The sequence below is a fragment of the Thermocrispum sp. genome (assembly GCF_002919275.1).
Classification (GTDB): Bacteria; Actinomycetota; Actinomycetes; order Mycobacteriales; family Pseudonocardiaceae; genus Thermocrispum; species Thermocrispum agreste.
Genome location: NZ_PKFA01000045.1, coordinates 1 through 57,671, shown reverse-complemented (window position 1 = coordinate 57,671; position 57,671 = coordinate 1). Strand labels below are relative to the sequence as shown.

General features: G+C 69.7%; 51 protein-coding genes, 1 tRNA gene and 1 riboswitch (1 of these 53 running past the window's edge). Of the genes, 21 read left to right on the top strand and 31 right to left on the bottom strand.

The features are described from left to right. On the top strand, positions 1-186 hold the 3' portion of the coding sequence (locus CXP56_RS10295; protein WP_028848429.1) for an SDR family NAD(P)-dependent oxidoreductase. Its footprint begins 564 nt before the window's first position; only the last 186 of its 750 coding nucleotides appear in the window; the start codon falls outside the window, past its left edge; the stop codon is at positions 184-186. A 19-nt stretch (positions 187-205) separates the two neighbouring features. Further along, a complete protein-coding gene (locus tag CXP56_RS10290; protein WP_028848430.1) occupies positions 206-1,003 on the top strand; it encodes an amidohydrolase family protein in 798 nt (265 codons plus the stop codon). 495 nt (positions 1,004-1,498) lie between these two features. Here CXP56_RS10290 and CXP56_RS10285 read toward each other — a convergent pair whose 3' ends face one another. After that, on the bottom strand, positions 1,499-2,761 hold the full coding sequence (locus tag CXP56_RS10285; RefSeq protein WP_028848431.1) for a cytochrome P450: 1,263 nt from the start codon (positions 2,759-2,761) through the stop codon (positions 1,499-1,501). A 214-nt stretch (positions 2,762-2,975) separates the two neighbouring features. On the opposite strand from CXP56_RS10285, the gene CXP56_RS10280 reads away from it, so the two are divergent. Beyond that, positions 2,976-3,815, top strand: coding sequence for a mycofactocin-coupled SDR family oxidoreductase (locus CXP56_RS10280; protein ID WP_028848432.1), 840 nt, complete (start codon positions 2,976-2,978; stop codon positions 3,813-3,815). Positions 3,816-4,572: 757 nt separating this feature from the next. Here the strand turns inward: CXP56_RS10280 and CXP56_RS10275 are convergent. Continuing rightward, entirely contained in the window at positions 4,573-5,310 is a 738-nt protein-coding gene (locus tag CXP56_RS10275; RefSeq protein WP_286900929.1) for a FadR/GntR family transcriptional regulator, read from the bottom strand. 100 nt (positions 5,311-5,410) lie between these two features. Further along, positions 5,411-6,649, bottom strand: coding sequence for a CaiB/BaiF CoA transferase family protein (locus CXP56_RS10270; protein WP_051310346.1), 1,239 nt, complete (start codon positions 6,647-6,649; stop codon positions 5,411-5,413). A gap of 304 nt (positions 6,650-6,953) precedes the next feature. Between CXP56_RS10270 and CXP56_RS10265 the strand changes: the two genes are divergently transcribed. The 6 genes from CXP56_RS10265 (at position 6,954) to CXP56_RS10240 (ending at position 13,873) form a co-directional block, all read left to right on the top strand. After that, positions 6,954-7,541, top strand: coding sequence for a nucleotidyltransferase family protein (locus CXP56_RS10265; protein ID WP_028848434.1), 588 nt, complete (start codon positions 6,954-6,956; stop codon positions 7,539-7,541). A gap of 98 nt (positions 7,542-7,639) precedes the next feature. Next, positions 7,640-8,254 carry a hypothetical protein gene (locus CXP56_RS10260; RefSeq protein WP_156899301.1) on the top strand — a complete coding sequence of 205 codons (615 nt, stop codon included), beginning with the start codon at positions 7,640-7,642 and terminating at the stop codon, positions 8,252-8,254. 163 nt (positions 8,255-8,417) lie between these two features. Beyond that, positions 8,418-8,792, top strand: coding sequence for an FKBP-type peptidyl-prolyl cis-trans isomerase (locus CXP56_RS10255; RefSeq protein WP_028848436.1), 375 nt, complete (start codon positions 8,418-8,420; stop codon positions 8,790-8,792). Between the two features lie 61 nt (positions 8,793-8,853). Then, positions 8,854-9,070: riboswitch (cobalamin riboswitch) on the top strand. A gap of 106 nt (positions 9,071-9,176) precedes the next feature. Next, positions 9,177-11,996 (top strand): ribonucleoside-diphosphate reductase subunit alpha, encoded by a 2,820-nt coding sequence (locus CXP56_RS10250; RefSeq protein WP_286900928.1) that lies wholly within the window; start codon positions 9,177-9,179, stop codon positions 11,994-11,996. Positions 11,997-12,012: 16 nt separating this feature from the next. After that, the gene (locus CXP56_RS10245) at positions 12,013-13,101 is read left to right on the top strand and encodes a ribonucleotide-diphosphate reductase subunit beta (protein ID WP_084609320.1); all 1,089 of its coding nucleotides are present in this window, start codon (positions 12,013-12,015) and stop codon (positions 13,099-13,101) included. A gap of 361 nt (positions 13,102-13,462) precedes the next feature. Next, positions 13,463-13,873, top strand: coding sequence for a nitroreductase family deazaflavin-dependent oxidoreductase (locus CXP56_RS10240; RefSeq protein ID WP_028848439.1), 411 nt, complete (start codon positions 13,463-13,465; stop codon positions 13,871-13,873). Between the two features lie 201 nt (positions 13,874-14,074). Here CXP56_RS10240 and CXP56_RS10235 read toward each other — a convergent pair whose 3' ends face one another. Together CXP56_RS10235 and CXP56_RS10230 are read right to left on the bottom strand one after the other, a co-directional pair. Continuing rightward, complete coding sequence (locus CXP56_RS10235) at positions 14,075-14,734, bottom strand: response regulator (protein ID WP_028848440.1); 660 nt, start codon at positions 14,732-14,734, stop codon at positions 14,075-14,077. Then, a complete protein-coding gene (locus tag CXP56_RS10230) occupies positions 14,731-16,512 on the bottom strand; it encodes a sensor histidine kinase (protein ID WP_051310349.1) in 1,782 nt (593 codons plus the stop codon). The genes CXP56_RS10235 and CXP56_RS10230 overlap by 4 nt, the downstream gene beginning before the upstream one ends. A 193-nt stretch (positions 16,513-16,705) precedes the next feature. Between CXP56_RS10230 and CXP56_RS10225 the strand changes: the two genes are divergently transcribed. The 3 genes from CXP56_RS10225 to CXP56_RS10215 all read left to right on the top strand — a co-directional run bounded on the left by CXP56_RS10225 (position 16,706) and on the right by CXP56_RS10215 (position 20,047). Then, positions 16,706-17,401: an ABC transporter ATP-binding protein gene (locus tag CXP56_RS10225; protein ID WP_286900925.1), complete on the top strand. Its 696-nt coding sequence runs from the start codon at positions 16,706-16,708 to the stop codon at positions 17,399-17,401. Next, positions 17,398-19,599, top strand: coding sequence for an FtsX-like permease family protein (locus CXP56_RS10220; RefSeq protein ID WP_286900924.1), 2,202 nt, complete (start codon positions 17,398-17,400; stop codon positions 19,597-19,599). Before CXP56_RS10225 ends, CXP56_RS10220 begins: the two co-directional genes overlap by 4 nt. Before the next feature lie 286 nt (positions 19,600-19,885). Beyond that, positions 19,886-20,047 (top strand): hypothetical protein, encoded by a 162-nt coding sequence (locus CXP56_RS10215; protein ID WP_156899303.1) that lies wholly within the window; start codon positions 19,886-19,888, stop codon positions 20,045-20,047. Between the two features lie 244 nt (positions 20,048-20,291). On the opposite strand, the gene CXP56_RS10210 is transcribed toward CXP56_RS10215, so the two are convergent. The 5 genes from CXP56_RS10210 to CXP56_RS10190 form a co-directional block, all read right to left on the bottom strand. Continuing rightward, positions 20,292-21,140 (bottom strand): hypothetical protein, encoded by an 849-nt coding sequence (locus CXP56_RS10210; RefSeq protein ID WP_028848444.1) that lies wholly within the window; start codon positions 21,138-21,140, stop codon positions 20,292-20,294. Between the two features lie 398 nt (positions 21,141-21,538). Beyond that, positions 21,539-21,626: transfer RNA gene (locus CXP56_RS10205), tRNA-Ser, on the bottom strand. Positions 21,627-21,721: 95 nt separating this feature from the next. Beyond that, positions 21,722-21,898 carry a hypothetical protein gene (locus CXP56_RS10200; protein WP_156899304.1) on the bottom strand — a complete coding sequence of 59 codons (177 nt, stop codon included), beginning with the start codon at positions 21,896-21,898 and terminating at the stop codon, positions 21,722-21,724. Positions 21,899-21,989: 91 nt separating this feature from the next. Beyond that, entirely contained in the window at positions 21,990-22,457 is a 468-nt protein-coding gene (locus tag CXP56_RS10195; RefSeq protein WP_286900922.1) for a nucleoside deaminase, read from the bottom strand. A gap of 2 nt (positions 22,458-22,459) precedes the next feature. After that, a complete protein-coding gene (locus CXP56_RS10190; RefSeq protein WP_028848446.1) occupies positions 22,460-22,954 on the bottom strand; it encodes a tRNA adenosine deaminase-associated protein in 495 nt (164 codons plus the stop codon). A gap of 162 nt (positions 22,955-23,116) precedes the next feature. On the opposite strand from CXP56_RS10190, the gene CXP56_RS10185 reads away from it, so the two are divergent. Further along, a complete protein-coding gene (locus CXP56_RS10185) occupies positions 23,117-24,085 on the top strand; it encodes a prephenate dehydrogenase (RefSeq protein ID WP_502694571.1) in 969 nt (322 codons plus the stop codon). A 119-nt stretch (positions 24,086-24,204) separates the two neighbouring features. On the opposite strand, the gene CXP56_RS10180 is transcribed toward CXP56_RS10185, so the two are convergent. Then, entirely contained in the window at positions 24,205-24,756 is a 552-nt protein-coding gene (locus tag CXP56_RS10180; RefSeq protein ID WP_286900920.1) for an antitoxin, read from the bottom strand. Positions 24,757-25,153: 397 nt separating this feature from the next. Between CXP56_RS10180 and CXP56_RS10175 the strand changes: the two genes are divergently transcribed. Continuing rightward, a complete protein-coding gene (locus CXP56_RS10175) occupies positions 25,154-26,137 on the top strand; it encodes a glucosyl-3-phosphoglycerate synthase (RefSeq protein WP_028848448.1) in 984 nt (327 codons plus the stop codon). Between the two features lie 75 nt (positions 26,138-26,212). Here CXP56_RS10175 and CXP56_RS10170 read toward each other — a convergent pair whose 3' ends face one another. From CXP56_RS10170 to CXP56_RS10160, 3 genes are all read right to left on the bottom strand, one after another. Beyond that, positions 26,213-27,904 (bottom strand): thiamine pyrophosphate-binding protein, encoded by a 1,692-nt coding sequence (locus CXP56_RS10170; protein WP_286900917.1) that lies wholly within the window; start codon positions 27,902-27,904, stop codon positions 26,213-26,215. 135 nt (positions 27,905-28,039) lie between these two features. After that, entirely contained in the window at positions 28,040-29,935 is a 1,896-nt protein-coding gene (locus CXP56_RS10165) for an FAD-binding monooxygenase (RefSeq protein WP_286900915.1), read from the bottom strand. A gap of 81 nt (positions 29,936-30,016) precedes the next feature. After that, a complete protein-coding gene (locus tag CXP56_RS10160; RefSeq protein WP_028848451.1) occupies positions 30,017-31,387 on the bottom strand; it encodes an MFS transporter in 1,371 nt (456 codons plus the stop codon). A gap of 167 nt (positions 31,388-31,554) precedes the next feature. Between CXP56_RS10160 and CXP56_RS10155 the strand changes: the two genes are divergently transcribed. The 7 genes from CXP56_RS10155 (at position 31,555) to CXP56_RS10125 (ending at position 39,647) form a co-directional block, all read left to right on the top strand. Then, positions 31,555-33,042 carry a fumarylacetoacetate hydrolase family protein gene (locus CXP56_RS10155; protein ID WP_028848452.1) on the top strand — a complete coding sequence of 496 codons (1,488 nt, stop codon included), beginning with the start codon at positions 31,555-31,557 and terminating at the stop codon, positions 33,040-33,042. Beyond that, positions 33,039-33,743, top strand: coding sequence for a GntR family transcriptional regulator (locus CXP56_RS10150; protein ID WP_028848453.1), 705 nt, complete (start codon positions 33,039-33,041; stop codon positions 33,741-33,743). The genes CXP56_RS10155 and CXP56_RS10150 overlap by 4 nt, the downstream gene beginning before the upstream one ends. A 17-nt stretch (positions 33,744-33,760) precedes the next feature. After that, positions 33,761-35,284, top strand: a complete 1,524-nt coding sequence (hpaE, locus tag CXP56_RS10145; protein WP_028848454.1) for a 5-carboxymethyl-2-hydroxymuconate semialdehyde dehydrogenase — start codon at positions 33,761-33,763, stop codon at positions 35,282-35,284. A gap of 62 nt (positions 35,285-35,346) precedes the next feature. Continuing rightward, complete coding sequence (gene hpaD, locus CXP56_RS10140; RefSeq protein WP_286900912.1) at positions 35,347-36,507, top strand: 3,4-dihydroxyphenylacetate 2,3-dioxygenase; 1,161 nt, start codon at positions 35,347-35,349, stop codon at positions 36,505-36,507. A gap of 68 nt (positions 36,508-36,575) precedes the next feature. After that, positions 36,576-37,361, top strand: a complete 786-nt coding sequence (locus CXP56_RS10135) for a fumarylacetoacetate hydrolase family protein (protein WP_028848456.1) — start codon at positions 36,576-36,578, stop codon at positions 37,359-37,361. Continuing rightward, positions 37,358-38,113: an HpcH/HpaI aldolase family protein gene (locus tag CXP56_RS10130; RefSeq protein WP_038045458.1), complete on the top strand. Its 756-nt coding sequence runs from the start codon at positions 37,358-37,360 to the stop codon at positions 38,111-38,113. Before CXP56_RS10135 ends, CXP56_RS10130 begins: the two co-directional genes overlap by 4 nt. Positions 38,114-38,174: 61 nt before the next feature. Beyond that, the gene (locus CXP56_RS10125; protein ID WP_028848458.1) at positions 38,175-39,647 is read left to right on the top strand and encodes an NAD-dependent succinate-semialdehyde dehydrogenase; all 1,473 of its coding nucleotides are present in this window, start codon (positions 38,175-38,177) and stop codon (positions 39,645-39,647) included. Positions 39,648-39,941: 294 nt separating this feature from the next. Here the strand turns inward: CXP56_RS10125 and CXP56_RS10120 are convergent, their stop codons facing one another. From CXP56_RS10120 to CXP56_RS10040, 17 genes are all read right to left on the bottom strand, one after another. Then, a complete protein-coding gene (locus CXP56_RS10120; protein ID WP_038045460.1) occupies positions 39,942-41,468 on the bottom strand; it encodes an AMP-binding protein in 1,527 nt (508 codons plus the stop codon). 49 nt (positions 41,469-41,517) lie between these two features. Next, on the bottom strand, positions 41,518-42,330 hold the full coding sequence (locus CXP56_RS10115) for an SDR family NAD(P)-dependent oxidoreductase (RefSeq protein WP_286900909.1): 813 nt from the start codon (positions 42,328-42,330) through the stop codon (positions 41,518-41,520). Between the two features lie 259 nt (positions 42,331-42,589). After that, positions 42,590-43,177 (bottom strand): TetR/AcrR family transcriptional regulator, encoded by a 588-nt coding sequence (locus CXP56_RS10110; RefSeq protein WP_028848460.1) that lies wholly within the window; start codon positions 43,175-43,177, stop codon positions 42,590-42,592. A gap of 78 nt (positions 43,178-43,255) precedes the next feature. Then, the gene (locus CXP56_RS10105) at positions 43,256-44,071 is read right to left on the bottom strand and encodes an enoyl-CoA hydratase-related protein (RefSeq protein ID WP_286900908.1); all 816 of its coding nucleotides are present in this window, start codon (positions 44,069-44,071) and stop codon (positions 43,256-43,258) included. A gap of 32 nt (positions 44,072-44,103) precedes the next feature. After that, a complete protein-coding gene (locus tag CXP56_RS10100; protein ID WP_286900906.1) occupies positions 44,104-45,189 on the bottom strand; it encodes an MBL fold metallo-hydrolase in 1,086 nt (361 codons plus the stop codon). A 16-nt stretch (positions 45,190-45,205) separates the two neighbouring features. Continuing rightward, positions 45,206-45,964 (bottom strand): SDR family NAD(P)-dependent oxidoreductase, encoded by a 759-nt coding sequence (locus CXP56_RS10095; protein WP_286900905.1) that lies wholly within the window; start codon positions 45,962-45,964, stop codon positions 45,206-45,208. Positions 45,965-46,015: 51 nt separating this feature from the next. Further along, positions 46,016-47,194 carry a thiolase family protein gene (locus tag CXP56_RS10090; RefSeq protein WP_286900904.1) on the bottom strand — a complete coding sequence of 393 codons (1,179 nt, stop codon included), beginning with the start codon at positions 47,192-47,194 and terminating at the stop codon, positions 46,016-46,018. 3 nt (positions 47,195-47,197) lie between these two features. Beyond that, the gene (locus CXP56_RS10085) at positions 47,198-48,010 is read right to left on the bottom strand and encodes an enoyl-CoA hydratase/isomerase family protein (RefSeq protein WP_286900903.1); all 813 of its coding nucleotides are present in this window, start codon (positions 48,008-48,010) and stop codon (positions 47,198-47,200) included. Beyond that, the gene (locus CXP56_RS10080; protein WP_286900901.1) at positions 48,007-48,849 is read right to left on the bottom strand and encodes an enoyl-CoA hydratase; all 843 of its coding nucleotides are present in this window, start codon (positions 48,847-48,849) and stop codon (positions 48,007-48,009) included. The genes CXP56_RS10085 and CXP56_RS10080 overlap by 4 nt, the downstream gene beginning before the upstream one ends. Positions 48,850-48,892: 43 nt before the next feature. Then, the gene (locus tag CXP56_RS10075; protein WP_286900900.1) at positions 48,893-50,074 is read right to left on the bottom strand and encodes a CaiB/BaiF CoA transferase family protein; all 1,182 of its coding nucleotides are present in this window, start codon (positions 50,072-50,074) and stop codon (positions 48,893-48,895) included. After that, entirely contained in the window at positions 50,074-50,850 is a 777-nt protein-coding gene (locus CXP56_RS10070; RefSeq protein WP_286900899.1) for an enoyl-CoA hydratase/isomerase family protein, read from the bottom strand. The genes CXP56_RS10075 and CXP56_RS10070 overlap by 1 nt, the downstream gene beginning before the upstream one ends. Before the next feature lie 157 nt (positions 50,851-51,007). After that, positions 51,008-52,525 carry an ABC transporter substrate-binding protein gene (locus tag CXP56_RS10065; RefSeq protein ID WP_286900898.1) on the bottom strand — a complete coding sequence of 506 codons (1,518 nt, stop codon included), beginning with the start codon at positions 52,523-52,525 and terminating at the stop codon, positions 51,008-51,010. An 89-nt stretch (positions 52,526-52,614) separates the two neighbouring features. After that, a complete protein-coding gene (locus CXP56_RS10060; protein WP_286900897.1) occupies positions 52,615-53,679 on the bottom strand; it encodes an ABC transporter ATP-binding protein in 1,065 nt (354 codons plus the stop codon). After that, complete coding sequence (locus CXP56_RS10055; protein WP_286900895.1) at positions 53,676-54,686, bottom strand: ABC transporter ATP-binding protein; 1,011 nt, start codon at positions 54,684-54,686, stop codon at positions 53,676-53,678. Before CXP56_RS10055 ends, CXP56_RS10060 begins: the two co-directional genes overlap by 4 nt. Beyond that, complete coding sequence (locus CXP56_RS10050) at positions 54,683-55,567, bottom strand: ABC transporter permease (RefSeq protein WP_028848462.1); 885 nt, start codon at positions 55,565-55,567, stop codon at positions 54,683-54,685. The genes CXP56_RS10055 and CXP56_RS10050 overlap by 4 nt, the downstream gene beginning before the upstream one ends. After that, positions 55,564-56,505, bottom strand: a complete 942-nt coding sequence (locus CXP56_RS10045) for an ABC transporter permease (RefSeq protein ID WP_028848463.1) — start codon at positions 56,503-56,505, stop codon at positions 55,564-55,566. The genes CXP56_RS10050 and CXP56_RS10045 overlap by 4 nt, the downstream gene beginning before the upstream one ends. 384 nt (positions 56,506-56,889) lie before the next feature. Further along, positions 56,890-57,624, bottom strand: a complete 735-nt coding sequence (locus CXP56_RS10040) for an alpha/beta hydrolase (RefSeq protein ID WP_286900893.1) — start codon at positions 57,622-57,624, stop codon at positions 56,890-56,892. Between the last annotated feature and the right edge of the window lie 47 nt (positions 57,625-57,671).

The window sequence follows — 57,671 nt, the reverse complement described above, 5'->3', positions numbered from 1 at the left end:
GAGGCACAGAAGGCGGTGACCGAATCGCCGGAACTGTACGCCAAGCGGATCGCGAAGATCCCGATGAAACGGATGGCGGACCCCGCGGAGATCGTGCCGCTGACCTGCCTGCTCGTCTCGCCCCTGTCGTCCTTCACCACGGGGGCGATCTTCGTCATCGACGGCGGTGAGTCCGGAAAGCTGTGACGACCGAGAGGATGTCCGCGTGATCATCGACGCCCACACCCACGTCTGGCCCGACAGGATCGCCAAGATCGCGCTCGACAACAACCGGGTGCCGGGACTGCAAGCCCGCGGCGACGGCACCGTCGGCGGGCTGACCGAGGACATGCGGCGCAGCGGCGTCGACGTCAGTTGCTGCCTGGCCATCGCCAATCAGGCCAAGCACGTCGACTCGGTCAACCGGTTCGTGGCCGGGATCGCGGACGACCACCACGTGCCGTTCGGGACGGTGCACGTCGACCTGAGCGTGGAGGAGAACATCGCCAGCCTGCAGCGCCACGGCGTGCGGGCGGTGAAGATCCACCCGCTGTTCCAGCGGTTCGCGCTGGACGACAAGCGGCTGTGGGAGATCTTCGACGCGTTCGGCAGTGACTACGTGGTGATCGTGCACGTTGGTGAGGGCGGCGACGCGTACACCAACAGCCTGTCGAGCCCGAAAATGATCCGCGACATCGCCCGGCAGTTTCCCGGCCTGCGGCTGGTGGCCTGCCACTTCGGCGGCTACAAGATCCTCGACGACGCCGAGGAGATGCTGGCAGGTGCCGACGTGGTGCTCGAGACGTCCTGGCCGCCGTCGCTGGCCCGGCTGCGCCCGGAGCGGGTGCGCAACCTGATCCGCAAGCACGGCGCGGAGCGGATCGTGTTCGGCTCCGACTGGCCGATGACCAGCCCCGGGGACGAGATCCGGGCCATCGAGGCGCTGGGCTTGTCCGACGACGAGACGAAGCTGGTCCTCGGCGGGACCCTGGCCGAGCTGTTGGGCGACCGGCTGCCGGGCTGACGCCCGGCGATGGTTCCGCCGAGCAGGCGACCGGCTGCCGCGTGGGCGGTTGCCGGGCGGCTTTCGGGTGCGCGGGTGGTGGTTGATGGCCGGGCGTGTGGTCGGTGGTTGGTTGCTGTGCTGGGGCGGTTGTGGCTGTCGTGCTTGGTGATTCGTGATCGGGTGTTGCGCGGGTGGCTGGCGTGCTGGCGGCCGAGCGGCTTCCGCCCATGCGGTCGGCCACTGACTGCCGACCATGGTGCCGATGGTCAGCTACTGCGCCGGCAGCCGCTGCGTGGCCACCGGGCAGCGGCCGCTGACCGCGATGCCGGCCACGGGGCATCGCGATTCCCGCGTTCCCAGTGATCGCGATGCCACGGTCGTGCGCAGCGGCGACTGCCTCGGAGGCGACTGGTCGGTTCTTCCCAAACAGCACACGGGCCGGCCACCCGCTGATCGGGCGGGCAGCCGGCCCCGCGCGCCGACGGCACCCCCGCTGCCGTCGACGGCTCGCGCTCACCGCTTCGCCGGAGTGAACTCCACCAGCAGCTCGGGCACGCTCCGGGTGTACAAACCGGCTTCCTTCGGGACGAAGCCGTCCTGATAGCGCAGGTCGTGCAGGTTGTCGAGCACCAGGTTCAGCGCCGTCTGCATCTCGCGCCGCGCCAGCAACGAGCCCACGCAGAAGTGCCTGCCCAGGATGAACTGCACGTGGTTGGCCGCGCCACTGAACGCCTTCGCGACGTCGAGGTCCTCGCGGAAGATGTTGAACTCGTCGGGGTCTTTGAACTGCCGGTCGTCCCGGTTGGCCGCGCTCAGCATCATGATGCACGTCGAGCCCTTCGGGATGGTCGTGCCGTGCAGCTCCACGTCCTCCTCGGTCTGGCGCATGATCATGTGCACCGGGCCGGAGTGGCGCAGCGTCTCGGCGATGGCGTTGTCCACCAGGCTGCGGTCCTTGCGCACCGCTTCCATCTGGTCCGGGTGGTCGATGAGGTTGCGGAACATGTTGGCGGTCGCCTTGTCCGTGGTCTCACCACCCGCGACCAGCAGCAGGCTGACGAACGCCTTGATCTCCTCGTCGGACATTCGGTGCCCGTCGACCTCGGCCTGGCACAGCCGGGTCAGCAGGTCCTCGCCGTCGCCGGTCCGGCGCTCGGCGATGATCGGCATCATGTAGTCGCGCAGCTCCTGCCGGGTTTGCTGGGCCCGAGCCGTGATCTCGGGATCGCCTGCCAGGTTGTTCAGGTGCGCCATGATCGACTGGTACCACTTGTGGAACCGGTCGTGGTCGCTCTTCGGCAGGCCGAGCATGTCGACCATCACGTTGATCGGGAACCACGTGGAGAAGTCCTCGACCAGGTCGGCTTTGCCCACCGACGAGATCCCGTCCACCAGCTGCTGCCCCGCCCGCTGGAGGACGCCGTCGAGCAGCCGGGTGGCGTTGGCCATGATCACCGGCATGAAGCGCTCGAGCCCCTTGCCGCGGAAGAACGGGTTCAGCAAGGCCCGGTGCCGCGAGTGCTCGGTGCCCTCCATCTGCAAGATCGTCCTGCCGTGGATCGGCTCCAGCTGCCACTCGTAGTTGCGGCTGGAGAAAACCGGGTTGCGGAACGCGTTGGCGCAGTCCTCGAAGCGGCTGATCAGGTAGCTGTTCGTGGCCTCGTGGTACAGCACCGGGTACTCGTCGCGGAGCACCCGATAGAAGGGGTACGGGTTCTCGGCGAACTCCGGGGACAGGATGTCCGGCGCCGCGTCCGCCGCTTTGGTGGTGGTCACTCGGGTCACCTCGTTGCTCGTCACTGCTGCGGTCGTCGGTCGTCGCTTAGTGCATCACTAGGCGAATGATGAATACCATACGATTCTATGGCATACACCACAACCGAACGTTGCACGAACGGGTGACGGTCGACCACGGAACGTGGCCATTGCCAACAGTGGCATTCACTGATAATGATTGCCCTTAACGCCGACATCACGGAGGTGCTCAGTCATGGCAGGACGGCTGGAAGGCAAGGTCGCCTTCATCACCGGCGCGGCACGCGGCCAGGGGCGCAACCACGCGGTACGGATGGCGCAGGAGGGCGCGGACATCATCGCGGTGGACATCTGCGAGGACATCGCCACGGTGAGTCCGTGGTACAACCTGGCGACGAAGGCCGAGCTCGACGAGACGGCGAAGTTGGTGGAGGCCACCGGCCGGCGGGTGGTGGCGCGCAAGGCCGACGTCCGTGACTTGGATGCGTTGCAGGCCGCTTTCGACGAAGGCGTGGCCGAGCTGGGCCGGATCGACGCCGTCGTCGCCAACGCGGGTATCGCCTCCTACGGCAAGGCGTGGGAGCTCACCGCGGAGCAGTGGAAGGACATGATCGACGTCAACCTGACCGGTGTCTTCCACACGGCCAAGGTGGCGATCCCGAAACTCATCGAGCAGGGCTCCGGCGGCAGCATCACGTTCACCAGCTCCATCGGCGGGCTGAAGGGCATTCAGCACGTTGCGCACTACGTCTCGGCGAAGCACGGCATCGTCGGGTTGATGCGCACGCTGGCCAACGAGCTCGGTCCGTACCGCATCCGGGTGAACACCATCCACCCGACCAACGTCGACACGATCATGATCCAGAACCCCGGCACCTGGGGGATGTTCGCGCCGGACGACCCGGAGCCCACCCAGGAGAAGGCCATGCCGGGCTTCATGTCGCTGAACACGCTGCCGGTCCCGTGGGTGGAGTGCGACGACATCAGCAACGCGCTGCTGTTCCTCGCCAGCGACGAGGCGCGGTACATCACCGGGGTGACGCTCCCGGTGGACGCGGGCGCTTTCGTCAAGTAGGCCCGAAGCATCAGGTCCGGCCACCCGGGCGCGGTGGCCGGACCTGGCGCGTGCCAAGCCTGGGATCGGGCGCCCCGGTGCCCGGAGACGTGGTGACCGGGGCGGCCACGGCGTCCCGGTCGATGAGGGGCGGAGGGTGCGGGCGGTGCCAGGTGGGAGCGGTGGCACTGTCCGGTCGCCCGCGCAGGGTCGGCCCTGGCGGTCCGGAACGATCGGATTCGGGGACGGTCCGGGTGCCTCGCGCCGATGGGCACTGGATTGGTGGTGGCGTGGATTCCTGCGATGATGCGGGGTCAGGGGTGTCCCGGGCGTCCGGTTCTGATGGGGATCGGGGTGGCACGGTGGTTCTGAGCCATGGGATTGGCGGCGGAGGCCCGGATGTCCCGAGGTGATGCGGGGTCAGGACAGCGCGGGTGCCCGCGAAGCGGCCAGGATCAGGGGTGGCCGGCGGCCGCTCGTGCTCGGCGCCCGAGTGTCGATTCCCGGGATACGGTTCAGGTGTTGCCGGAGGCCGGGCCTGGCAGCGGCTCACCACGCTGGACTTCAGGCGGTGAGAAACAGCCCGGATCGGGGCGCCCAGCTGCCCCGAGACGATGGGGGAACCGGACCACCCAGGCACCCGGCGCTTATGGGAACCGGACCACCCAGGCACCCGGCGCTTATGGGGAACCGGACCGCTCAGGCGCCTGGCGCTGATGGGCAGCTCGGGTAACCCGGACCGAGAGGAGCAGCGCCAAGCGTTCTGAGGCGATGGGGATCAGGGGCGGCCCCAGACGATCGGCGCGTCGAGCACCTCGGGGAACTTCTTCTCGGCGTAGCGCAGGTACTCCTTGATGTGATCGCGCATCGTCGCCGCCGCTTCCTCCGGGTCGTGCTTCTCGATCGCCTGGTAGATCCGCAGATGCGCCTTGTGCACCGCGACGCGCCGGGGTTCCGGGTAGTCGATGCCGATGGCGGAGCCGTCCAGGATGCCCAGCAGCGCGTCCACGAGCAGGGCGAACATGGCGTTGCCCGAACCCTGCGAGATCACGTCGTGGAAGCGCTTGTTCTCCTCCAGGAAGATCGCCTGGTTGTCCAGGTTGGCGTGCATGTTGTCCACGCTCTCCTTGAGCGTGGCAAGAGCCTCGTCGTCCATCCGCTCCGCGGCCAGCTGTGCCATGATCGGCTCCAGACCGAGCCTGCCCTCGGCGATCGTGCGGAACGGTGCGTCGGAGAATTGCAGCAACAGCGTGAGCGACGTGGCCAGGCTGGACGCGTCGGGCTGAACCACGACGGGCCCGCCGCCGGGCCCGGGCCGCAGCGTGATGACGCCCTGCAGCTCGAGGAAGCGCAGCGCCTCACGCAGGGTGCCGCGCCCGACCTCGTACTTCTCCAGCATCACGCGCTCGGGGGGCAGCCGGTCGCCGATCTTGTTGCCCCGTGAGTGGATGTCGGCGACGATGCGCTGCGCCACCAACATCGCGGTCTTCTGCGGCCGCAATGAGGTGGATGTCATGCGGAAGTCCCTTCGCTACTTGACCAGACCGCCCCACGATGTGGTTCAATCATAGGGATGATCATACCGGTTCGCCGGTTTTTCCGTGCCGGCGGCCTGGTCAGCCGCTGACGATGCCCTTTTGGGCAAGCTGTGCCACGTGGTCTGGGGCAAGCCCCAGTTCGTCGACCAAAACCTCCTTCGTGTGCTCGCCGATCGCGGCGACCCCGTCGTACGTCGGACCTGCGTAGTCGCCGAAGTGGAGGACCGGGCCGGGCATCATCGCCTTGCCGAACACGGTGTTGGCGAGCTCGACCAGGGTTCGTTCGCGGAAGTGCGGGTCCTCGGTGATGTCCTTGGCGTCGTTCACCGGTGCCGCCACGACCTCGTACTTCTCCAGGATCGCCAGCGCTTCGTCGCGCGGGCGCGAGCCGACCCAGTCGATGACGATCTGCTGCATCGCCTCGTTGTTGGCCATCCGCGCGGCGTTGGTGGCGAACCTTTCGTCCTCTTTCAGCTCCGGCATGCCCATGGCGTCGAACAGCCGCATCGCGATCGTCTGGTTGGACGCGGCGATCGAGAGCCAGCCGCCGTCGGCCGCCTGGTAGATGCCGCGTGGCGAAGCGGCGCCGGAGGCATTGCCGTGTCGCTGCATGATGGTGCCGCTTGCGGTGTAGTTGAGGACGGCGTCGCCGAGGATGAACATCAGCGGCTCGTACAGTGCCACGTCGACCTCGGATCCCTGACCGGTCAGCTCCCGCCGGTAAAGCGCCATCGCGGTGCCGAACGCGGCGGAGATCCCCGCGATCGAGTCGGCGAACCCGAACGGTGGCGCGGTGGGCGGCGTGTGCGGCCACCCGTTGAGGAAGGCGAAGCCGGACATCGTCTCGGCGACGGTGCCGAACCCGGGGCGGTTGGCGTAGGGGCCGGTCTGGCCGAAGCCGCTCACCCTGGTCATCACCAGGCGGGGATTCTTCGCCGAGAGCTGCTCGTAGCCCAGCCCCCAGGCCTCCATGCGTCCGGGACGGAAGTTCTCGATGACCACGTCGGCGCTCACGATCAGCTGCTCGGCGACCGCGCGTCCTTCCGGTTGGCGCATGTCGATGCCGACCGAGCGCTTGCCGGAGTTGAGGCGCGCGTAGCCGATGGCCAGACCCTCGTGGGACGGTTGCCACTGTCTGGCGAAATCACCGTTCTGCGGGTCCTCGACCTTGACGACGTCCGCGCCGAAGTCGCGAAGCATGCGTCCGGCGGTCGGGGCGGCGTACATCGAGCCCAGCTCGACGACTCGGACGCCGGCGAGCGGCCCGGGAGATGGGGAGCCCTGGGTGTCGGGTGCCTGCCCGGCGGGACCGGTCATGTCACGTCCTCTCCTCCTAATTAATGCTTATGAATAGTAGCATTAGCAGGCCGGGTGTGGGGCCGTCGATCGGGCCGGCCGGCCAGGGTGACGGAACGGGCCGAGGAGCCGCACCGCTCATGTCGCCTGCGAACCATGCGACGTGCTCCGGGCCTGTTCCGGGAGCGGAAGGCGTGATCACCGAGATGACCAGGACACCGGCCGCGCAAGACACCGAACTGGCGTCCGCAACGTAGCCGTCGTCTGGCGAAAGATGCGTTCCGCGCCGAGTTCGAATCTTCTCGGCCGGGGTTATGCTGCGCCGGTGGCCGTGGCGGGAGTGTTGCTGGCTGCCGGTGCGGGAACGCGGTTCGGCCGCCCGAAGGCGTTGGTGTCGTTCGCCGGGGAGCCGTTGGCCCAGCGGGGCGCGGCGGCCCTGGCCGAAGCCGGGTGCGACCCGGTCGTGGTGGTGATCGGCGCCGCTGCCGAGCGGGTGCGGGAAGCCCTGGCCCACGCGCCGGCTCGGGTGGTCGAGAACCCCGACTGGGCGACCGGGCTGGCGTCGTCCCTGCGCGCAGGCCTTGCCGCGCTGCCCGTCGACGCGGAGGCCGCGGTGATCACGCTGGTCGACCAGCCGCTGGTCGGCCCCGCCGTCATACGCCGCATGGTGCAGGCCTGTGCCGAGGGTGCGCAGTTGGCGATGGCCGTCTACCACGGCCGTCGAGCGCATCCGGTGCTGCTTGGCCGCACGCATTGGGCGGGGGTCGCCGAATCCGCCCACGGCGACGCGGGCGCTCGCGCTTACCTGCGCCGGCATGCCGACGACGTGGTCGAAATCGACTGCACCGGCCTGGGCGATCCGGCCGACGTCGACACCCCGGACGACCTCGCCACGCTGGAAGCGCGGTCCTGAGACATCACCCACATCCGCATTCCGTGGCAATCGAGCGGCGCGGTGCGCGTTCGTCTGTCATGATGTCGCCCGCGTACCCGGGGGAAAGGTTCACGAACATGGATCGCATCAAGGCGGTCTTCGTCGCGATCATCGGCATCGGATTGCTGGGCGGCGGGATCTTTCAGCTGACCGACGACCGCGTCATGTGCGGCAGCCAGGAGATGACCAGCCCCAACCAGGTGTGCGAGGAGACCAAGCGGGGCCGGGTCACCGCGACCCGCACCATGGAGGAACAGCGGAAGGACAACATCGCCACCGGCTGGCTGCTGGTGGGCTTGGGTGCGGCGATGTCGGTCGGCGGGACGATCTGGTCGGTCATGCTGTTCCGCAAGCCGAAAGCACAGGCCACGCCTGCGGTCGGGCAGCAGCCGCAGGGTTACGGCCCGCCACCGCCCGGGTTCGACGCGCAGCAAGGGATCGCCCAGCAGCAGCCCGGCCAGGGTTTCGGTCCGCAGCACCCCGCACCCGCGTACGGGCCACAGCAGTCCGCACCTGGTTTCGCGCCCCATCAGGCGGTGCCGGGATACGGTCCGCAGCCCGGACAAGGGTTCGGTCCGCAGCCGCCGGCCTACGGGCCGCAGTCCGGGCAGCCGTATCACCAGCAGCCCGGATGGGGTCCGTCGGGTGGCCAGCCAGCTCAGCCGCAGCAGGGCTGGGGACCGCCGCACTGATGCGGCGCCCCGCCTGAGCTTCGAGCGCGGACACGAAGTGCTGGCGTACGCGTGGTGGTCGTCGGACGCTCGTGTTTGCGAGTGCTGCCGGGCTGGAGGTGGCGGGGTGCGCGTGGCGGCCGTGGTGTTGGATGGAGCTTCCCGGTCAACCCAAGGAGGCACCATGACGCCGACCAAGCCAGAAGTCACCATCGCCCCCGGCGCCCCCTCCGGTCTGCTGGAGATCGACGACCTGCAGGTGGGTGACGGTGCCGAGGCCACCGTCGGTGCGCAGGTGACCGTGCACTACGTCGGCGTCGCCCACTCCACCGGGACGGAGTTCGATGCGTCCTGGAACCGCGACGAGCCGTTCACGTTCACGCTCGGCGCCTCGCAGGTCATCAAGGGCTGGGAGCTGGGCGTCAAGGGCATGAAGGTCGGCGGCCGCCGCCGGATCACCATCCCGCCCCATCTCGGCTACGGCCCGTCCGGTGTCCCCGGTGCCATCCGACCCAACGAGACGCTGGTCTTCGTGGTCGACCTACTCGGCGTGGAGTAGGCGCGCAAGCGCGACACGCCACATTTTCTGGGGTTCAATCCCGTTTGGCACCACAACATGTAGTGTTTGCTGTGCCGATGGTCCACCGCTGCCCGGCAGCGGTGGGGCAAGAGGGAATCCGGTGCGAATCCGGAACTGCCCCGCAGCGGTGAGCGGGAACGACCGCCGTCAACCAAGCACTGGGTAGCAAGCGCCTGGGAAGCGACGGCCAGTAGGAGCCTGGGCGTGGTCCCGGCATGCCCGCAAGTCCGAAGACCTGCCATCGGTGCGCGCACCGCCGGTGCGCGCCGTCCGCAGACCGCGAGGGCGGTCGCGCGGCCATGGCGGTCGTGCGCGTGCTTGCGGTCGCGGGCTGGAGGTTGCCGAGCTCGCGAGGAGAGAGCCGTGACACTAGCCGACCCGACCCCGGCCCGCACGCAGCCGGAAGCGCCGTCCACGGTGACGGTGATCCGGCGCGACGGGTCCACGTCGCCGTTCGACGAATCGAAGATCGCGGTGGCGATGACCAAGGCCTTCCTGGCCGTCGAAGGCACCGACGCCGCCTCGTCGTCCCGGGTGCACCATCTGGTCGAGGAGCTGACCGCGCAGGTGCGGGATGCGCTGCTGCGCCACGGTGCCCGGTCGTTGCACATCGAGCAGATCCAGGACCAGGTGGAGCTCGCCCTGATGCGGGGAGGTCACCACGCGGTCGCCCGCGCCTACGTGCTCTACCGGGAAGAACGGGCCAAGGCGCGTCGGCAGGAGACCGGGGCCACCGCGTCCGCGCCCACGGTCCGGGTGAAGGGACCGGATGGCACGCTCGAACCGCTGGACCGGGAACGGATCGCCGCGGTCGTCGCGGAAGCGGTCGACGGGGTGCCGGACACCGACGCGCGAGCCGTGCTGGCCGAGCTGGACCGCAACGTCTACGACGGCATCAGCCACGACGAACTCGGCGTGGCCATGGTGATGGCCGCCCGCACGCTGGTCGAGCGGGAGCCGAACTACTCGCAGGTCACCGCGAGGCTGCTACTGAACAACCTGCGCGCGGAAGCGCTCAGCTTCCTGGCAGGCGGCGCCCGCGAGGCCACCCAGGCGGAGCTGGACTACCCGGAGTACTTCCGCGCCTACCTGGCCCGCGCGATCGACCTCGGCCAGGTCGATCCGGAACTCGGGAAGTTCGATCTGACCACGATCACCGCCGCCTTGCGGCCGGAACGCGACCTGGAGTTCGGCTTCCTCGGCCTGCAGACCCTCTACGACCGCTACTTCCTGCACCACGACGGCACCCGCTACGAACTGCCGCAGGCGTTCTTCATGCGGGTGGCCATGGGCCTGGCGCTGCGCGAGCAGGACCGCGAGGCGCGGGCCGTCGAGTTCTACCACCTGCTGTCCACGTTCGACTTCATGGCGTCGACCCCGACGCTGTTCAACGCCGGCACCACGCGCCCCCAGCTGTCGTCGTGCTTCCTGACCACGGTCGAGGACGACCTGGACGCGATCTTCCAGTCGTATCGGAACAACGCGCTGCTGGCCAAGTACTCCGGCGGGCTGGGCAACGATTGGACGCCGGTGCGCGGGATGGGCGCCCACATCAGGGGCACCAACGGCCAGTCGCAGGGCGTGGTGCCGTTTCTGAAGATCGCCAACGACACCGCGGTGGCGGTCAACCAGGGCGGCAAGCGCAAGGGCGCGGCCTGCGCCTACCTGGAGACCTGGCACATCGACATCGAGGAATTCCTCGAGCTGCGGCGCAATACCGGTGACGACCGGCGCCGCACGCACGACATGAACACCGCGAACTGGATCCCGGACGAGTTCCTGCGCCGGGTGGAAGCCGACGCGGAGTGGACACTGTTCTCCCCGGACGAGGTGCCGGACCTGCACGACCTCTACGGCAAGCAGTTCAGCAAGCGGTACCGCGAGTACGAACAGGCGGCCGACCGCGGCGAAATCCGGGTCTTCCGCCGGGTGTCCGCGGTGCAGCTGTGGCGGCGCATGCTCACCATGCTGTTCGAGACCGGCCACCCGTGGATCACGTTCAAGGACCCGTGCAACCTGCGCTCGCCGCAGCAGCACTGCGGGGTGGTGCACTCGTCCAACCTGTGCACCGAGATCACCCTGAACACCAGCCCGGACGAGGTCGCGGTGTGCAACCTGGGGTCGGTGAACCTGGCCAGGCACGTCACGCCGGACGGCCTGGACACCGAGCGGCTGCGCAAGACGGTCCGGACCGCCGTGCGCATGCTCGACAACGTCATCGACATCAACTTCTACACGATCCCGCAGGCCAGGCGGTCGAACCTGCGGCACCGCCCGGTCGGCCTCGGCCTCATGGGCTACGCCGACGCGCTGCACGTCCGCAAGCTCCCGGTCGACTCGCCGGAAGCGGTGGAGTTCGCCGACCGCAGCATGGAGCACCTGTCGTACTACGCCATCGAGGCCTCCAGCGAGCTGGCCGCCGAGCGTGGCCGGTACGAGACGTTCGACGGGTCGCTGTGGAGCCGGGGCATCCTGCCGATCGACTCGCTGCGGATCCTGGCCGAGCACCGCGACGGTGACCTCGACGTCGACTACACGACCACGCTCGACTGGGACGCGCTGCGGGAACGCGTCCGCACGACCGGGATGCGGAACTCGAACGTCATGGCCATCGCGCCCACGGCGACCATCGCCAACATCTGCGGCGTCAGCCAGTCGATCGAGCCGCTGTACCAGAACCTCTACGTGAAGTCGAACATGTCCGGCGACTTCACCGTGATCAACCCGCACCTGGTGCGCGAGCTGAAGGAACTCGGGCTGTGGGACGAGGTCATGGTCGCCGACCTGAAGTACTTCGACGGCAGCGTCCAGCACATCGACCGGGTGCCCGGCGACCTCAAGCGCAGGTACGCCACCGCGTTCGAGATCGACCCGAAGTGGCTGGTGCGGGCCGCCGCGCGCAGGCAGAAGTGGATCGACCAGGCCCAGTCGCTCAACCTCTACATCCACGAGCCCAGCGGGAGAAAGCTCGACGAGCTGTACCGGTTCGCGTGGCGCAGCGGCCTGAAGACCACGTACTACCTGCGGGCCAGGGCGGCCACCAGCGTGGAGAAGAGCACGCTGCGCGGCACCGACGGCAAGCTCAACGCGGTTCCCGTGGCAGCCGTCCCGGCCGCCGTCCGTCCCGATCCGCAACCGACCGCCTGCGCCATCGACGACCCCGACTGCGAAGCCTGCCAGTAAAGGAGCACGAACCCGCATGACCAGCGACATGACGAGCAACACCGCCATTGCCGACGCCACCGGCCTTGGTGAGATCCAGCGCGGCGCCCCTCGGGTCAACGTCGAGGACAAGGCGATGATCAACGCCCGCGCCGACGTCAACCAGCTGCTGCCGATGAAGTACCGGTGGGCGTGGGAGAAGTACCTGGCCGGGTGCGCCAACCACTGGATGCCCACCGAGGTGTCGATGCAGGCCGACATCGCGCTGTGGAAGTCACCGGACGGCCTGACCCCGGACGAGCGGCTGATGGTCAAGCGCAACCTCGGGTTCTTCGCCACCGCGGAGTCCCTGGTGGCCAACAACCTGGTGCTGGCCGTCTACCGGAACATCACCAACCCGGAGTGTCGCCAGTACCTGCTGCGGCAGGCGTTCGAGGAAGCCGTGCACACGCACGCCTTCCAGTACATCTGCACCAGCCTCGGGCTGGACGAAGGCGAGCTGTTCAACGCCTACCGCGAGGTGCCGTCCATCGCCGACAAGGACGCGTGGGCACTGCAGTACACCCGGCACTTGGAGGACCCGAGCTTCCGCACCGGAACTGCCGAGGCCGATCAGGACTTCCTGCGCGACCTGATCGCCTTCTACGTGGTGTTCGAGGGCATGTGGTTCTACACCGGGTTCGCGCAGATCCTCTCGCTCGGGCGGCGTAACAAGATGGTCGGCATCGCCGAGCAGTACCAGTACATCCTGCGCGACGAGTCGATCCATCTGAACTTCGGCATCGACTGCATCAACCAGATCAAGCTGGAGAACCCGCACCTGTGGGGCGCGGACTTCCAGCGGGAGGTGCGGCAGATGCTGATCGAGGCGTGCGAGCTGGAGGTCGCCTACGCCAGGGACACCATGCCGCGCGGCATCCTCGGCCTGACCGCCGATCAGTGCGAGCAATACCTGCACTTCATCACCGACCGGCGGGCTCAGCAGCTCGGGCTGGAACCGGTGTTCGGGGAGCAGAACAACCCGTTCCCGTGGATGTCCGAGACGATCGACTTGACCAAGGAGAAGAACTTCTTCGAGACCAGGGTGACCGAGTACCAGTCGGGCGCCGCGCTCAGCTGGGACTGACCCTCGGCCCGCACCGGCCGGCCGGTTTCCGCCGCGCGCCGGGGAGGGGCAGCCGTTCAGTTTCGGGCCCGGCGTGACGTATTCGGTTTCCGCTGCGCGCCGGGGAGGGACCGGAAGGGTCGCTGCTGGCTTCGTTGCCCGAGGCGGTTTCCGCCGCGCGCAGGGGGAGGGACCTCGGCGCGCGGCGGGACGCCGGTTGGTGGTCATGCCTGGCGAGCGGCGTCGGCCACGGTGGAAGTACCTGCGATGAACGGAAAGTGACTGGGCGGCTGCGGTGCGGGAATTCCCCGCGGACAGCTGCTGTTGCTTCGGAACGACAAGCCAGGCAGCGGCGAGGAAGGGACACCGGATGGCTGAACGCATGCTCTTCGGCGACGAGCACGTCAAACGGTACGAGGAAACCAACGGCGAGGTCGGCCACATTTGGGTGAACGGCGCGCCCTGCCTGATCCTGACCACCAAGGGCCGCAAGACCGGCAAGGAGTACAAGCATGCGCTGATCTACCAGAAGGTCGACGAGGGCTACGTGATCATCGCGTCCAAGGGCGGTGCCCCCGACCACCCCGGCTGGTACAAGAACCTGATGGCCAACCCCGAGGTCAAGGTTCAGGTGGGGGCGGAGAAGTTCACCGCGCGGGCCCGCACCGTGGAGGACGAGCCCCGGCGCAAGGAGCTGTGGTCGATCATGACCAAGGTGTGGCCGGCGTACGACGAGTACCAGGAGAAGACCGACCGGAAGATCCCGGTCGTGGTGCTGGAGCCGGCCGCCTGATCTGCTTCGCCAGGATGTCATGACGATCGGGCTTCGCCATCCGGCGGCGTCCATGACAACGGCCGCATGGTGAGGACTTCGGCGGGATTGCCGCGCGGTGAGGACTGTGGCGTGGCCGCTCCGCGGTGGAGGGTCGCTGCGCGGTGAAGGCCCTGATGGGGCGGCCGCCCGTCGGTCACGCCGGCAGGCCCGGTGGCCGCTTCACTCGGTCATCAGCCCGGTCCGCCAGGCCCACGCCGCGACCTCGACGCGGTTGCGTGCACCGATCTTGGCCTGCGCCGACGCGAGGTGCGTCTTCACCGTGGACAGCGACAGGAAGAGCTCGTTGCCGATCTCGGTGTTGGTCAGCCCGCGCGCGACCGCTCGCACCACGTCGGTCTCCCGCGGCGTGAGCGGTTCGCTCGGCTGATCCTCCGGAGCCGTGGCGGGCGCCGGGGTGTTGAAGTGCTTCAGCAGCCGCACGGTGATCTGCGGCGACACCAGCGCATCGCCACGCTGCGCGGCACGCACGGCCTCGATCAACAGCGACGCCCCAGCGTCCTTGAGCAGGAACCCGCTGGCGCCGTTACGCAGCGCAGTGTGCACGTACTCGTCCAGGTCGAACGTGGTGACCACGACGACCTTCATCGGGTCGGTGACACCTGGCCCGGCCAGCTGCCGGGTGACCTCCAGGCCGTCCAGTCCCGGCATGCGTATGTCCAGCAGGCAGACGTCCGGGCGCAGCTCGCGCGCCTTGCGTACGGCTTCCACCCCGTCGGGCACGTCGGCCACCACTTCGATGTCCGGCTGTGCGTCGAGGATCATCCGAAAGCCCATCCGAACCATTTCCTGGTCGTCGGCGATCAGCACACGGATGGTCATGTCCGGGTGTCCTCCACGTTCAGGGGTAGCCAGGCTTCCACGACCCAGCCGCCGCCGGGGGCCGGGCCGACCGACAGTCTGCCGTGCAGCAGTTCGACACGTTCGCGCATCCCGACCAAGCCGTAGCCGCTGTCCCGCCACGACCGCGACGCGGCGGCGCTGCTGCTGCCGCGGCCGTTGTCGCTGACCCGGATGCCCAGCTGTCCGTCCACGACACCGACGACGACTTGGGCCTTGGTCGCTCCTTCGGCGTGCTTGCCGACGTTGGTCAGCGCCTCCTGCACGATGCGCAGCGCGGAGCGGGCGACCTCCTGCGGAAGGGCGGTGCCGATGTCCACGCGCAGCTCCGTCGGCACACCGTGGCTGCCGCTGTCCACGAGTTTGCGCAGGTCGGCGGCCAGATCCATGGTGGCGTCCTCGGGCGGGGTGTCGCTCGGCTGGCCGGAGCGGATGCTGGCCACCAGCCGGCGCATCGCGGTCATCGCCTCGATCCCCGCCGCCTCGATCCGGTCGAACGCCTCCTGCGTCAGCTTCGGGTCGTCCTTGGCGACCATCTTCGCGGCCTGCGCCTGCACCACGATGCCGGTGACGTGGTGCGCCACCACGTCGTGCAGCTCGCGGGCCAGCGCCATCCGCTCTGCCGACTTGGCTTCCGCCACCGCCGCGGAGACCATCTGGGCGCGGGCCGTGTCCCGTGACCGCAGGTACAAGCCGATGGCCACGGCCAATCCCAGGGCGAACAACGCGCTGAGCGCGAGTTCCCGCAGCTGGGTTCCGCCGGTCCGCATGGCCGTCGCCAGCGCGACCGCCACCGACATCACCGCGATGACCCCGGTGGCCCGTTCCGGTGTCTGGTAGCGGACCAGGTTCACCGTCACGACGAAGCCGGCCAGCACCTGCACCGCGGGTATCGGCGTGCCTGCCAGGCCGGGGAAGTCGAAGGCCAGCGCGCCGCCGGTCACCGCGGTCAGCACGAACAAGCCGGACATCGCCAGGCCCGCGGTGATCGCGTGCCGCACCGACAGCACCGCAAGCCACGCCGACACCACCGAGACGACCAGGCCGAACAACCCGATCCAGGTCTGCGTCGAGCGCAGGACCGCCAGGAAGACGAACACCGCCAGCACGCCGATCAGCGGCCACTGGGCCAGGTACGGCGCGAACCTGCTGTTTCGTTCGGGCGTCAGCGACGTCTTCCCGGACGCGGTGCGGTGCCCGTAGACGACCGCCCCGACCAGCAGGATGAACCCGAAGATGAACGTCTCCGCGTACAAGTCGCCGCGTTCCCGCAGCAGCAGGGCGGCGAGGCAGGAGACGACCAGCATCGTGGTGGCCGCGACCGCCTTGGGGACCGGCAGCTGCTGGTGGGCGATCACCACCAGCAACACGCCCGCCACTGTTTCCGCCAGCGAGATCCCGGCCAGCAGCGACGTGTAGCCGGAGACCCGGTACACCGCGATCGGGGACGCGACGATCAGCGACGCCGAGCCGAGTACCGCGCCGAGCATGGCGTTCCTGCGGGCCAGCACGGCACACGCGGCCAGCAGCAGGCCGCCGGGCAGCATCGCCAGGGTCTGCCACCGGCTGTAGTACGGGTACAGGTCCAGTTCGCCGGCTCGAAGCAGGTCGGCGATCGCTGCGACGACGTCCGCCAGCACGGCCGCCGCGAGCAGCGCACCGTACAGGCCCAGCCTGCGCCAGGCCGCCTGTACGCCTGCCCATCGCGACGACCGGCCGCTGGTGCGCAGCGGGGTCGTCGGAGCGTCGTCGGAATGCACATCGTGACATTAGGACACCGGGGTGGGGCAGGCCCTCAGCTTCGCGGCCGATTCCCCCTCGGTCACTCGGCCGAGGCACACCGGTCTGCTTGCGGCCGATCGCCCGATGTGCCGCACCCCCTCGCCGCGGGAGGCTCGGCAACCAACAGCGATTTGCGACATGGAGGCTCTTGTGGTTGCTGACCAACGGTCCATGGTGCAGGAGGTGCTTGCGCCGCCGGCCATCTCGGGACGGCACTTGGTGAAGAACTACGGCCCGCACCGTGCGCTCGCCGGTGTGGACATCGACGTTCGCCGGGGCGAGGCGGTCGCCATCGTCGGCCCCTCCGGGTCGGGGAAATCGACGTTGTTGCACGTGCTGGCCGGGATCGTGCCCGCCGACGCAGGCGAGGTGTACCTGGCCGGGTCGCGGATCGACGAACTGTCCGAGGCCCGGCGCAGCGAGCTGCGGCGCAGCGAGTTCGGCTTCGTGTTCCAGCAGGGAATGCTGGTCGACGAGCTCACCGCGGAGGAGAACGTGGCGCTGCCGATGCTGCTGGGCGGCACCAGCCGGGCGGAGGCGATGCAGGCGGCCCGCTACTGGCTGGACCGGCTGGGGCTGGCAGGCAGGCATCGGAGCATGCCCGGCGAGCTGTCCGGCGGGCAGGCGCAGCGAGTCGCCATCGCGCGGGCGCTGGCCCACCGGCCGACGGTGGTGTTCGCCGACGAGCCGACCGGGCAGCTGGACAGCCGCACCGGCGCGGAAATCATGGACGTGCTGCTGGAGATCTGCGCCGAGACCAACGCGGCGATTCTGGTCGTCACGCACGACCAGGAGCTGGCTTCGCGTGCGACGCGGTCGATCCGTATTCGTGACGGTCGGATCGAATCGGCGGTGTTGACCGCATGAATGCGTTGAGCATCGCATTTCGGGTGTTGCGGGTCGACCGCCGCACGCGAACCTCGGCCTTCCTGACTGCCGTCGGGGTCGCGGTGGCGACCTCGCTGGTGCTGCTGTTGCTCGGTCTGCCCTACGCGGTCGACGCCCGTGAGGAGCGGGTGGCGTGGCAGAACAAAGCCGAGCAGACGCTGGTCGATCAGCGGCAGGACGCGCCGGCCTTGATCAAGATCAGCACGGACAGGTTCGGCGATCAGGAGATCGGCCGGCTGGACGTGGCCCTCACCGGCAAGGGGCGGCTGGACCTGCCGCCCGGTGTGACCCGGCTGCCCGGTCCTGGGGAGTCGCTGGTCTCGCCCGCGCTCGCCGAGCTGATCGACAAGCAGCCGGCGTCGTCGCTGGGCGAGCGGTTCGGCAAGGTCGTCGGGTACATCGGTTCCGCCGGGCTGCGCCATGACGATCAGCTGTTCGCCCTGGTGGGGCAGCGGGTCGAGGACATGGGCGAGGACGCCCTGCCGATCAGCGACTTCACCACGTCGGCCTACTACACCGACTACGAGCTGGAACTGCTGGCCGGGGTTGGGCTGGTGGTCCTGCTGGTGCCCAGCCTGGTGCTGGTCGCTTCGGCGGCGCGGCTCACCGCCACGCGTCGTGAGCGGCGGCTGGCCGCGTTCCGGCTGGCCGGGGCGACGCCGCAGCAGGTCATGGCCATGGTGGTGGCCGAGCTGGCGATCCCGACCGTGGTCGGTGTGGTGCTGGGGGCCGCGGTCAACCCGCTGGTGCGCATGTGGGCGTCCGAGGTGCCGTGGGACGGCAGCGAGTGGCACCCGTCCGACCTGGCGGCGCCGACCGAACTGGTCGTCGGCGCGGTCGTCTGCCTGCCGCTGCTGGTGATCGGGGCCGCGGTGTTCGGCCTGCGGCGCGTGGTGATCACGCCGTTGGGGGCGATGCAGCGCACTCCCACGAAGCCGTTGAGCTGGCTGCGGGTGCTGGCACTGCCTGCGGCACTGGCGGTCTTCGTGGTGGCCGCGCAGCTCGGTGCCGGGAACATGGTGGTGCTGGGCGCGCTGGCCACGCTGATCGGCTCGGCCACCGTGGTCGGGCCGTGGGTGACCGCGGCGGTCGGCCGATTCCTGGTGAAGGCGTGGCGCGGACCGGCCGGGTTGCTTGCCGGACGGCGGCTGCACACCGATCCGAAGGCCGCCTATCGTGCGTCCTCCGGCGTGGTGCTGGCGGTGTTCGTCGGTGCCATGGCGCTGACCCTGCTGCCGACGCTCGAGTCGACCGACTTCGGGCCACCGGAGCCGACCTTCGCGCCTTCGACGTTGCGCCTCAACGCCACCGCGGACCAGGCGGACAAGGTGGTCGAACGGATCGACGACCGGTTGACGCGCTACGGCCAGCAGGAACGGGCCGTGCGTCTCGACAACGCTGTCGTCAACGACGCGAACGGCGTGCCCTACCCCGCCTACATCGGCGACTGCAAAGAGGCGGCACCGTTGTTCGGACTGTCCCCGCAGGTGTGTCTCGACCAGCCGGCGGTCTACGGGGTGGGGGGCACTCCGGTGTCGCTCGACGCGGAGTACGACCAGTCCACGTTCCCGCTGCCCAAGGGGGTCGCGACGGCGGACTTGCCGCGCCCCGTGGTGCTGGTGGACCGGGAGCTGGTGCCGGAGGGGTTCAAGGCGACGGCGTCGCTCGTCGCCGTGGCCACGTCGGACACCGACACCGACCTGATCCGGACCGCCATGGTGGCCGGTTCGGCGGGTGCGGAGGTGTTCTCCGACGTGGACATGGTCGCCAGCGGCACCGACCGGCTCGACGAGTTGCGCCGGATCACCGCGATCGGGATCGTCATCGCCGGGTTGCTGGCCGGGTGCAGCGCCGCCATCGCGACGGCAGGCGCAGTGATGGATCGCCGGCGCACGTTCGGTGCGCTGATCGCGGCGGGCACGCAGGTGCCGGTTCTGGCCCGGACGTTGCGGGTCGAGGCGGCGCTGCCCGCGATCATCGCCACGGTGGGCGCCGGTGTCACCGGCACGATCGTCGGCGTCGTGCTGGTGAGCCTGATCGAGAACGCGCCCGCGGTGGTGCTGACACCGTGGCTGCTTGCGCCGGTGGTCGTCGGTGTCATCGTCGCCGTGCTCGCGGGTTCGGTCTGCGGGCCCGCGCTGCGGCGGGTGCGCCAGGAGCCGTTGAGCGACGAGTAGGGGCGCGGGGATCACGCGGGCCGGCCTTGCTTCGGGGGAGGGCCGGCCCGCTGCCTTGTGCGCCCCGGCGTTCGTCGTTCCCGGCCGGGTGGCGATCGGTGACCCGGCGGGCCTCGGCCATCTGGCCGAGGCGTGACCAGTCGACCGGTCAACCGTTTCCAGCCGCTCGACCGATCCGCTGACCTGGGGTGATGCCGGATCCTGGAATCACCGGGGTTACGGAGGGGCCACCAGGGGCCCGGGGGAACACGGGGCCGGAGGGGCCCACAGGCACAAGGAGGAGACCGTGATCGTGATTCAGTTGCTGGCCGTCGTCGTGGCGCTGGTGGTGCTGGTGGCCATGGCCGTCGGGCCCGAGTTGAAGGACTGGCACGAGCGCACGCCCGTCTGGCACGACGAGCCGGAGACCACGCACGGGCTGGCCGCCTACAAAAGCCTCGCGCTGTGAGGGTGGGGCCTCGTGCCTGGCCAGGGGAGGCCGGCTCCGGCGAGCGACGCCGTCACGGCCGGGCACGCGCAGTACGACGGCCAGGGCTCGTGATCGATCGGACAGACGGGGTATCCGGACGAAGAGGCCTCGCGCTCGGTAGGGAGCGCGGGGCCTCTTCGTCTTCGAAGGGGGTGGGGGCCTGTTCGGGTCAGCAGGATGTGGGGCCTTCTCGGGTGAGAAAGGGAGCGCGGGCCTGTTCGTCTCAGAAGGGTGTGTTGGCGAACCCGTGCAGGGCGATCTTGTGCAGCAGGTCGCGATAGACCGCGATGTCCGCGGTCGGGTCTCCGGTGATGCCCAGCGTGCTGCGCATGCGGTCGTATTCCCGCTGGGTGTTGGGGCCCCAGATGCCGTCGATGGCCAAGCCGGAGCCCTGGAAGCGGTTGCAGGTCGCCTGGATGAAGAAGGTGGCCGACTGGCTGCCGGTGCGCAGCAGCGGTGGCATGCTGGCGAAGTCGGCGTGGAAGTGGTCGGCATGGTCCGGGTACCAGCCGTCCAGCACGTAGCAGAACTGCCGTCGCAAGGTCGCTTCGACGGCGAGGTAGCGCCGCGCCACGGCGTCGTCGGACGAGGTGTGGTCGCGGTTCAGCGGGGAGCTGACCTGGCCGCTGGCCCACTGCACGACGTCCAGATCCATCGCCGTTCCAGCGCCGTGCTGGCCCGGCTTGTTCACGTAGAACCCGGCGGACACCAGGTACTCGATGCCGCCGTACCCGGCTTGCTGGGAAATCGACCGGAGTTCCCGGATCCAGACGACGAGCGTGTCGAGGAATTCCTGCGTGCAGCGCCAGGTGACCGGGTTCTGGTTTCCCGGATTGGACCGCCAGTAATAGACCGGCGTGCCGTCGATGGCGCTGAACGACACCAGCGCCGAGGAAGCCGGTGCTTGCATCGACTTCGGCAGCTCGGTCCGGGTGATGCGGGCGCTGGCGCCCGCGGCCGGCGGGACCAGCAGGGTCGCGGCGCTCGCGGCGGCGAGCCCGCCGACGGTCCCGAGGAACGCCCTCCGGCCGAGAGAGGATGCCTGGTGGTTGTCCTGCGGTGCAGTGTGCACGGCGACGCCTCCCGTAGGTCGGTGATCCGATCCGAAGGCCGGGACGATAGCGGCGCGCACTGGGAAGAAATAGCGACTTTGTGCGGGAACCGGACAGAAAAATCGCTGTCCGGGAAAAGTTGACGACGATTCGGATTCGTGCGATTTCCGATTTTTGTGATCAGGGCGGGTACGTCGATCTCGACGATGTGACGGGACCGAACGCGATTGCGTGTCCGCGTGTTCGTCGGCGCCTCGGGTGCGAAGGCCCGAGTCCGCTACCCGGGAAGGCGCGCATCGGGTGGCGAACGGAAACGGGCCCAGGAAGGAGGCGTCTGGCGGGCCGTCGGTCAGGAGCCGAGGAACGACTCAGGGCGTCTGGCGGGCCGTCGGCCCGACCAGACGCCCTGGTCCGTCCGCGGTAGCGGTGGGATTTGAACCCACGGAACGGGGTTACCGTTCACTCGCTTTCGAGGCGAGCTCCTTCGGCCGCTCGGACACGCTACCGCCGAATAGGCTACCGGACGGCGGGTGCGATGTCCGAACGGGGGCGGGTCATCACGGGCACCGACCACCCGCGCCTGCTCGCCCGGCTCGGGCCGTCACTCGGACTTGTCGCCTTCGCCCTTCTCCTGCCCGCTGGCCACCTTCTCCTTGACCTTGCCCTCGGCGTCCTTGGCCTCGTCGGCCTGCTCCTCGGTGGCCACCTTGGCGTCGGCGTCCTCCGCCTTGTTCCGGGACCCGCCGAACAGGCCCTTCACCTTCTCGATGATGCTCATGCGTGTCGCTCTCCCACTGTGTCGAGAGTCTTTCGGGGCACCCGGATCATGCCGTGCGATCACCGCAAAAGCGACGAGCCGTGCCGCGGGTTCACTCGCAGGTGTCACGGTGTCCGGCGAAGAATCGTTCCAGCAGCGCGGCGCACTCGTCCTCCAGCACACCGCCGAGGACTTCCGGCCGGTGGTTCAGCCTGCGGTCACGGACCACGTCCCACAGCGAGCCGACCGCGCCGGTGCGCGGCTGCCAGGCGCCGAAGACCAACCGGGACACCCGGGAGAGCACGACCGCGCCCGCGCACATGGTGCAGGGCTCGACGGTCACCGCGAGCGTGCATCCTTCCAGCCGCCACCCGTCGCCCCACTGAGCGGCCGCCTGCCTGAGCGCCAGGATCTCCGCGTGCGCGGTGGGATCGCCGAGGCGTTCGCGCGCGTTGGCCGCGCCCGCCAGCAGCTCTCCCTTCGGGCTGAACACCACGGCACCGATGGGCACGTCGGCGTCACCGGCCGCTTGGGCGTGGGCCAGCGCGGCGCGTATCGCCTTCTCGGGTTCCACCGGCATGGTCAGGGTCGCTTGGCTGTCCGTTTCACCGCTTCGTCGTACTGGTCGCCGAAGCCGCACCGCTGCGCGATCATCCGGAGCTGTTCGTCCGGGTAGAGGCCCATGTCACCGGCGATCATCGCGAGCTCCTCGGCTGGCAGCCCCAGGTCGGCGACGATGGCCAGGTCACCTTCCGGCCAGACGGCGTCGTCGTCCTCGTCGGGCGTCGGCACACGCAGCATATCCAGCACGTCGGCGGCGATGTCGTAGTCGAGCGCGGCGGAGGCGTCCGACAACAGCAGTTCTGCCCCTCCGGGCGCCGGGCGCAGCAGCACGAAGAACTCGTCGTCGACGTTCAGCAGGCCGAGCACCGCCCCTTCCACGGCGATGGCGCGCACTTCGGTGAGCGCGGTGTCCAGGCTGGTCAGGGCGTTCGTGGAGAGCGGATTGCACCACCAGGCACCCCGTTCCAGGGCGGCTGCCATCGCGAAGCCGGCGACCGGTTCTCGAGCAGTCATCGCATGTCCCCGGCGAATGCTGCCGTCATGACGCCACGGTAGGCCCAATTGGCGGAATGCGCGAGATCAGCGCGTCGGCCAACCGGCGGTTGCGTCGACGGCGGCCCCCGGCCGGACCGTCAGTGGCATAGGGCACACTGGCGCACTGTGCGCGACGTGTGTGTGGTCGGACTCGGCTTGATCGGCGGTTCCGTGCTGCGTGCGGCAGCCAAGGCGGAACGGCAGGTCTGGGGTGCGGCCAGGTCCGAGGAGGATGTCGCGGCAGCACGAGCGGAGGGCTTCGACGCGACCACGTCCCTGCCCGAGGCGCTGAGCCGGGCGGCGGAGCGGGACGCGATCGTCGTCATTGCCGTGCCGCTGACCGCGGTCGAGTCGGTGCTGAGCGACGTCGCGGAGCACGCCCCGCGCGTACTGCTCACCGACGTGGTCAGCGTCAAGCAGCCGGTGCAGGAGATCGTCCGCCGTGCGGTGCCGGAGGCCCGATTCGTCGGCGGGCATCCGATGGCGGGGACGGCCGAGTCGGGGTGGTCGGCCGGCCGGGCGGATCTGTTCGACGGCGCGGCGTGGGCGTTGTGCCTGGCGCACGGCACGGAGCTGGCGTGGTGGGCGGAGATCGCCCACCTGGCGCTGGAGCTCGGCGCGCAGGTCGTGCCGGTGACGCCGGAGCTGCACGACGCCGCGGTTGCCCGCATCTCGCATCTGCCGCACGTGCTGGCGGCGGTGCTCGCCGCGGTCGGTGCGGAGGCAGGCCCGCTGACGCTGTCGCTCGCGGCCGGGTCGTTCACCGACGGCACGCGGGTGGCGGGCACCAGGGTGGACCTGGTGCGTGCCATGACCGAAGGGAACCGCGCGGCGTTGTTGCCTGCGCTGGATGCGGCTTTGGGGATGCTGGGTGCTGCGCGCGGATCCCTGGCGTCGACCGGATCGCTCGCCGCGACCATCGAGGCCGGTCACGAGGCAAGGCGCGCCCTCGCCGCGCTGCGCGCGGCCGCCTCCACGTCGGTGCGCATCGACCTGCGGGCTCCGGACGCCGCGGAAGCGCTCCTGGCCCTGGGCGAGCAAGGCGGGCGGATCACCAAGGTGGAAGGCGGCGCAGCGATCGGGCGGGTGCCAGGTCCGAGTGAGCAGTGAGCGCTGTGCGGCGCGGATGAAACGACGCAGGCTCCCGGCCAGCAGATCGGCGACGAGAGGCCCGAGTGGGTGCGGTCGCCGCGTTCCTGTGCCGGAAGCCTGCGAAAGCTGTGCCTGACCTAGTCCCACCGATAGGTGTTCTGGTCGCCGGCTGATTCGCGGTCGGACTTGCCGGGGCTGGAGCTGCCCTTGCCTTCCTGCGGGCTGCCGGGTCCGCGCCCAGTGGACGAGGTGTCCGAGCCTTGTGGACTGCCGGGTCCGCGGCCGGTGGTGCTGGGCTGGTCGTCCGCGGTGGCACTCCCTGGGCGGTGGCTGGTCGATGACGTGCTCGAGCCTTGTGGACTGCCGGGTCCGCGGCCGGTGGACGGGGTGTCCGAGCCTTGTGGGCTGCCGGGTCCGCGCCCGGCGGAGCCATGGTCGCTCGCGCCCTTGCTGCTGTGCCCGCCCCCGCCGGCTTCGTCGGTAGGCCGGGCATCCCCCTTGCCGCTCTGGCCCGCCACGAAGCCCTTGGCCTTCTCGGCCACGTTCTCGATGGCCTCCGCCTTGCCCTTGAACTTCTCCTTGGCGAAACCTGCCGCCTTGTCGATCCCCCCGGTGACCTTGTCGCTGTGCTGGCTGAGTGCCTGTTTGGCCTTGTTGGCGAGCTTGCCGAAGTCGACCATGGCGTGCATTCCTCCTCGTTCCCGGCCGGGCCGGGGTCGTCGTCCGGCACCGCGATGAGCCCGGGCGGCGCTTCGCACCCGTCGCCCGGGCTCGCTACCCGGCGGTGTCGGCTCCCGTCGCGTCCATCCCAGCCGGGGCGAGGTCGCGCCGCAACGCGAGATCCCCCGGCCGGAGGGGACGCGTCGGGTGGGTTGCCCACGATGGCCGTTGGATAACCTCCGACTGGCCGAGTTCACTCGGCCGGGCCCTGTCGGTGACCGGGCCGTGCGACGCGGCACCGGTCGCGACCGGCCGCGCTGTAACACGACCGTTCCCTCACGGGCTCAGGCGGGAAATCCGCATCACCCACTGTTGCGGCACCGACCGTCGGCACTCGCGCCGGCGGGCGACGATGGGGAGGCCGAGATGACGGACCAGGCGAACCGAGTGACCGCACTGTCGTGGCAGGTCGAGCAGTGGCTGCGGCGGCGCACCAGCCGCGCGGCCGACTGGGCGCTGGACGACCTGCTGGCGTGGAAAGGCGCCACCACCATCAGCGTGGTCATCCCGGCCCGCAACGAATCGTCGACCGTGGGCGAGATCGTCCGCACCATCCGCCGGGAGCTGGTCGACGGCGCCGGCCTGGTGGACGAGCTGCTGGTGGTCGACTCGCGGTCCACCGACGCCACCGCGCGGGTGGCCGCCGAAGCAGGGGCGACCGTGGTCGCCGAGCAGGACGTCCTGGCCCAGCTGCCACCGATGTACGGCAAAGGGGAGGCGTTGTGGAAGGGGGTCGCCGCGTCCTCGGGCGACCTGGTGGTCTTCGTGGACGGCGACTTGCGCGAGTTCTCCGCCAGCTACGTCACCGGGCTGGTCGGGCCGCTGCTGGCCGACGAGTCGGTGGTCTACGTCAAGGGCTTCTACCGGCGCCCGTTCGTCGGCGCCGACGAGGTCCAACAGGACGCAGGCGGGCGGGTCACCGAACTGGTCGCCCGGCCGCTGCTGAACATGCACTGGCCGTCGCTCGCCGGCTTCGTCCAGCCGCTGGCAGGCGAATACGCGGGCAGGCGTGACGTGCTGGAGCAGATCCCGTTCATGGCGCACTACGGCGTCGAGATCGGCCACCTGATCGATCTGCACGAGCTGGTCGGCCTGGACGCGCTCGCCCAGGTGGATCTGGGGCAGCGCAAGCACCGGCACCAGTCGCTGCACGACCTCGGCGTGATGGCCGGCCAGATCATGCTCACCGTCAACGACCGGCTGGAGCGTTACGGCCGGATGATTCCGGTCGACCAGCCAGCCACCACGCTCACCCAGTTCCGGCGCGGCTCCGCGGCAGAGCCGGTGGTCAGCCAGCTGACCACGGCCTACCGACCGCCATTGCGGTCGTTGCGCAGCCGTGCGGTCTGAGCGTCCGGCCGCCCTGACCTTCGGCGGCGGGACGGGCGGCGACCTCAGCCGTTGTGCGGTCCCGTCGGGCCGCGATCAGGACGGCGGACGTGCCGAGGTGTTCGCGCGCAGGATCTCCTCCTGATACGGCGCCACGACCGTGGGGGAGACGCGCAAGTCGAGCAGCAGGAACGGACGTTGCTGCGGCGGCCGCTCACGCCATTCGGCGAGCGCGTCGAGGTCGTCCAGTTTGCGCACGACGACGCCTTCCGCGCCCACTGCGCGGGCAAGCGCGGCGAAGTCGACCTCGTCGATCACCATCGGCGCGCGAGCCAGGCCCTGGCGGCCGTAGACGTGCACCTCGGCGCCGTACGCGCCGTCGTTCCACACGACCGCCATCCCGCGGCCGCCGGCCACCCGCACCGCGGACTCCAGGTCGGCGGCCGCCATCAGCCCTCCGCCGTCGCCGGTGGTCAGCACGACCGTCGACTCGGGCTTCGCCCTGGCCGCACCGGCCACGCTCGGGAACCCGAGCCCGATCGACTGGAACGCGGTGCCCACCATGATCATCCGGTCCGGCGAGGCGACCGGCCAGTACATGTTCGCCCAGCCGATGAAGTGGCCGCCGTCGGACACCACCACGCGGTCTTCCGGCAGCAGCTCGGCGATCCGGCGGGCGGTGCTGCGCGGATCGAGCCGCCCGTCCGGCGCCAGGTCTTCCCCGGGCTCGTAGGCGCGGGCGGCGGCGACGTCCACCGATTCCCGCCATCCGCTCGGCTTGGCCCCGATCCGGTCGAGCTCGTCGAGCAACCGCTCCGTCACCAGCCGGGCGTCACCGCGCACGTAGCCGCTGACGAACGGGTGCGTCGCGGTCCCGGCCACGTCGACCTGCAACACCTCGGCACCGGGCCCGAACAACTGCCCGAACCGCATGGTGAACTGGTTCAACCCGGCCCCGACCACCAGCACGACATCGGCCTCGGCCACCAGCTTCATCGCCCCGTCGGCGCCGAAGCCGCCGGCCACGCCCAGGTCGTAGGCGTCGTCGAACAGGCCACGCCCCAGCGCGGTCGTGGTCGTCAGCGCCCCGAGCCGGTCGGCCACCTGCCGCAGCACCGGCCCTGCCCCGGACAGCCATGCACCCCGCCCGGCGAGCAGCAGGGGACGCTGCGCGCTCGCCAGCCGCTCGGCGAACCTCCGCACCTGGGCCTCGGCGAACGGACCGGTCGGCCGCAGCGGGTCCAGCAGCCGCGGCTCGGGTGGCTCGGTCTCCGCCGCCCCGCCCTGGGTCGAGGTCGTCACCACCTCCGTCGTCACGACGTCGTAAGGCAGGGCGAGGACCGCGGGCACGCGATAGCTCAGGGCGTGCTCGACGGCGAGGATCACCGTGCCGCCTGCGTCCGCCCGCCCCACGGTGTAGGTGCGGGCCCCGACCGCCGAGGCGAGCGCGATCTGGTCGACGTCCCACGGGCGGTGCCCGGAGGTGGGCGCTTCGCCCGCGATCAGGATCAGCGGCACCCGGGCCTGGGCCGCTTCGGCGAGCGCGGTGATCGTGTTGGTGAACCCGGCGCCATAGGTCGCGGTCGCGGCGGCCAGCCTGCCGGACGCCCGGAAGTAGGCATCGGCGGCCACGACGCAGCCGACCTCGTGACGCATCGGCGTGTAGCCGACGTCGGTGCCGCGCTCGAGCGCGTCGATGAGGTGGGCGTTGCCGTTGCCCATCACCCCGAAGACGTGGTCGACGTGCCGGGACAGGGTGTGGGCGACGTGTGCGGAGAGGGTGGTCACGCGAACCTCCGTGAGGTTGTGTGGGTGGCGCCCCGAGGGTTGCCCGGGGCGCCACCGGCGGTGGCTACCGGCCGTTGCCGCGCCGGCGGTGCAGCCGGCTGTGCGCATGCGGTGCGATCGGGGTGCGACCGCACGTCAACGCTGGGGGAGCAGGCTACGGGAGAAGAACTCGGCGAGCTCGGCGCGCGCGGTCAGCGGAAGGATCGCCGCGACGTACTGGTCCGGCCGCACCACGACCACGACGCCGTCGCGCGACAGTCCTCGCTCCTCGAAGATGTCGGTGTCGCACCACACCGTCGGCTTCGCCGCGAACACCTTCTCCCAGTCGACCAGGCCCAGCGGGCCCGACTTCGGCCGGAACACCGCGGGCACCTTGGTGACGTCGATGTCGGCGAATCCCTGCTGGTAGATGACCTTCACGTCCAGCACGGAGTCCGGATCCGCGTCCGGCGGCGTGTGGCGCAGCAGCGGGGAGTCCTCCGCCGTGCCCATCCACTCCGCCCACTCCCGCAGCGCGGACGGCTCGTGCGGGCCGGGACGGTCGGCGAACGCGTACACCCGCCAGCGGCCGTCGGCCTTGGCGTGGTGGCCCAGGTGGATGACGTTGCCGTCGCAGGCCAGCGTCACCTTGGCCGACTTGAACCGCATGCCGAGCGGGAACCCGGTGGCCAGGTGCTGGTACTCGTCGGTGCCGACGATCATGGACGGCTCGTACTTGGTCATGAACCCGGACGGGAACTCCGCGGTGGCCAGGTAGTAGTTGGCCAGCTCGTCCGGGTCCTCGATCTCCTCCGGCTTGCGGGCCATCAGCGACGACCACTCGCGGTCGAAGTCGATCAGCTGCTGGGCCACCGGCTGCCGCTCCGCCGAGTAGGTGTGCAGCAGCGACTCCGGGGCACGGCCGCTGGCCACCAGGCCGAGCTTCCACCCGAGGTTGAAGCCGTCCTGCATGGACACGTTCATGCCCTGGCCCGCCTTGGCGCTGTGCGTGTGGCAGGCGTCGCCGGCGAGGAACACCCGTGGTGTGCGGTCCGCGCCTTCCGGGACGTCGTCGAACTTGTCGGTCACCCGGTGCCCGACGATGTAGACGCTGTTCCAGGCGACCTGCTGCACGTCGATCGAGTACGGGTGCAGGATCGCGTTGGCCCGGCGGATGATCTCCTCGATCGGGGTCTTGCGCACCCGCTCGAAGTCCTCCGGCTCCACCTCGCCGAGGTCGATGTACATCCGGCACAAGTAGCCGCCTTCCCGCGGGATGTGCAGGATGTTGCCCGCCTGGGACGTGATGGCGCACTTGATCCGCCAGTCCGGGAAGTCGGTGTTGACCAGCACGTCCATCACGCCCCACGCGTGCTTGGCGTAGTCGCCGACGTGCTTGCGGCCGATGGCGTCGCGCACCCGGCTGTGCGCGCCGTCGCAGCCCGCGACGTACTTGGCGCGCACGACGCGGGTCTCGCCTTCCCGCTCGCCCGCGGTGTAGCGGACGGTGACCTCCACCGGGTAGTCGCCGTCCTCCAGCACCTTCAGGTCGACCATCTCGACGCCGTAGTCCGGCACGATCCGAGCCGGACCGTTGCGCGCCGCCTCGGCGAAGTAGTCGAGCACCCGGGCCTGGTTGACGATCAGGTGGGGAAATTCGCTGATCTTGTACCCGTAGTCCTCGGTCCGCGACGTGCGCACGATCCGGCTCGGATCCTCCGGGTCGGGGCCCCAGAAGTTCATCCAGCCGATGTTGTAGGCCTCGGCGATGATCCGCTCGGCGAACCCGAACGCCTGGAAGGTCTCCACGCTGCGCGGCTGGATGCCGTCGGCCTGGCCGAGCTTGAGCCTGCCGTCCCTCCGCTCGATGATCCGCGTGACGACCTCGGGGAACTGCGACATCTGCGCAGCGAGCAGCATGCCTGCCGGGCCGGAGCCGACGATGAGCACGTCCATCTCGTCGGGCAGCTCCGAGGGCCGGTCGATGCCGGTGCCCGCGGCGGGCAGGACGCGCGGGTCGGCGGAGACGTAGCCGTGGTGGTGGAACTGCATCAGGTGCTCCTTACTGCTCTTGCCTGCACGGCACGGCGGCCGCGGCGGTCACCGCGGTCGCCGTGCCGGGATACGACCGGCTCATGCCCGGCTTGCTCCCAGGATCGGGCTGGCTGCCTGCACATCCTCGTGGTCTGCCCCGAGCGGGATACCCGAACGGTCGCGGATGAGCAAGGTCGCGACAAGTCCGACCGCGGTCATCCCGAGCAGGTACATCGTCACCGAACCGGTGCTGCCGGTGGCCTCCAGCAGCGCCTGGGCGATGGTGCTGGCGAACGCGCCACCGGCGATCGACCCGATCGCGTAGGCGATCGAGACACCGGAGAACCGGATGGACGCCGGGAACAGCTCGGCGTAGTAGGCCGACACCGGGCCGTAGGTGAAGCCGAGGCCGACGCTGAGCGCGGCGAACGCGGCGAACACCGAAGCGATCGAGCCGAGGTGGATGAGCGGGAACAGCGCCAGCACACCGGCGGCCTGCAGCACCCAGCCGAGCACGAAGGTGTTGCGGCGGCCCATCTTGTCGCTGACCCAGCCGGCCACCAGGGTGGAGATCAGCCACACCACCGCGCCACCGACGACCATCCACAGCACGTCGGCGCGGGGCAGGCCGAGCGGCCCGTCCGGGTTGATGGTGTAGTTCTGCAGGAACGGGCCGGTGGTCATGTAGCCGACGGAGTTGTTGCCCGCGAACACCAGCGCGGCCAGCAGCACCAGCACCGTGTGCCTGCGGAACAGCTGGACGATCGGGGTCTTGCTCTGCGCCGCCCGCCGCTTGATCTCGGTGAAGACCGGGCTCTCCTCGACCTTGCGGCGCACGTAGTAGCCGACACCGATGAGCACCACCGACAGCAGGAACGGCACCCGCCAGCCCCACTCGAGGAATTCGTCGCCGGGGGCGATCTGGCTCATGATCGCCATCGCGCCCGCCGACCCGATGAGACCGAGCGGCACACCGATCTGCGGGCCCGCGCCGAACAGGCCGCGCTTGTCCACCGGTGCGTGCTCGCACGCCATCAGCGCGGCGCCGCCCCATTCACCACCGGCCGAGATGCCCTGCAGCACGCGCAGCAGCATCAGCAGGATCGGCGCGATGGCGCCTGCGGTCTCGTACGTGGGCAGCACACCGATCAGCGCGGTGGACGCACCCATGAGCACGAGCGTGAACACGAGTACGACCCGGCGGCCGTAGCGGTCGCCGAGGTGGCCGGCGAGGAAAGCGCCGAACGGCCGGAACAGGAAGCTGATGCCGACGGTGGTGAACCCGACGATGGTGGCCGCGGGACCGCTGAGGCCCTCGAAGAACAACGTCGGCAGCACGAGTGCGGCCGCCGAGGAATAGATGAAGAAGTCGTACCACTCGACGGTGGTCCCGACGACGGTGGCAGCGACGACGCGGCGCCGCTCTCTGGCGCTGATGCCACCGCCGTTGGTGGCGTCCGAGGTGTTCATGAGAACTCCCGCTGGGTGTCGTGACGTCGGTGTCAGACGACTGGGGTGACGTCGTTATCGCGTGTGCCGGGGCCTGGTGCGCCGTTTGCCCTGCTGCGCTCCGTTTGCCCCTCTGCGCGGGTATCGTATACGATTTCGGATACAACACAAGGGTGTGAAGGGAGCTCATGACTTCACCGCAGCAGTCCGCCGGGGATCCCGCGAGCGACAGCCGCTTCGGTGTGCTGCCGCGCCGGCCCGGCAAGATCGTGGCCGTCCACCTCAGCTACGCCTCGCGGGCCGAGCAGCGTGGGCGTCGGCCAGCCCATCCCTCCTACTTCTTCAAGCCGTCGAGCTCTCTCGCGCCGTCGGGCGGCACCGCGGAGCGCCCGGCGGGCACCGAGCTCCTGGCCTTCGAGGGCGAGATCGCCTTGGTGATCGGCACCGAGGCGCGGCGCGTCCCGCTCGCCGAGGCGTGGCGGCACGTCGGCTGGGTGACGGCGGCCAACGACCTGGGCGTCTACGACCTGCGCGCAGCCGACAAGGGCTCGAACGTGCGGTCCAAGGGCCGGGACGGATACACCCCGATCGGCCCGGCGCTGTTGGACGCCGCGTCGCTGGACCCCGCCGGACTGCGGGTGCGGACATGGGTCAACGGTCGCCTCGTGCAGGAGGACACGACCGCGAAGCTGCTGTTCCCGCTCGCCCAGCTGGTGGCCGACCTGTCGCAGCACATGACGCTCGAGGTCGGCGACGTCATCCTCACCGGGACGCCCGCGGGCTCCAGCGTCGTCGGCCCCGGCGACGTCGTCGAGGTCGAGGTCGACGAGCCCGCTTCCGGGGCGACCACCGGGCGGCTCGTCACCACCGTCGCTCAGGGGCAAACCCCGTTCGACCCCGCGCTCGGGTCGCTGCCGCAGGCCGACGACCGGCAGCGGATCGAAGCGTGGGGTTCACGCCAGGCCGCGGGACTGCCGCCGGAGGGCCTGGCGCCGGAGCTGCGCGCCAAGCTCGAGGCGGCCCCGACCGCCGGATTGTCCGCTCAGCTGCGCAAACGCGGCCTGAACGACGTGACGATCGACGGCGTGGCTCCGCTGAAGCCGGGCGTCAAACTGGTCGGCACCGCCCGCACGTTGCGTTTCGTGCCCCATCGCACGGATCTGTTCGCCAGCCACGGCGGCGGCTACAACGCCCAGAAGCGGTGCTTCGACAGCGTCGGCGAGGGCGAGGTCATCGTCATCGAGGCGCGCGGTGAGACCGGCTCGGGCACGCTCGGCGACATCCTCGCGCTGCGCGCCCGCGCCCGTGGAGCGGCCGGTGTGGTGACCGACGGCGGTGTCCGTGATTCCGCCGCCGTCGCCGGCATCCTCCCGGTGTTCGCCGCCGGCAGGCACCCCGCGGTGCTGGGCCGCAAGCACGTGCCGTGGGACACCGACGTCACGATTGCTTGCGGTGGCGCGACGGTGCAGCCCGGCGACGTGATCGTCGGCGACGACGACGGCGTCGTGGTCATCCCGCGTGCGCTCGTCGAGGAGGTCGTCGACGCCGCGCTGGCGCAGGAGGAAGAGGACGCCTGGATCGCCGAGCAGGTCGCCGCGGGAGAGCCGGTGGACGGGCTGTTCCCGATGAACGCCACCTGGCGGGCCCGGTACGAGCAGCAGCGGGGGAAGGCGTGACCGAAGCAGAGACCAAGGCGGCCAAGCAGAGCAAGTCGCAGCGCGCCTACCAGTGGATCAAGGAGCGCATCGCCAACCACCAGTTCACTCCCGGCTACCGGCTGGTGCTCGGCACGATCGCCGCCGAGCTGGGCATGAGCGTGGTGCCGGTGCGCGAGGCGATCCGGCAGCTGGAGGCCGAAGGCCTGGTGACGTTCGAGCGGAACGTCGGCGCGCACGTGGCGATGCTCGACGAGGACCGCTACAGCGCGAGCATGCAGGCGCTCAGCCTGATCGAGGCGGCCGCGGTGGCGCTGGCCGCGCCGACGCTGAAGCCGGACGACCTGCGCCGCGCCCGTGAGGTCAACGACCACATGCGGGAGATCCTGGACCCGCCGCTCGGGTTCGACCCGCACGCGTTCACCGTGCTCAACCAGAAGTTCCACGCAATCCTCTACCGCGCTTGCCCCAATCGGCGCCTGATCGAGCTGATCGAGGCCGAGTGGGCGCGGCTGGGCAACATGCGCGACTCGATCTTCGCGTTCGTGCCTGATCGGGCGCGCGAGTCGGTGCGCGAGCACGACGCGCTGCTCGACCTGATCGAGCGGCGCGCCCCGGCGCACGAGATCGAGCACGCGATGCGCCGCCACCGCGCGGGCACGCTGCAAGCGCTCCTCAGCCACACCCACCCCGACCAGCCGGTCCGGCTGCCCGACCTGTGACGTCAGGAGGTACGTCCATGAGCACCGTCAACGAGCCAGCGGTTGGCCACGTCCCAGCGGACCTGCCCGACCGGATCCAGCACTACATCGACGGCGAGCACGTCGACTCGATCGACGGCGCGACGTTCGACGTGCTCGAGCCGGTCGGCAACACCACGTACGTGAAATGCGCGGCGGGCAGCGCGGCCGACATCGACCGGGCGGTGCGGGCCGCGCGCCGGGCGTTCACCGACGGCCCGTGGCCGCGGATGCTGCCACGCGAACGGGCGCGCGTGCTGAACCGGATCGCCGACATCGTGGAGTCCCGCGACAAGCGGCTGGCCGAGCTGGAGTCGTTCGACTCGGGCCTGCCGATCACCCAGGCCCTCGGCCAGGCACGGCGCGCGGCGGAGAACTTCCGGTTCTTCGCCGACCTGGTGGTGGCGCAGGCCGACGACGCCTACAAGGTGCCCGGCCGCCAGGTCAACTACGTCAACCGCAAGCCGATCGGCGTCGCCGGGCTGATCACGCCGTGGAACACCCCGTTCATGCTGGAGTCGTGGAAGCTGGCGCCCGCGCTGGCCACCGGCAACACCGTGGTGCTCAAGCCCGCGGAGTTCACGCCGCTGTCGGCGTCGCTGTGGGCGGGCATCTTCGAGGAGGCCGGGCTGCCGCAGGGCGTGTTCAACCTGGTGCACGGGCTGGGCGAGCAGGCGGGGGACGCGCTGGTCAAGCACCCCGACGTGCCGCTGATCTCGTTCACCGGGGAAAGCCGCACCGGCGAGATCATCTTCGCCAATGCCGCGCCGCACCTGAAGGGCCTGAGCATGGAGCTCGGCGGCAAGAGTCCCGCGGTGGTGTTCGCCGACGCCGACCTGGAAGCCGCCGTCGACGCCACGATCTTCGGCGTGTTCTCGCTCAACGGCGAGCGCTGCACCGCCGGCTCCCGGATCCTCGTGCAGCGGGAGATCTACGACACCTTCGTCGAGCGCTACGCCGAGCAGGCCAAGCGGGTGCGGGTCGGGTATCCGCACGACCCGGCCACCGAGGTGGGCGCGCTGGTGCACCCGGAGCACTTCGAGAAGGTGATGAGCTACGTCGAGCTCGGCAAGACCGAGGGCAAGCTGGTGGCAGGCGGCGGCCGTCCCGAGGCGTTCCCCACCGGCAACTTCGTCGAGCCCACGGTGTTCGCCGACGTGCCGCCCACCGCGCGGATCTTCCAGGAGGAGATCTTCGGCCCGGTCGTCGCGATCACGCCGTTCGACACCGAGGAAGAGGCGATCGCGCTGGCCAACGACACCAAGTACGGGCTGGCCGCCTACGTGTGGACCAACGACCTCAAGCGCGCACACAACGTCGCGCACGCGATCGAGGCCGGCATGGTCTGGCTGAACAGCAACAACGTGCGTGACCTGCGCACCCCGTTCGGCGGCATCAAGGCTTCCGGACTGGGCCACGAGGGGGGCTACCGGTCGATCGACTTCTACACGCACCAGCAGGCCGTGCACATCACGCTCGGCAAGGTGCACAACCCCACCTTCGGCAAGGCGGAGCGCGACTGAGCACCGGCGCTCACCTCCGGTGCCCCGCAGTCGTGCCACGGATCAGAGCAAGGACGCCTGAGATGACCAAGAACGACAAGACCTTGACCTCCTCCGGGTTCTACGTGTCGCAGGAAGCCCCGATCGTGTGCGACAACCCCGTGCCGAAGCCGTCGGTGCCGCCACCGGACGTGCTGCGGTGCGCGTCGATGGAGCTGGTGGTGAGCGACCTCGCGGCCGCGCGCGAGTTCTACGTCGACGTGCTGAACCTCGTGGTCACCGAGGAGACCGACGGGGTGATCTACCTGCGCACGCTCGAGGAGTTCATCCACCACAACCTGGTGCTCCGACAGGGCCCGGTGCCCGCGGTGGCTGCGTTCTCCTACCGGGTGCGCTCGCCGGAGGACTTGGACAAGGCGGTCGCGTTCTACTCCGAACTCGGCTGCCGGGTCGAGCGCCGCAAGGACGGCTGGGTCAAGGGCGTCGGCGACACGGTGCGCGTCGAGGACCCGCTCGGTTTCCCGTACGAGTTCTTCTACGACGTCGACCATGTCGAGCGGCTTGCGTGGCGGTACGACCTGTACACGCCGGGCGCGCTGGTGCGGCTGGACCACTTCAACCAGGTCACCCCGGACGTGCCGAGGGCCGTGTCGTACATGCAGCACCTCGGGTTCCGGGTCACCGAGGACATCCAGGACGACCAGGGCACGGTGTATGCGGCGTGGATGCGGCGCAAGCCGACCGTGCACGACACCGCGATGACCGGCGGTGACGGGCCGCGCATGCACCACGTCGCGTTCTCCACGCACGAGAAGCACAACATCCTGGCGATCTGCGACAAGCTCGGCGCGCTGCGCCGATCCGACTGCATCGAGCGCGGCCCCGGTCGGCACGGCGTGTCCAACGCCTTCTACCTGTACCTGCGCGACCCGGACGGCCACCGCGTGGAGATCTACACGCAGGACTACTACACCGGTGACCCGGACAACCCGGTCGTCACCTGGGACGTGCACGACAACCAGCGGCGTGACTGGTGGGGCAACCCGGTGGTGCCCAGCTGGTACACCGACGCGTCGCTGGTGCTCGACCTGGACGGGAACCCGAAGCCGGTGGTCGCTCGCACGGACAGCTCGGAAATGGCGGTGACGATCGGCGCCGACGGGTTCTCCTACACCCGCAAGGACGACGACAAGCCGCTGCCGGAGTGGAAGCAGGGCGAGTACAAGCTGGGCCACCAGCTCTGAGTCGCCACACGCTGGGTCACCAGCGCTGAGCCTCGCTCGCCCCTGACCGCCTAGCTCGAGGGAGATTCATGCTCGAACCCGACGTGATCACCGCGATCGCCGACGAGCTCGCCGAGGCCGACCGGAAGCGGACCGTGGTGCCCCGGATCACCGCCCGCTACCCGCAGGCCGACGTCGAGGACGCCTACGCCATCCAACGCACCTGGCGGGACCGCCAGCTCGCCGCCGGGCGGCGGCTGGCCGGCCGGAAGATCGGGCTGACGTCGAAGGCGATGCAGTCGGCGACCGGTATCAGCGAGCCGGACTACGGGGTCGTCCTCGCCGACACCGTGTGGACCAGCGGGTCGACGATCCCGTTCGACGCGTTCTCCAACGTGCGCATCGAGGTCGAGTTGGCGTTCGTGCTCTCCGCCCCGCTGGAGGGTCCCGGGCGTACCGTGATCGACGTGCTGCGCGCCACCGAGTACGTGATCCCGGCGCTCGAAGTGCTGAACTCCCACATCGAGCTGGAGGGCCGCACGATCGTCGACACCATCGCGGACAACGCCGCCTACGGCGCGATGGTGATCGGCGGCAACCCGACCCGGCCGGAGGACGTCGACCTGCGCTGGGTCTCGGCGTTGCTGTACCGGAACGAGACGATCGAGGAGACCGGTGTGGCGGCCGGGGTGCTCAACCATCCCGCGACCGGGGTGGCGTGGCTGGCGGACAAGCTGTCCCAGCACGGTGACCGGCTCGAGGCGGGGGAGATCATCCTCGCGGGCTCCTTCACCCGCCCGATGTGGGTCGAGCGCGGTGACAGCGTGCTGTGCGACTACGGACCGATGGGGACGATCACGTGTCGCTTCCAATGACCTTCCGTGATGCGCTGGCAGCCGCCGACCGGCCGCTGGCCGGCATGTGGTGCTGCACCGGCAGCCCGCTGGTCGCCGAGATCTGCGCGGGCTCCGGGCTGGACTGGCTGTTGATCGACGGCGAGCACGGGCCGAACGATCTGACCACGATCCTCACCCAGCTGCAGGCCGCGGCCGCCTACCCGGTGACCACGGTCGTCCGGGTGCCGAGCAACGACGCAGTGATCATCAAGCAGGTGCTCGACCTGGGCGCGCAGAACATCCTGGTACCCATGGTCGCCTCGGCCGAGGAAGCCCGTGCCGCGGTCGCGGCGATGCGCTACCCGCCGGGCGGAATCCGTGGCGTCGGGTCGGCGCTCGCCCGCTCGGCCCGGTGGAACCGGGTGGACGGCTACCTGGCAGATGGCGACCGGCACGTCAGCTTGTTCGTCCAGGTGGAGAGCGGTGCCGCGGTCGAGGCGGCCGGCGAGATCGCCGCGGTCGACGGAGTCGACGGGGTCTTCGTCGGCCCGTCCGACCTGGCCGCCTCGATGGGGCTGCTCGGGCAGCAGACCCACCCGGACGTCGTGGCCGCCGTGCTGCGCACGTTTGAGGCGGTGCGGGCGCGGGGGAAGCCTGTGGGGGTGAACGCGTTCGACCCCGAGTTCGCGCAGCGGTACCTGGACGCCGGGGCGTCGTTCGTCGCCGTCGGCGCCGACGTCACGCTGCTCGCCAGGGGCAGTGAGGCGCTTGCCGCGCGCTACATCCGTTGAGCTGCCCCATCCCCAGACCGATGCGACCGGTCCGCGGGGCGGGCCGGAGAGGACGGGAACGATGACCGACGAGCGAGAGAAGCAGCTGCTGGCCGGCGTGCCGGACGGACTGTTCATCGGTGGCCAGTGGCGCCCGGCCGAGGGCGGCCGCACGTTGCCGGTGCACGACCCGGCCACCGGCGAGGTCGTCAAGGAGATCGCGGACGCGTCCGTCGCCGACGGCAAAGCCGCGCTGGACGCCGCCTGCGAGGCGTTCGACGACTGGGCGGCGACGCCGGCGCGGGAGCGGGCGGAGCTGCTGCGCCGGACGTTCGAGCTGGTGCGGGAGCGGGCCGAAGACCTCGCGCTGCTGATGACCATCGAGATGGGCAAGCCGCTGGCGGAGTCGCGCGGCGAGGTCACCTACGGCAACGAGTTCGTGCGTTGGTTCAGCGAGGTGGCCGCGCACGTGCAAGGCCGGTACGGGGCCAACCCGGAGAACACCGGCCGGATGATCGTCTCGCAGCATCCGGTCGGGCCGTGCTACCTGATCACGCCGTGGAACTTCCCGCTCGCCATGGCGACGCGGAAGATCGCCCCGGCGCTGGCGGCAGGCTGCACGGTCGTGATCAAGCCCGCCGCGCTGACCCCGCTGACGACGTCGGCCTTCGTGCAGATCCTGGTCGAGGCCGGGCTGCCGCCCGGGGTGGTCAACGTCATCAACACCTCCGACTCCGGCGGGGTGTCCGAACCGATCATCACCGACCCGCGGCTGCGCAAGCTGTCGTTCACCGGGTCCACGCAGGTCGGGCAGATCCTGCTGCGGCAGGCGTCGGAGCGGGTGCTGCGCACCTCGATGGAGCTGGGCGGCAACGCGCCGTTCATCGTCTTCGAGGACGCCGATGTGGACAAGGCAGTCGAGGGTGCGCTGCTGGCGAAGTTCCGCAACATCGGGCAGGCCTGCACCGCGGCCAACCGGTTCCTCGTGCACGCCGACGTGGCGGAGGAGTTCACCCGCCGGATCGTCGAGCGGGTGAAGTCGTTCAAGGTCGGCCGCGGCACCGAGGAGGGCGTGACGATCGGCCCGCTGATCGACGACCGTGCGGTGGCGAAGGTCGAAGCGCTGGTCAAGGACGCCGTCGCGCGAGGCGCGAAGGTGCACACCGGCGGGCAGCGGCTGGACCGGCCGGGCTCGTTCTACGCGGCCACCGTGCTGAGCGACGTGCAGCCGGGCAGCGACATCCTGCGCGAGGAGATCTTCGGCCCGGTGCTGCCGATCGCCACGTTCGGCGACGAGGACGAGGCGGTGCGGCTGGCCAACGACACCGACTTCGGCCTGGTCTCCTACGTCTACACGGAGAACCTGGCCCGCGGGCAGCGCATGATCGAGCGGCTGCAGAGCGGGATGATGGGCCTGAACATGGGCGTGGTGTCCAACGCGGCGGCGCCGTTCGGTGGCTGGAAGCTGTCCGGGCTGGGCCGGGAGGGCGGCGCCGAGGGCATCAACGAGTACTTGCAGACCAAATACACGTTGACGCCCAACCCGTTCGCCTGATTGGTTGGGTGGCCGAGGGCGGGCCTGCGACGCCCACTGCGCATGGCCCGCCCGACCTGCCCTGCGTTCCGGTCTCCCTGGTGTCCTGGTGGCCCGGGCAGTGACCGGTCATCCCGGGGCCGCCGGGCTCACTCGCCAGGGCGGCTCGGTGCCAGGACGGGCTGGCGCACTTCGAACCGGCTTGAACTGCGCTGTTCGCTGCGCGTGGCCCTGTCCGGCCTGCCCGCGTCCTGGTGACTTCGCCGGTGGCCAGGGGCCTGCGGCCGGCGGACCGCAGGCCCGAGCCTGTCCGGCTCAGATCGTGCGGCCCACCCCGCGCCAGTACGGCTCCCGCAGCTGCCGCTTGAGGATCTTGCCCGACTCCAGGCGCGGGATCTCGCGAAACTCCACGACCTTGGGCGCGTTGTAGGAAGCCATGCGCGCACGCACGTAAGCCCGGACCTCGTCGGCGGTGACCGGCGTCGTGCCGTCCAGCTCGACCGCCGCCGCGACCGACTCGCCGTACTCGTCGTCCGGGATGCCGAACACCGCGACGTCGCGGACGCCGGGCATGGTGAGCAAGCATTCCTCGATCTGCGGCGGGTAGATGTTCACCCCGCCCGAGATGATCATGTCCTTCTTGCGGTCGTTGAGATACAGGAACCCGTCCTCGTCGACGTAGCCGACGTCGCCCGCGGTCAGGAACCCGTCACGTTCGATCCTGCGACGGTCCTCCGGGTTGTTGGTGTACTCGAAGTCCGGCTGCTCGGCGATCCTGGTGTAGATCTCACCCGGCACACCGGGCGGGACCTCGTTGCCCTCGTCGTCCAGGATCCGCAGTTCCACGCCGGGCAGCGGCTTGCCGACGGTGCCCTCGTGCGCCAGCCACTCCGCACTGTCCGCCCCGGTGACCAGGCCGATCTCCAGGCTGCCGTACATCTCGTAGAACACCGGGCCCCACCAGTCGATCATCGCCCGCTTCACGTGCCGGGGACAGGGTGCCGCTCCCTGGGTCACGTGCTGCAGCGAGGACACGTCGTACCGGTTGCGCACCTCCTCCGGCAGCTGCAGCAGGCGGTTGAACATGATCGGCACCAGCATCAGGTGCGTGATCCGGTACTTCTCGATGGTGGCCAGCAGGCCCTCCGGGTCGAACTTGGGCGCGAGCACGACGAACCCCTTGCTCCGGACCCAGCCGTTGGCCCAGTTCAGTGGTGCGCCGTGATACATCGGGCCGGTGACCACCGCCCGGACGCCCGGCCGGAAACCGCAGAACTTGGCCAGCTCGGTGTGATACCGGGTGGGCCGGGTGACCGGATCGCGGCGCACGCCCTTGGGCTTGCCGGTCGTGCCCGAGGTGTAGAGCATCGCGGAGGGGGCGGGTTCCGGCGGGTCGGTGCGCGGCTCGAAACCGGCGATCCACCCGTTCCACTCCGTCGCACCCTCCGGGACCTCGCGCTGGTCGCTCGGGATCCGGTACGCATCACCGATGTCCGCCGGGGTCGGGACGACGCGCACCGCGACGTGCGGCGGGAGCAGATCGAGCAGCGGCCGGACCAAGTCGGCGTGGCCGACGAGCACCTTGGCGCGCGCGTCCAGCACGATGTCGGCCACTTCCTCCGGCTTCAGATGCCAGTTCACCGGCGCCGCGGAAACACCGAGTATGTTGGCGCCCGCCATTGCCTCAAAGAACGGAATGTCGTTGCGCATCAGCAACGCCACGGAATCGCCACGTGTCACCCCGAGGGATGCCAACGCGCTCGCGGCCCGCTTGCTGCGCACGTCCAAGTCGTGCGACGAGACGAATTCGTCGCCCCGCAGAATGCCTGGTTCGTCGATCACGTACGCCTCCGCGCTGGAAGAACTGAGAAAGCCGAGAAAGAAACGCTGACTAGTGCTTGCTGACCGGTTCCAGGGCTTCGAGCAGCATGCGATGCCGCTGTTCCAGGTACGGGCCGATCATGTCGTCGGTGTAGATGTAGAGCCGGTTCTCCTTGATCGCCTCGAGCACCATGATTCCCACGTCGTCGGGGGAAACCCCGTTGGCCAGCGCGGACGAATGCGGGTGGTCGTCCCTTTTCCGCCCACCGGAGCGTGGGCTCAATGCTTGGGAGTGGGCGAAGATGTCGGTGTCGACGTAGCCGGGGCACAAGACGCTGACCCCGATGTCGTGCTTGGCCAGGCCGTGCCGCAGCGCCTCGGACATGCCTACGACGGCGAATTTCGTCGCCGTGTACATCACGCCCGCGCCGATGACCACCAGGCCGGCACCGGATGCGGTGTTCACGATGTGGCTGTCGCCGCCGCGGGCGAGCATGCGCGGCATGAAGGTCTGGATGCCGTTGACGACGCCGAACAGGTTGACCCCGACCATCCAGTCCCAGGTCTCGTAGGTCATCTCGGTCGTCGGCTCGCCGCCTGCCACCCCGGCGTTGTTGAACAGCAGCGACACCGCCCCGAGTTTCGCCTCCACCTCGTCGGCCACTTCGCGGTAGCGATCACGGTCGCGCACGTCGAGCACGTGTGCCTCGACGGCGGTGAGCTCGCTCAGCTCGGCCTTGGCCGCATCGAGGCCCGCCTGGTCGACGTCGACCAGCGCCAGCCGGGCGCCTTCCTTGGCCAGCGCGCGAGCGATGCCGAGGCCGATGCCCGCGGCGCCACCGGTGATGAATGCCGTCCGACCGTCGAATTGCTGAATCGCCACGCTCGATCCTCTCTTCGCCCGGATGTCGCCCCCGCACCGAATCTAGACGCGCAATCTAGTCTATGTCAATCAACATAGTGACATCACGGTCCAGTGCACGTAATGCGACGGCGGCCGGTGCTGGCGGGCCCGAGGCATTGGGATCACTGCGCGCGCACGTGCGCAAAATGATCACTGCGCGCAGAGCGCCTCGACCGGCGAATACGCCATGACAGATGACGCGGACACGGTCGGAACCTGGTGCGATGGCGCGCCGGGGCTATTTGTTGTTGATCATGTTTTCGACCAGTTTCTCCAGCCAGTCCATGGCCGCGTCGAGGTCGAAACCGGGGTCGAGCTGCCGCTGCAGGCCGAGGCCGAAGATGGCGCCGTTGACCACGGCCGCGATGTGATACGTCGATTCGTCGCCCTGGTCGGCGCCCGCCGAGGCGAGGATGTTCGCCGCCGCTTTCCGGCGGTTGGCGAAGAACTGTACGTAGTGCTCGTGGATCGTGCCGTCCTTCGACATCGCCTCGCTCAGCAGCGTGTAAAGCATGGCGGCGGCGGGGGTGTGCAGCCACTCCTTGACGCGATCGAAGAGCTCCCGCACGCCTTCCGGTCCTGGATTGGTGATCGTTCCGGCGTGGATGAACTTGTCGATCGCGCGCTCGACGACGGCGACGAGCAAGCCTTCCTTGTTGTCGAAGTGCCACGGGATGGAACCCCGGCTGATGCCGGACAACTCCGCGATGTCGACGAACGAGGTGCGCGCGAACCCCTTCTTGGCGAACAGGGTTTCGGCAGCGTCCAGGATGCGGCGGCGGCTCTCCTCGCCGATCTCGTCCATCCGGCTCTTGCGCCTGCTCATCTCACCATCCTCCCGACCGGGCTGGACATACTCTATGCCTGGTGGCACCGGCTCTGCCGGCCGGCTCGGTTCCCGGTGTCATTCGCCGATGCGTCGGTAGGAAGCCGGCCGCTTCTCCAGATATGCCTGCCACCCCTCTTTGATGTCGTCGCCCTCGACCGCCTCGGCCAACAGTTCCCTGGCGGTCGCCGACGCCTCGCGCAGCGAGGAATGCAGGTCCCGGTACACCTGCCGCTTGATCGTGGCCAGCGATGCCGGGGAGCAGTTGGCGGCCAGGTCGCGCACGTAGCCGGTGGCGGCGTCGAGCAGCTTGCCGTCCGGGAAGGTGGCGTTCACCAGCCCCAGCCGCAAGGCTTCGGCTCCGTACACCCGCCGGGAGGAGAAGAGCAGGTCGAGCGCAGCGGAGTAGCCGATCAACCGGGGAAGAAGCCAGCTGCATCCGCCTTCGGCCACGGTGCCGCGCTGGGAGAACCCCATGGACAGGAACGCGCCGTCGGCCATGAACCGCAGATCGGCCCACAGCGCCAGCACCGCGCCCATGCCGATCGCGGGGCCGTTCACCGCGGCGATCACCGGCTTGCGCAGGGTGATCAGGTAGTCGAACGGTCCTGCCGGATCGGACGACGAGCCGGGCCGCTCGTCGCCGGTCGTCGGCCGATGGCGCAGGTCGTCGAGCGTCAGGCCCTTGAGATCGCCGCCTGCGCAGAAGGCACGTCCTGCGCCGGTGATGACGACGCCGACGACGCGCTTGTCCGCCTCGGCCTTGGTGACGGCGTCGCGCACCTCCGTCGCCATGGCCGGCAGCCACGCGTTGAGCCGATCCGGCCGGTTGAGGGTGACCACTGCCACCGGGTCCGTCACCTGGTAGTCGATCGTTTCGTACTGCGCGGTCATCGTGGCGTCCTTACTTCTTCGGTGCGGGTGGGTCAGCGGGCCGGTCCATAGCGCAGCAGACCGTCCGCGTCGGTGTCGGCGGTCAGTTCTCCGCGCCGGCGCAGATGTTCGAGGTGGGCGAACGTCTCGTCCTCGGCCAGTTCACCCCAGGACTGCTCGCGGAACAGCAGGCGCATGTACTCCTGGACGGATCCGCGCTCGAGGCGGGGAGCCGCCCGGCGCAGCACATCCAACCGATCCTGGTGGTGCCGCAGGATCGCGGCCACCCTGCCGCGGAGGTCGCCGAACGGGTCGCCGTGCGCAGGCAGGGCGATGCGCACATCGTTCAGATCGGCGAACCGGCGCAGCGAGGCGAAGTACTCGGCCAACGCGTCACCGGAGGACGACACGTCGCCGATGTGCGGGGTGATCGTCGGCAGCACGTGGTCGCCGGTGAGCAACACGCCCGATTCGGCATCGTGCAAGCACAGGTGGTCGTCGGTGTGACCGGGGGTATGCAGCACCGTCCATGCGCGATTGGCCAGGCGGAGCGTTGCTCCGTCCCTGACCGGCTTGGTCGGTACCAGTGGCTGGTAACGGCCACCGGCAGCCGGATGGTCCACGCGGAGCTGCTCCAGGAACATGCGCGGCGGTGCGGGGCGCCGGCCGCCCCACGGGGCGGGCCGCGCGAAGTGCGATTCGATCGCGGCGAGCTGGTCGGCGAACGACGGCAGGCATGTCGCCGGGCCGGCGGCAGCGGAGTCGAAGGCCGCGGCGAAGTCCTCGTGCGTCACGATCTCGACATCGGTTTCGTACCTCAGCCGCAGCGCGCCGCCGAAATGATCGGCGTGGGAGTGGGTGACCACGACGGTGTGCACATCGCCGACGTGGTAGCCGGCGCGAGCCAGGCCGGCGACGAATGCGGCCCATGCGCCGGAGCCGGGCAGCCCGGGATCGACGACGGCCACGCCGTCGTCGTCCGGCAGCAAGTAGCAGTTGACGTGCCCGAGCCCGGTCAGCCGGATGGGCAGCTGCAGCCGGAGGACGCCGGGCGCCACCTCGTCGATGGTCTCCGACGCGGGCCGTTGTTCCTGCTTGCTCGCCGGTCCGGGGGTCGCCGCACGGCCATGAGGGTGCACGATCGGTCCTTCCCGGTCAGGCCATGCGGACGCCGGCGTCCAGGCTGATCGTGGTGGCGTTCAGGTACTTGTTCTCCACGATGTGCTGCACCAGCGCGGCGAACTCCTCCGGGCGCCCGAGCCGCGGCGGATGGAGGATCATGCGTTCCAGGCCTTCCCGGACCTTGGGGGACAGGCCGTCCGCCATGGCCGTGTCGAACAGGCCGGGGGCGATCGCGGTGACCCGGATGCCCAGGCGCGCCACGTCCCGCGCGGTGGGCAGTGTCAGCCCGACGATGCCCGCTTTGCTCGCCGCGTAGGCGGCCTGGCCGCGCTGTCCCTGGTTCCACGCACCGGAGGAGACGTTGACCACCACGCCTCGCTCGCCGTCGACCGGGTCGTTGGCGGCCATCGCGGTCACGCAGTGCCGCATGACGTCGAAGGTGCCGATGAGGTTCACGTCGATGACCTTGCGGAAAGCCTCCAGCGGCAGCGGCTTCTCGCCGTCGGTGACCAGGCCAGGGGTGGCCGCTCCGGCCGCGTTCACGCAGACGTGGATGGCGTCGAACCGTTCCTTGACCGCTTTGACGGCGCTTTCCACCTGGGCGGGGTCGGTCACGTCCACACGAACCACGAGTGCGGTGTCGTCGTGCCCCCTCGCTACTTCTTCCGCGCGCTTCTCGTTCGCGTCGAGCAGCGCGACCTTGGCGCCCGCCGAGAGCATCCGTTCAGCCGTCGCACGCCCCAGGCCCGACCCGGCCCCGGTGACGACGACCGTCTTCCCCACGATTTCCATGCGTTGTCTCCTGCTCTTTCGTGTGATGGCTGGCCGGCCCGGCGGCGTGCGTCACACGGTCAGGACGCTGACCGCTGCCGCCGCCGGCTGGGGCCCCAGGTATCCGCCTGCGTTCTCGGCGACGGCGACCCGTGCGCGGGGTACTTGCCTGCTGCCTGCTTCCCCGCGCAGCTGGGTGACCAGCTCGAAGACCTGCGCGACACCGGTTGCGCCGAGCGGGTGGCCCTTGCTGACCAGTCCTCCGCTCGGATTCACCGGCAGGCGGCCACCGATGGCAATCTCACCGGCCCGGACCATGGCCACCGCCTTGCCGTCCGGGACCAGTCCGAGCTCTTCGATGACGATCATTTCCGCCGGAGCCGCCGCGTCATGGACCTCGGCGACGTCGACGTCCTCCGGGGCGACACCGGCTTTGTCGAAGGCGCGTTCGGCAGTCCGCCGCACCAGGTCGTCGTCCTCGCCGCGCACACCCGCGCCGACGACCGAGGCCAGCAGCTTCACGGCTCGCGCCGGGGCCGGTGGCGATGCCGTCAGCACCGCCGCGGCGGCTCCGTCGCCGATGGGTGCGCACATGGGGACGGTCAGCGGACCGGCTACCTGGCGCGCGGCCAGGATCTCCTCCGGGGTGAGGCGCTTGCGGAATTGCGCTCGGTCGTTCAGTGCACCGTTGGCGTGGCTTTTCGCCGCCACCAGCGCGAAGTCTTCCGCGGTGGCTCCGCTGCGATCCATGTACGAGCGGGCGTAGTTCGCGTAGACCTGCATGAACGGCGAGGCCGACGCGTCGGTCAGGCCGAGCGAGCGCCGCAACTCCGGCAGCCGCTCCTGGTCCATCGCACCCGCCATGACGGCGAGCGATCGGCGCTTGTCCTCGTGCGTCAGCTTCTCCACACCGACCACGAGAACGTTCTCCGCTTCTCCGGCCGCGATGGCCGTGCGCGCCAGCGACAGGGCAGAGCTGCCACTGGCGCAGGCGTTCTCGACGTTGAACACCGGCACACCGGCGAGCGGCGTGCCGTCCAACCACACTTGCCCGCGGACCGACTCCTGACCCTGCAAACTCCCGGCGAAGACGTTGGCGAAACAGACGGCCTCGATCCGTTCGGGCGCGATGCCCGCGTCGGCCAGTGCCTCCGACACCGCCGCGCGGACCAGTTCGCGGGGCTTGACGTCGGGAAACTTCCCGAAGCGGGTCATCCCGACCCCGGCAACGAAGATCTGCGTCCCGGCCATGGCTCAGTCCTCGAAAACCGGGCGCGTGCCGTCACGGAATGCGGCGAGGCCGATGAGCACGTCGCGGGTGCGCAGGTAGTCGCGCAGGGTGTCGGCCTCCGCGGCCAGCCCGTCCTTGAGCGTCACGTCACCGGCGGCGTCGACCATGCGCTTCATCGCCGCCAGGACACGCGGGCTGCGTGCCGCCAGCGACTCGCTGACCTCCGTCAAGACCCGATCCAGCTCGTCCGCGGCGACCACGCGGGTGACGAAGCCGGTGGGCACCAGCTCTTCCGCCGAGACGAACTCGCCGGTGAACATCAGGCGTTTGGCCAGGTTGGGGCCGACCGCGCGAGGCAGCCGTGCCGCGCCGCCGGCGCCGGGCAGCAGGCCGTAGTTGCTGTGCGCGTCGGCGAACCGCGCCTGCTCGGACGCGATCACGATGTCGCAGGCGAGCACCAGCTCCAGGCCGCCCGCCGCGGCGATGCCGTTGACCCCGGCGATGACCGGCTTCGGCAACGCGGCGATGCGATTGACCACCGCCGCCACCCGGTCGACGATCGCCTCGATACGACCGACGTCTGGTTCTTCGCCCGGGACCTCGACCAGATCGGCGCCGGCGCAGAAGGCCCGGCCCGTGCCGCGGACGACCACCGCCCGCACGTCGGATTGCTCGGCGCGGTCGACCGCCCGGTGCAGCCCGTCGACCATGTCGGGGTTGATCGCGTTCAGCACCTCGGGCCGCTGCAGGTGCACCCACAGCACCTTGCCGCGCATGCCGAAGGACACGGCCGCGCCGGGCTCGGCGTCGACGGCCTTCGCCTCGGTGGCACTCATTGCCGCTTCGCCTCCCACTGCTTGAAGAAGGTGGGGTCCACCGGAACGCCGTGGACCTCCTGGTTGTGGCTGTGCGACAGCTGGTGGTAGGCGAAGCCGATCTGCAACGAGGCCTTCCGCCCCTGCTGGTCCTGTGCGGCGTTGACGGCTTGCTTGGCCAGCTTCAGGGCGAACAGCGGCTTCGTGGCGATCCGCTCGGCCAGCTCCAGCGTGAACGATTCGAGCTCGCCGGCAGGCACCACGTGGTTCACCATGCCGAGCCGGTGCGCCTCGGCGGCGCTGAAGTAGTCGGCGGTGAACAACAGCTCCTTGGCTTTGCGCACGCCGAGCTCCCACGGTTCGTGGAAGAACTCGGCGCAGGCCACGCCCATCTCGACCGGGTTGATCCGGAACGAGGCGTCGTCGGCGGCCACGATGATGTCGCACGGCCAGACGAGCTGCAGGCCGCCCGCGATGCAGCGGCCCTGCACCGCGGCGATGGTCGGCTTCGGGATGTTCCGCCAACGCTCGGACAGCCCGAGATACATCTCCATCTCCGCGGCCATCCGGCCCTCCGCGCCCGGGCAGCCGAAGCCGCACCAGGTGCCGACGGTGTCGAATTCGTCCAGCACCTCGGCCCGTTCGGTGTCGGTGAGGTCGTGACCGGCGGAGAAGTCGGGGCCTTCCGCGGCGACGATGACGACGCTGACGTCGTCGTCCTGCGCTGCCTTGTCGAATGCCTGGTTGAGCTCGTAGAGCATGCGATAGCTCTGTGCGTTCCGCTTTTCCGGCCGGCTCGCCACGATGCGCGCCACTTTCGGCGCCGGGCTCTCGTACCGGATGGTCTCGTACTCAGTCAATCGAGCAGCCCTCCTGTTGACAGTTAACCACAGTCTATGTTGATCAGCCAAGTGTTGAACGGGCGCTTGTCTCCGGTGTGGTCGTTCGGCCTGCTCGCCGCCGTAGGGCCTGCTCGGTGTGTTCACCCAGCAGCGGCGGCGGGCGGTCCGGCCGGAGCTGTTTCCCGTCGATCCTGACGCCGAGGGGGAGGAAGCGCAGCTTTCCTTCGGTGGGGTGGGCGAGTGTGTGGGTGATCGCCCGTGCACCGCGTTCGGAGATCACCGACGCTACGTCGCGCACCTCCGCCGCGGGAATGTCGAGCTGAGCGAAGAGGTCGAGCCAATTGCTGGTCGTCGTGGTCGGCATCAGCTCTTCGAGCAGCCGATACAGCTGGTCGATGTTCGCCGAGCGGCCGGTGACGCTCGCAAAACGCGGGTCGCGCAACAGGTCCGCGCGGCCGATGTGGGTGAGGAAACGCTCCCATTGCGCGGCGGTGTAGATGGTCACGCTCAGCCATCCGTCGGCCGTGCGGTAGGGACCGCGGTGCGGAGAGGTGACGCGACGATAGACGGGTGGGCCGACGGCGGGGTCGAACGTTTCCCCGGCCAGATGTTCCAGCAGGGCGAACCCGGTCGTCACGTCGACCATGGGGATCTCGATCACCGCTCCCCGTCGGGTTCGGTCCCGCCGCCGCAGGGCGGCGAGGATCGCCAAAGCGGCCATCATGCCGCTGGCCTTGTCCGCCAGCACGGTCGCCACGTAGCTGGGGCGGCCGCTCAACGCCGCCTGGACCGACACCATCCCGGACTCGGCCTGAGCGATGTCGTCGTAGACGGGACGGTTCTCCGCGCCGGAGCCGGTGGCGTAGCCCTGGATCGCGCACAACACGACGGATGGGTGCCGGGACCGGACCTCCTCGGCGGCCAGCCCGGCCCGCTGGGCCGCGTCCGGGCGCATGTTGTGCAGCACGACATCGCTGTCGCCGATCAGGGAGTGCAGCTGCTCGCGACCACGGTGGCTGCGCAAGTCGAGCACGATGCTCTGCTTGTCCGTGTTCAGCGCCAGAAACAGGCTGGCCATGCCGGGCGAGCGAGCGGCCCCGATCTGCCGGGTGATGTCGCCGTGCGGAGGCTCGACCTTCAGCACTTCGGCGCCCAGCTGGGCCAGGAGCAGGCCGCAGTACGGCGCGGACAACGTCGAGCCGACTTCGACGACGCGAAGACCGTGCAGCGGTTTCCCGGTCATCAGCGCCCCAGGAACTCCGGCCGCCGCCGCTCCGCGCCGGCGCGAACGCCTTCCCGGGCGTCGTGGGTGGTGAAGAGCCTGTCTTGTTCGGCCTTCTCGTGCCTGGTCGCAGCGCGAACCTCGGCAGCGAGCCGGGACCGCAGCGTCGCCTTGATGGAGCGAACGGCCAGTGGCGCGTTGCCCGCGATCTCGGCGGCGAGTTCCTTGGCCGCGGCCAGCTCGCCACCGACTGGTGCGAGCCGGTCGACCAGGCCGATCGAGGCGGCCTCGTCGCCGCCGATGCGGCGCCCGGTGAGCAGCAGGTCCAATGCCCGTTGATGGCCGACGACCAGGGGAAGCGTCACGGAGAGCCCGAAGCCGTGATGCACGCCGAGACCGGCGAACGGGGCGGAGAACCGGCTCGCCGCGGATGCGACGCGGAAATCGCAGGCCAGCGCCAAGCCGAGCCCACCGCCGATCGCGCCGCCCTGCACGGCGGCGATCACCGGAAGCGGCTGCTGGAACAGCCGCACCGCGGCGTCGTAGATGTGTACCTGGTCCGGGCTGGTGAGGCGGGCTCCGGAAACCCCGCCGGAGAGATCGGCGCCCGCACAGAAGTGCTTGCCGCTGCTGCCGAGCACGACTGCTCGGACGTGCTCAGACGCGGACAGCTCGGCGAAGGTGCCGGCCAGTGCGGCGATCATCTCCGCGGAGAAGAAGTTGTGCTGTCCCCGGCGGAAGGTGACGACCGCGACGTGGTCGTCGGAAACCTCGGTGGCGATGGTGAAGTCCGGCATGGCTTCCTCTCGGTCGGCTCGGCGGTGCCGCGCACGCTTGGCCAGTCACGATCTGACGCTGGTCTCGCGCCGTTCTTTTCCGGCGGTGCGGCGCGCTTGGGGAGCTCCGCGGTGAGGGCTGGGGGCTCCGGTTGCGCCCTCACCGCGGAGCAAGCCGTCACGGCACGTTCATCCGCCTTGGGTCGTTGACCGCGAACCCGGTCGCGCCTGCGACGGAGGTGAAGGTGTGCGACGGCAGGCAGACGACGACCTGGTTGGTCCCGGCCTCGAGCGCGACCCTGGTGATCTGGCCGAACGCCTTGGCCCTGGTCTCCGGGTCGGCGCTGCGCCGCGATTCGGTGATGAGGTCGGGAATCCGCGGATCGATGAACTTCCCGGAGCCCGCCTTGACCGCGTAGTTCTGTTCGGCCCAGGTGGACACGTCCGGAGCGGAGGCGGTGAACAGCGTGACGATCAGGTCGTAGTCCCCGGCGCGCTTGCGGGCCAGCAGGTCCGCGTAGTCGATGGCCTCGATCTTCGCGGTGATGCCGACCTTGCCGAGCTGCTCCTGCAACACCTCGGACAGCCGCTGGTATGCGGACACGTTCGGGGTCAGGATGGTCACCGACAGGCCGTTGGGTGCGGCTTGCCTGATCGCCGCGCGCGCCTTGTCCGGGTCGTAGGCGACATACGGGGCCTCGTCGATGCTGTCGTCGTGCGCGATGTGCTCCTTCGGGTACGGCTGGGCCGACACGGTGCACTTGCCGTCGAGCAGGAACTTGCTGATGCGTTCCCGGTCGATGGCGTTGGAGATGGCCTTGCGCACTTCCGGCTTGCCCAGCACCGGGTGGTCGGCGTTGATCGCCAGGCCGTACGCGGTGGCCGCGGGCTCTTCGTACGTCTTGAGCCCGGCCGCCTCGGCCTCAGCCAGCTGGTTGGGCCGGATGATCGCGGCGTGGATCTCGCCCGACTTGACCGCGTTCAGGCGTGCCGCGTCGTCGGTGAAGACGCCGACTTCCACACCGCGGGGAACGATTTCGTCGGCGGCCCAGTAGCCGTCCCAGTACTCGAATGTGATCTTGGCGTCGGTCACCTTGCTGACCGTGAACGGGCCGGCGCCGACCGGCTTCGTGCTGGTGTTGCCTGCCTTCAGGCTCTTCGGGCTGACGATCATGCCCGCGAACCCGGCCATGAGGTTGGGCAGATCCCCGGCGGGCCGGTTGGTCTTGAATCGGACGTGCAGGTCGTCCACGGCTTCGACGGATTCGATCAACGCAAGGCTTCCGGCGAGCAGACTCTCCGGTGACTTGAAATGTTCGATGCTCGCCACGACCGCGTCCGCGGTGAATGGAGTTCCGTCCTGGAATGTGACGCCCTCGCGCAGGGTGAAGTCCACGGTCTTGCCGTCTTCGGACAGTTTCCATTCGGTCGCCAGTTGCGGGTGCAGGGTGCCGTCGTAATCGGCGTCGACCAGTGAGTCGTAGATCAATCCCAGGTACACGTACTGCACGGCGTCGCCCGCCGTCGCCGGGTCGAGCGAGGTCGGGATGGTGGAGGTTCCCCATCGCACCACCTGGCCCTGACCAGGCTTGACGTCGCCGGCGGGGGAGTCGGCACCGGTGCTTGTCCCGCCACAGCCTGCGACCAGGGCAAGCACGGCGGACGCAGCGAGCGCGCGAATGGTTGATCGCCTCATGGCAATTCCTTACTGCGAGACGGAAAAAGGGGAGTTGTGCGGTGCGGATCACGGCGAGATGGTCGATCTCGCCCGGGTTCGGTTTCCGATCAGTGCGATACGGCGGATGTGGTTGGTGCAGAGCCGGGCAGCAGGCACGCCACGTGGTGGCCGCCGCCCACGTCGACGGTCGGCGGGTCGATTTCCGCGCATCGGCCGGTAGCCAGCGGGCACCGGGTACGGAATCGGCAGCCCGCCGGGACGTCGTCGGGGCTGGGGATTTCCCCGTCGAGGACGATGCGCCGACGGGAACGCTGCACCACCGGATCGGCGATGGGCACAGCGGACAGCAGGGCGCGGGTGTAGGGGTGCTGGGGGTTGTCCACCACGGCGGTCGCCGGGCCGCGCTCCACGATCCGGCCCAGGTACATGACCGCGATCTCGTGCGACAGGTGCCGGATGGTGGCGAAGTCGTGCGAGATCAGGATCAAGCCGAGGCCTTCTTCCTCCTGCAGCTGCAGCAGCAGATTCAGGATTTCCGACCTAGTGCTCAGGTCGAGCGCCGAGGTCGGTTCGTCGGCGACCAGAAAGCGCGGGGACAGCGACAGCGACCGCGCGATGGCCACTCGCTGCCGCTGACCCCCGGACATCTGGTCCGGGTAGCGCGTGACGAGCCGCGGATCCAGCGCGACCCGCTCGGCCAGCTCTTCCGCTCGCCGGGTGAGCTCGGCTCGGGTGGCCAGGCCGTGCACCAGCAGCGGCTCGGTCATCGCATGTGCCGCGGTCTTGGTGGGGTCCAGGGAGCCGTACGGATTCTGGTGGATGATCTGCACCTGGCGGCGGAAATCCCGCAGCTCCGCGCGGTTCAGCTTGGTGACGTCCCGTCCGTCGAGTGTGAGGGAGCCTTCGTCGGCCGGAAGCAGCTTGGTCATCAAGCGGCCGAGCGTGGACTTGCCGGATCCCGATTCGCCGACCACTCCCACCGTCTGCCCTTCGGCAACGTCCAGGGAGACCGCGTCCACCGCGCGCACGAATCGCCGGGCGCGGAGCAGCGATCTGCTGCGCACCGGGAACGATTTGCTCAGCCCGTGCGCGCGGAACACCGCGGCCTGGGCCGAGCTGCTTCGTGCTGGGCGGGACGATGGCCACGTCACCGGCGTCTCGTTCGTGGTCATGACGACATCTCCAATCGGGTCACCGCGTCGACCCGCAGGCAGCGGCTGTCGTGGTCGTCGCGCACTGCCGCGACGGGGATCTCGCCGTCCAGGCAGCGTGCCTCGGCGAAGGCGCAGCGATCGTGGAAGCGGCATCCGGCGGGGAAGGCGCCCGCCGGTGGCACTCGGCCGGGAATGATCGGCAGGGCGGTCAGCCGTCTGCCTGCCTGCGGCACCGAGGACAGCAGGGCCCTGGTGTAGGGGTGCGCGGGGTTGGCGAAGAGTTCTTCGGTGGGCGCCTGCTCGACCGTCTGGCCGGCGTACATCACCACGACGCGATCGGCGATGCCGGCGACCACGCCGAGGTCGTGGGTCACCAGCAGCATGCCCATCCCGGTGCGTTGCTGCAGGTCGGCCAGCAGTTCCAGGATCTCCGCCTGGACGGTGACGTCGAGCGCGGTGGTCGGCTCGTCCGCGATGAGCAACCGCGGTTCGCAGGCGATGGCGGCGGCGATCAACGCCCGCTGCTGCATGCCCCCGCTCAGCTCGTACGGGTAGGCTGCGGCCCGGGCCCGGGGGTTGGGAATCCCGACCAGCTCGAGCAACTCGACGGCTCTCTCCAGCGCCACCTTGCGGGGTTCCCGCAGGTGCAGCCGCCGGGACTCGGCGATCTGCGCGCCGACGGTCATCGTCGGGTCGAGGCTCGACATGGGGTCCTGGAACACCGAACCGACGACCGACCCGCGCAATGCGTCCATGCGCCGGGCGGTGGCGGCCGTGACGTCCTCCCCGGCGACGGAGATGGTCCCGGACGCGACGACGACCTGTGGGGGAAGCAGACCGAGAACGGCCAGGGAGGTGATCGACTTGCCGCAACCGGACTCGCCGATCAGGGCGACGGTCTCCCCGGCGCGCACCTGGAAGCTCACGTCCTCGACCAGGCCGGGCTGGCCGGGAGAGCCCAGCAGGTCCAGGCGCAACGTGTCGACGGACAGCACCGTTTCGTGCCGAGCAGCGGTGGCGTTCATGAGTTCTTCCGATCGGCCGTCACGTCGCGCACCACGTCGCCGAGCGTGTTGAGCGCGAGGATGGTCAGGGTCAGGCAGACGCCGGGCGGAACGACCGCGTAGGGGGCGCGGAACTGCTGGTCGGCGGCGGCTTTGAGCATCGATCCCCAGCTCGCTTCCGGCAGCTGCACGCCGAGCCCGAGGAAGCTCAGGCCCGCCTCCGCCAGCAGCGCGAAACCCATCATCAGCGTGACCTGCACCAGCAGCGGGGCCAGCACGTTCGGCAGGCAGTGCACCCAGAGGATCCGGCGGGTCGAGCAGCCGATGGATTCCGCGGCGTCGATGTAGCCCTCTTCGACCACGGTGAGCGTGGCACCACGGACGATGCGGTACAGACGGGGAGCGAAGACCAGGCCGATGGCGATCATGGTCGGTCCGATGCCGGGTCCGAGGACCGCGACGATGGCGATGGCCGCGACGATCGCCGGAATGCTCAGCAGTGCGTCGGCGATGCGCGAGAGCACGGCGTCGAATCGCCCACGGAGGTAGCCGGCCAGCAGCCCGGCCGGTAGGCCAAGCAGAACGGCGATGCCCACCGCCACCACCGGCGCGACGACCACGATGCGGGTGGCGTAGATCAGGCGGCTGAGCACGTCCCGCCCGTAGTCGTCGGTGCCCAGCCAATGCGCGGCGCTCGGACCTTGGAACTGCTCGCTGAGGCTTTGGGCATAAGGGTCGTACGGGGCGAGGACGGGCGCGAACACCGCCGTGACCACCAGGCCGACGAGAAACGCGAAGCTGACTGCTCCTGCCGGCCTTCGCAGGATGAGCCGCACGGTGCGGAAGGCGGGCCGCTTTCCCTGGGACGGCACGACCGCGGACGACGCAGCTGACGTGGTCATGAGCGCACCTTCGGGTTGATCCAGCCGTAGGAGATGTCGACCAGCAGGTTGATGACGATGACGATGAGCGCGACCAGGACAACGTAGGCCTGGATGACCGGGTAGTCCTGGCGGACGACCGAGGTGATCGCCAGCGTCCCCAATCCGGAGATGCCGAAGACGGCCTCGATGATCACGACACCGCCCAGCAGGGACGCCGACTGCAGCCCGAAGACCGTGACGACCGGGATGGCCGAGTTGCGCAGGACGTGCTTGCGGACCAGCCAGCCGCGGCTGGCGCCACGGGCACGGGCGGCCAGGATGTAGGGCCGGGAGAGCACGTCGACCACACCGCCGCGGGTCTGCCTGGCGACCTCGGCCGTCATGGCCAGGGCCAGGGCGAAGGCGGGCAGGATGACGTGCCGCAGCCAGTCGCCGAATCCTTGCTCGATGGGCACGTAACCGGTGGCGGGCAGCCAGCCGAGATCGAACGCGAACACCGAGACCAGCAGCAGGCCGACCCAGAAGTTGGGCATTGCGATGCCCAGGGTGGCCAGCAGCGAGACGCCGCGGTCGGCCCAGCTGTTCTGGCGCAGCCCGGCGACGGTGCCCGCCGTCACGCCGAGCACCGCGGCGATCAGCAGCGCGACGACGGAGATCGAGATGGTGGCGGGCGCCGCCGCCAGCAGCGAGTCGATCACCGGCCGGTCCGAGTACAGCGATGTGCCGAAGTCGCCTTGCACCGCTGCCAGCAGCCAGTTGCCGAACTGCACGACCAGCGGCTCGTTGAGTCCCAGCCGCTCGCGGGCGGCCTCCACCTCGGCCGCCGTCGCGTCGCTGCCCACCAATGCCTCCGCGGCATCGCCGGGAGCCGCCTGCATCAGCAGGAAGACGACCACCGCCACCAGGAACAGGGACACGAGCGAGATGCCGAGGCGGCGCAGGAGGCGGATCACCATGGCGTCACCGCCGCGCGATGTGTGTGTCTCGCGGGTCGGTGCGCCGCCGCGCGATGTGCGTCTCCCGCCGGCCGGTGCGGCGTCGTGGCGACGCTGCGCGTTCGGCAGTCCAGGCGCTGCACGATCTCTCCACTCCCTTGTGTTGTGAGCTGCAACACGTGGCTGACTTGGCTAGGTACCGTACAGCATGGCAGAGGATATGTCGAGCAACATAGACTTTGATGCGCCGCAGGGAAGGTGGGGCGACGAGGTGGCCGAGCCGGGGTTCGGCCGCCTTGGCACGGCGGAAAGGGAAGGCTCGATGCGCGGTGAGCGGATTGCGTCGCACGCCCGACGCGGCAGGCGAAAGTGCTGGTCAGGTGGCCGCGAAGGTGCCGGTGATACTCAGCTGGCCCAGCTTGTCAAGCGGGGGAGCAGGGCGGCGTAGACGTCGGGGTCGAGCGCCATGGCGGTGTGGGTGCTGCGCACTTCGACGTGTTCTGCACTCGGGTCCCGGCACAGCTCCCACGGCGCGATCTTGTCGTGCCGGGAAAAGACGGAGACCGCCGGGATGTCGCCGGGCAGCGGGCTGTCCAGGTGCTCGCGGTTGGTGCGGTAGCAGGGGCCGGTGAAGCAGTCCTGGTCGACCACGCCGGGGATGCCGGCGGTGCCGAGCCGGGCGATCACGCGGGCGACGGCGAGGAACTTGGCCCTGCCGCCCAGGGGGTTGAGCACCGCGCTGGCCAGCATGACCAGTCCGCCGACCAGGTCGGGCCGGCGGACCGCCACGATGCGCCCCAGCCAGCCGCCGCGGCTCTGGCCGAAGACGATCACTTTGCGGCCGGTCGCCTCGGCATGCCGCTCCAGCGTGCGCTCCAGTCGCTCCACCATGGTGGTGGTGCAGCCGACGTTCAAGCCGGTGCGGGAACCGATGGCGCGATAGCCACGCGCCGCGAACCAGGTGCGCGCCAATGCCAGGCTGCGGTCGCCGAACCCGAAGCCCGGGATCAGCAACACGCCCTGGCCTCGGCCGATGTGTTCCCGACGGGTCCAGATCGGATGCCGGAGAAGCCGGGGGATGTCCCGCACGATGGTGCGGAACGTTCCTTCTCCGACGGGCGAGGGGTGTTGCGCTGGCACGCCGGATGGATATCCCGTTCGGCCGGCTTTCATGCGCGGCGCGCGGA

Bases quoted from the DNA above. Each gene is read 5' to 3' on its own strand.
- CXP56_RS10280 (WP_028848432.1), top strand. From the start codon at position 2,976: ATGGCAGGACGGCTGGAAGGCAAGGTCGCCTTCATCACCGGCGCGGCA.
- CXP56_RS10275 (WP_286900929.1), bottom strand. From the start codon at position 5,310: ATGACATCCACCTCATTGCGGCCGCAGAAGACCGCGATGTTGGTGGCG.
- CXP56_RS10270 (WP_051310346.1), bottom strand. From the start codon at position 6,649: ATGACCGGTCCCGCCGGGCAGGCACCCGACACCCAGGGCTCCCCATCT.
- CXP56_RS10260 (WP_156899301.1), top strand. From the start codon at position 7,640: ATGGATCGCATCAAGGCGGTCTTCGTCGCGATCATCGGCATCGGATTG.
- CXP56_RS10255 (WP_028848436.1), top strand. From the start codon at position 8,418: ATGACGCCGACCAAGCCAGAAGTCACCATCGCCCCCGGCGCCCCCTCC.
- CXP56_RS10245 (WP_084609320.1), top strand. From the start codon at position 12,013: ATGACCAGCGACATGACGAGCAACACCGCCATTGCCGACGCCACCGGC.
- CXP56_RS10240 (WP_028848439.1), top strand. From the start codon at position 13,463: ATGCTCTTCGGCGACGAGCACGTCAAACGGTACGAGGAAACCAACGGC.
- CXP56_RS10235 (WP_028848440.1), bottom strand. From the start codon at position 14,734: ATGACCATCCGTGTGCTGATCGCCGACGACCAGGAAATGGTTCGGATG.
- CXP56_RS10225 (WP_286900925.1), top strand. From the start codon at position 16,706: ATGGTGCAGGAGGTGCTTGCGCCGCCGGCCATCTCGGGACGGCACTTG.
- CXP56_RS10220 (WP_286900924.1), top strand. From the start codon at position 17,398: ATGAATGCGTTGAGCATCGCATTTCGGGTGTTGCGGGTCGACCGCCGC.
- CXP56_RS10200 (WP_156899304.1), bottom strand. From the start codon at position 21,898: ATGAGCATCATCGAGAAGGTGAAGGGCCTGTTCGGCGGGTCCCGGAAC.
- CXP56_RS10195 (WP_286900922.1), bottom strand. From the start codon at position 22,457: ATGCCGGTGGAACCCGAGAAGGCGATACGCGCCGCGCTGGCCCACGCC.
- CXP56_RS10190 (WP_028848446.1), bottom strand. From the start codon at position 22,954: ATGACTGCTCGAGAACCGGTCGCCGGCTTCGCGATGGCAGCCGCCCTG.
- CXP56_RS10180 (WP_286900920.1), bottom strand. From the start codon at position 24,756: ATGCACGCCATGGTCGACTTCGGCAAGCTCGCCAACAAGGCCAAACAG.
- CXP56_RS10175 (WP_028848448.1), top strand. From the start codon at position 25,154: ATGACGGACCAGGCGAACCGAGTGACCGCACTGTCGTGGCAGGTCGAG.
- CXP56_RS10165 (WP_286900915.1), bottom strand. From the start codon at position 29,935: ATGCAGTTCCACCACCACGGCTACGTCTCCGCCGACCCGCGCGTCCTG.
- CXP56_RS10160 (WP_028848451.1), bottom strand. From the start codon at position 31,387: ATGAACACCTCGGACGCCACCAACGGCGGTGGCATCAGCGCCAGAGAG.
- CXP56_RS10155 (WP_028848452.1), top strand. From the start codon at position 31,555: ATGACTTCACCGCAGCAGTCCGCCGGGGATCCCGCGAGCGACAGCCGC.
- hpaE (WP_028848454.1), top strand. From the start codon at position 33,761: ATGAGCACCGTCAACGAGCCAGCGGTTGGCCACGTCCCAGCGGACCTG.
- hpaD (WP_286900912.1), top strand. From the start codon at position 35,347: ATGACCAAGAACGACAAGACCTTGACCTCCTCCGGGTTCTACGTGTCG.
- CXP56_RS10135 (WP_028848456.1), top strand. From the start codon at position 36,576: ATGCTCGAACCCGACGTGATCACCGCGATCGCCGACGAGCTCGCCGAG.
- CXP56_RS10130 (WP_038045458.1), top strand. From the start codon at position 37,358: ATGACCTTCCGTGATGCGCTGGCAGCCGCCGACCGGCCGCTGGCCGGC.
- CXP56_RS10125 (WP_028848458.1), top strand. From the start codon at position 38,175: ATGACCGACGAGCGAGAGAAGCAGCTGCTGGCCGGCGTGCCGGACGGA.
- CXP56_RS10110 (WP_028848460.1), bottom strand. From the start codon at position 43,177: ATGAGCAGGCGCAAGAGCCGGATGGACGAGATCGGCGAGGAGAGCCGC.
- CXP56_RS10105 (WP_286900908.1), bottom strand. From the start codon at position 44,071: ATGACCGCGCAGTACGAAACGATCGACTACCAGGTGACGGACCCGGTG.
- CXP56_RS10095 (WP_286900905.1), bottom strand. From the start codon at position 45,964: ATGGAAATCGTGGGGAAGACGGTCGTCGTCACCGGGGCCGGGTCGGGC.
- CXP56_RS10090 (WP_286900904.1), bottom strand. From the start codon at position 47,194: ATGGCCGGGACGCAGATCTTCGTTGCCGGGGTCGGGATGACCCGCTTC.
- CXP56_RS10085 (WP_286900903.1), bottom strand. From the start codon at position 48,010: ATGAGTGCCACCGAGGCGAAGGCCGTCGACGCCGAGCCCGGCGCGGCC.
- CXP56_RS10075 (WP_286900900.1), bottom strand. From the start codon at position 50,074: ATGACCGGGAAACCGCTGCACGGTCTTCGCGTCGTCGAAGTCGGCTCG.
- CXP56_RS10070 (WP_286900899.1), bottom strand. From the start codon at position 50,850: ATGCCGGACTTCACCATCGCCACCGAGGTTTCCGACGACCACGTCGCG.
- CXP56_RS10065 (WP_286900898.1), bottom strand. From the start codon at position 52,525: ATGAGGCGATCAACCATTCGCGCGCTCGCTGCGTCCGCCGTGCTTGCC.
- CXP56_RS10060 (WP_286900897.1), bottom strand. From the start codon at position 53,679: ATGACCACGAACGAGACGCCGGTGACGTGGCCATCGTCCCGCCCAGCA.
- CXP56_RS10055 (WP_286900895.1), bottom strand. From the start codon at position 54,686: ATGAACGCCACCGCTGCTCGGCACGAAACGGTGCTGTCCGTCGACACG.
- CXP56_RS10050 (WP_028848462.1), bottom strand. From the start codon at position 55,567: ATGACCACGTCAGCTGCGTCGTCCGCGGTCGTGCCGTCCCAGGGAAAG.
- CXP56_RS10045 (WP_028848463.1), bottom strand. From the start codon at position 56,505: ATGGTGATCCGCCTCCTGCGCCGCCTCGGCATCTCGCTCGTGTCCCTG.